This is a genomic window from Sulfitobacter sp. 1A13679 (genome assembly GCF_043557115.1).
Taxonomy (GTDB): Bacteria; Pseudomonadota; Alphaproteobacteria; order Rhodobacterales; family Rhodobacteraceae; genus Sulfitobacter; species Sulfitobacter faviae.
The window spans coordinates 114705-166022 of record NZ_JBIFFO010000006.1; the positions used below are offsets into that span (position 1 = coordinate 114705).

General features: G+C 64.4%; 51 protein-coding genes (1 of these 51 cut by a window edge). 26 read left to right on the top strand and 25 right to left on the bottom strand.

What is annotated here, in order from left to right; all coding sequences use genetic code 11:
• Positions 1-456: the final stretch of an ABC transporter substrate-binding protein gene (locus tag ACGYLA_RS06855; RefSeq protein ID WP_394431329.1), read on the top strand. Its footprint begins 492 nt before the window's first position; 456 of the gene's 948 nt are visible here — the last part of the coding sequence; its start codon lies off the left edge, out of view; the stop codon is at positions 454-456.
• Positions 457-518: 62 nt separating this feature from the next.
• Positions 519-1964: a xylulokinase gene (gene xylB / locus ACGYLA_RS06860; protein ID WP_394431331.1), complete on the top strand. Its 1446-nt coding sequence runs from the start codon at positions 519-521 to the stop codon at positions 1962-1964.
• 55 nt (positions 1965-2019) lie between these two features.
• Here the strand turns inward: xylB and ACGYLA_RS06865 are convergent, their stop codons facing one another.
• The 3 genes from ACGYLA_RS06865 to ACGYLA_RS06875 are packed head-to-tail and all read right to left on the bottom strand — an operon-like array spanning position 2020 to position 5695.
• The gene (locus ACGYLA_RS06865) at positions 2020-4209 is read right to left on the bottom strand and encodes a molybdopterin cofactor-binding domain-containing protein (protein ID WP_394431333.1); all 2190 of its coding nucleotides are present in this window, start codon (positions 4207-4209) and stop codon (positions 2020-2022) included.
• Positions 4206-5192 carry an FAD binding domain-containing protein gene (locus tag ACGYLA_RS06870; RefSeq protein WP_394431335.1) on the bottom strand — a complete coding sequence of 329 codons (987 nt, stop codon included), beginning with the start codon at positions 5190-5192 and terminating at the stop codon, positions 4206-4208. Before ACGYLA_RS06870 ends, ACGYLA_RS06865 begins: the two co-directional genes overlap by 4 nt.
• Positions 5189-5695, bottom strand: coding sequence for a 2Fe-2S iron-sulfur cluster-binding protein (locus ACGYLA_RS06875; RefSeq protein WP_394431337.1), 507 nt, complete (start codon positions 5693-5695; stop codon positions 5189-5191). The genes ACGYLA_RS06870 and ACGYLA_RS06875 overlap by 4 nt, the downstream gene beginning before the upstream one ends.
• Positions 5696-5940: 245 nt before the next feature.
• On the opposite strand from ACGYLA_RS06875, the gene ACGYLA_RS06880 reads away from it, so the two are divergent.
• Both ACGYLA_RS06880 and ACGYLA_RS06885 read left to right on the top strand, forming a co-directional pair.
• Complete coding sequence (locus ACGYLA_RS06880; RefSeq protein WP_394431340.1) at positions 5941-7167, top strand: glutathionylspermidine synthase family protein; 1227 nt, start codon at positions 5941-5943, stop codon at positions 7165-7167.
• Positions 7168-7206: 39 nt separating this feature from the next.
• Positions 7207-7785 carry a DUF1190 domain-containing protein gene (locus tag ACGYLA_RS06885; RefSeq protein WP_394431342.1) on the top strand — a complete coding sequence of 193 codons (579 nt, stop codon included), beginning with the start codon at positions 7207-7209 and terminating at the stop codon, positions 7783-7785.
• A 14-nt stretch (positions 7786-7799) separates the two neighbouring features.
• On the opposite strand, the gene ACGYLA_RS06890 is transcribed toward ACGYLA_RS06885, so the two are convergent.
• From ACGYLA_RS06890 to ACGYLA_RS06900, 3 genes are read right to left on the bottom strand one after another with little or no spacing between them, the layout of a single operon-like run.
• Positions 7800-7958, bottom strand: a complete 159-nt coding sequence (locus tag ACGYLA_RS06890; RefSeq protein WP_394431344.1) for a peptidase M23 — start codon at positions 7956-7958, stop codon at positions 7800-7802.
• 38 nt (positions 7959-7996) lie between these two features.
• Positions 7997-8824: a 3-keto-5-aminohexanoate cleavage protein gene (locus ACGYLA_RS06895; protein ID WP_394431346.1), complete on the bottom strand. Its 828-nt coding sequence runs from the start codon at positions 8822-8824 to the stop codon at positions 7997-7999.
• A 24-nt stretch (positions 8825-8848) separates the two neighbouring features.
• Positions 8849-9712, bottom strand: a complete 864-nt coding sequence (locus ACGYLA_RS06900) for a 3-hydroxyacyl-CoA dehydrogenase NAD-binding domain-containing protein (protein WP_394431348.1) — start codon at positions 9710-9712, stop codon at positions 8849-8851.
• 87 nt (positions 9713-9799) lie between these two features.
• Between ACGYLA_RS06900 and ACGYLA_RS06905 the strand changes: the two genes are divergently transcribed.
• Positions 9800-10525 carry an SDR family NAD(P)-dependent oxidoreductase gene (locus tag ACGYLA_RS06905; protein WP_394431350.1) on the top strand — a complete coding sequence of 242 codons (726 nt, stop codon included), beginning with the start codon at positions 9800-9802 and terminating at the stop codon, positions 10523-10525.
• Here ACGYLA_RS06905 and ACGYLA_RS06910 read toward each other — a convergent pair whose 3' ends face one another.
• The 4 genes from ACGYLA_RS06910 to ACGYLA_RS06925 all read right to left on the bottom strand — a co-directional run bounded on the left by ACGYLA_RS06910 (position 10526) and on the right by ACGYLA_RS06925 (position 15571).
• A complete protein-coding gene (locus ACGYLA_RS06910; RefSeq protein WP_394431352.1) occupies positions 10526-11434 on the bottom strand; it encodes a LysR family transcriptional regulator in 909 nt (302 codons plus the stop codon). It abuts the gene before it with no gap.
• Between the two features lie 71 nt (positions 11435-11505).
• Positions 11506-12687, bottom strand: coding sequence for a LarC family nickel insertion protein (locus tag ACGYLA_RS06915; protein ID WP_394431354.1), 1182 nt, complete (start codon positions 12685-12687; stop codon positions 11506-11508).
• Positions 12687-14000 carry a lactate racemase domain-containing protein gene (locus ACGYLA_RS06920; RefSeq protein ID WP_394431356.1) on the bottom strand — a complete coding sequence of 438 codons (1314 nt, stop codon included), beginning with the start codon at positions 13998-14000 and terminating at the stop codon, positions 12687-12689. The genes ACGYLA_RS06915 and ACGYLA_RS06920 overlap by 1 nt, the downstream gene beginning before the upstream one ends.
• Positions 14001-14023: 23 nt before the next feature.
• Positions 14024-15571, bottom strand: coding sequence for a UxaA family hydrolase (locus ACGYLA_RS06925; RefSeq protein WP_394431358.1), 1548 nt, complete (start codon positions 15569-15571; stop codon positions 14024-14026).
• Positions 15572-15663: 92 nt separating this feature from the next.
• Between ACGYLA_RS06925 and ACGYLA_RS06930 the strand changes: the two genes are divergently transcribed.
• Complete coding sequence (locus ACGYLA_RS06930; protein ID WP_084729401.1) at positions 15664-16440, top strand: GntR family transcriptional regulator; 777 nt, start codon at positions 15664-15666, stop codon at positions 16438-16440.
• 1 nt (position 16441) lies between these two features.
• Here ACGYLA_RS06930 and ACGYLA_RS06935 read toward each other — a convergent pair whose 3' ends face one another.
• From ACGYLA_RS06935 to araD, 3 genes are read right to left on the bottom strand one after another with little or no spacing between them, the layout of a single operon-like run.
• Positions 16442-17152: a ribonuclease activity regulator RraA gene (locus ACGYLA_RS06935; protein ID WP_394431360.1), complete on the bottom strand. Its 711-nt coding sequence runs from the start codon at positions 17150-17152 to the stop codon at positions 16442-16444.
• The gene (locus ACGYLA_RS06940) at positions 17149-18060 is read right to left on the bottom strand and encodes a dihydrodipicolinate synthase family protein (RefSeq protein ID WP_073037906.1); all 912 of its coding nucleotides are present in this window, start codon (positions 18058-18060) and stop codon (positions 17149-17151) included. Before ACGYLA_RS06940 ends, ACGYLA_RS06935 begins: the two co-directional genes overlap by 4 nt.
• Before the next feature lie 12 nt (positions 18061-18072).
• Complete coding sequence (araD, locus tag ACGYLA_RS06945) at positions 18073-19815, bottom strand: L-arabinonate dehydratase (RefSeq protein WP_394431362.1); 1743 nt, start codon at positions 19813-19815, stop codon at positions 18073-18075.
• A 117-nt stretch (positions 19816-19932) separates the two neighbouring features.
• On the opposite strand from araD, the gene ACGYLA_RS06950 reads away from it, so the two are divergent.
• From ACGYLA_RS06950 to ACGYLA_RS06960, 3 genes are read left to right on the top strand one after another with little or no spacing between them, the layout of a single operon-like run.
• The gene (locus ACGYLA_RS06950) at positions 19933-20733 is read left to right on the top strand and encodes an HpcH/HpaI aldolase/citrate lyase family protein (RefSeq protein ID WP_394431364.1); all 801 of its coding nucleotides are present in this window, start codon (positions 19933-19935) and stop codon (positions 20731-20733) included.
• Between the two features lie 2 nt (positions 20734-20735).
• Positions 20736-22277, top strand: a complete 1542-nt coding sequence (locus ACGYLA_RS06955; protein WP_394431366.1) for an aldehyde dehydrogenase (NADP(+)) — start codon at positions 20736-20738, stop codon at positions 22275-22277.
• Complete coding sequence (locus ACGYLA_RS06960; RefSeq protein WP_394431368.1) at positions 22274-23236, top strand: 2-hydroxyacid dehydrogenase; 963 nt, start codon at positions 22274-22276, stop codon at positions 23234-23236. Before ACGYLA_RS06955 ends, ACGYLA_RS06960 begins: the two co-directional genes overlap by 4 nt.
• 38 nt (positions 23237-23274) lie before the next feature.
• On the opposite strand, the gene ACGYLA_RS06965 is transcribed toward ACGYLA_RS06960, so the two are convergent.
• Genes ACGYLA_RS06965 through ACGYLA_RS06985 form a run of 5 tightly spaced genes read right to left on the bottom strand, consistent with a single transcriptional unit; the run spans position 23275 to position 26560 of the window.
• On the bottom strand, positions 23275-23589 hold the full coding sequence (locus ACGYLA_RS06965; protein WP_394431370.1) for an NIPSNAP family protein: 315 nt from the start codon (positions 23587-23589) through the stop codon (positions 23275-23277).
• A 25-nt stretch (positions 23590-23614) separates the two neighbouring features.
• Complete coding sequence (locus ACGYLA_RS06970; protein ID WP_209219268.1) at positions 23615-24331, bottom strand: FadR/GntR family transcriptional regulator; 717 nt, start codon at positions 24329-24331, stop codon at positions 23615-23617.
• 3 nt (positions 24332-24334) lie between these two features.
• Entirely contained in the window at positions 24335-25036 is a 702-nt protein-coding gene (gene larB / locus ACGYLA_RS06975; protein WP_394431372.1) for a nickel pincer cofactor biosynthesis protein LarB, read from the bottom strand.
• A complete protein-coding gene (locus tag ACGYLA_RS06980) occupies positions 25023-25808 on the bottom strand; it encodes an adenine nucleotide alpha hydrolase (protein ID WP_394431374.1) in 786 nt (261 codons plus the stop codon). The genes larB and ACGYLA_RS06980 overlap by 14 nt, the downstream gene beginning before the upstream one ends.
• Positions 25805-26560 carry a FadR/GntR family transcriptional regulator gene (locus ACGYLA_RS06985; RefSeq protein ID WP_394431376.1) on the bottom strand — a complete coding sequence of 252 codons (756 nt, stop codon included), beginning with the start codon at positions 26558-26560 and terminating at the stop codon, positions 25805-25807. Before ACGYLA_RS06985 ends, ACGYLA_RS06980 begins: the two co-directional genes overlap by 4 nt.
• Positions 26561-26813: 253 nt before the next feature.
• Here ACGYLA_RS06985 and ACGYLA_RS06990 point away from each other — a divergent pair, with 253 nt between their 5' ends.
• From ACGYLA_RS06990 to ACGYLA_RS07005, 4 genes are all read left to right on the top strand, one after another.
• Complete coding sequence (locus ACGYLA_RS06990; protein ID WP_394431378.1) at positions 26814-27773, top strand: TAXI family TRAP transporter solute-binding subunit; 960 nt, start codon at positions 26814-26816, stop codon at positions 27771-27773.
• A gap of 134 nt (positions 27774-27907) precedes the next feature.
• Positions 27908-29782 (top strand): TRAP transporter permease, encoded by a 1875-nt coding sequence (locus ACGYLA_RS06995; protein WP_394431380.1) that lies wholly within the window; start codon positions 27908-27910, stop codon positions 29780-29782.
• A gap of 31 nt (positions 29783-29813) precedes the next feature.
• Positions 29814-31520, top strand: a complete 1707-nt coding sequence (locus ACGYLA_RS07000; RefSeq protein ID WP_394431382.1) for a thiamine pyrophosphate-binding protein — start codon at positions 29814-29816, stop codon at positions 31518-31520.
• A 12-nt stretch (positions 31521-31532) separates the two neighbouring features.
• Positions 31533-32981 carry an FAD-binding oxidoreductase gene (locus ACGYLA_RS07005; protein WP_394431384.1) on the top strand — a complete coding sequence of 483 codons (1449 nt, stop codon included), beginning with the start codon at positions 31533-31535 and terminating at the stop codon, positions 32979-32981.
• A gap of 4 nt (positions 32982-32985) precedes the next feature.
• Here ACGYLA_RS07005 and ACGYLA_RS07010 read toward each other — a convergent pair whose 3' ends face one another.
• A complete protein-coding gene (locus ACGYLA_RS07010; RefSeq protein ID WP_394431386.1) occupies positions 32986-33732 on the bottom strand; it encodes an SDR family oxidoreductase in 747 nt (248 codons plus the stop codon).
• 177 nt (positions 33733-33909) lie between these two features.
• On the opposite strand from ACGYLA_RS07010, the gene ACGYLA_RS07015 reads away from it, so the two are divergent.
• From ACGYLA_RS07015 to ureG, 10 genes are all read left to right on the top strand, one after another.
• The gene (locus ACGYLA_RS07015; RefSeq protein WP_394431388.1) at positions 33910-34521 is read left to right on the top strand and encodes a TetR/AcrR family transcriptional regulator; all 612 of its coding nucleotides are present in this window, start codon (positions 33910-33912) and stop codon (positions 34519-34521) included.
• A gap of 11 nt (positions 34522-34532) precedes the next feature.
• Entirely contained in the window at positions 34533-35513 is a 981-nt protein-coding gene (locus ACGYLA_RS07020) for a zinc-binding dehydrogenase (protein ID WP_394431390.1), read from the top strand.
• A gap of 250 nt (positions 35514-35763) precedes the next feature.
• Positions 35764-36561: an urease accessory protein UreD gene (locus tag ACGYLA_RS07025; protein ID WP_394431392.1), complete on the top strand. Its 798-nt coding sequence runs from the start codon at positions 35764-35766 to the stop codon at positions 36559-36561.
• Position 36562: 1 nt separating this feature from the next.
• Entirely contained in the window at positions 36563-36865 is a 303-nt protein-coding gene (locus ACGYLA_RS07030) for an urease subunit gamma (RefSeq protein ID WP_067263701.1), read from the top strand.
• A gap of 8 nt (positions 36866-36873) precedes the next feature.
• Positions 36874-37071 (top strand): hypothetical protein, encoded by a 198-nt coding sequence (locus ACGYLA_RS07035; RefSeq protein ID WP_394431394.1) that lies wholly within the window; start codon positions 36874-36876, stop codon positions 37069-37071.
• The gene (locus ACGYLA_RS07040) at positions 37068-37373 is read left to right on the top strand and encodes an urease subunit beta (protein WP_067263695.1); all 306 of its coding nucleotides are present in this window, start codon (positions 37068-37070) and stop codon (positions 37371-37373) included. Before ACGYLA_RS07035 ends, ACGYLA_RS07040 begins: the two co-directional genes overlap by 4 nt.
• Positions 37373-39097, top strand: coding sequence for an urease subunit alpha (ureC, locus tag ACGYLA_RS07045; RefSeq protein ID WP_394431397.1), 1725 nt, complete (start codon positions 37373-37375; stop codon positions 39095-39097). The genes ACGYLA_RS07040 and ureC overlap by 1 nt, the downstream gene beginning before the upstream one ends.
• A gap of 10 nt (positions 39098-39107) precedes the next feature.
• On the top strand, positions 39108-39614 hold the full coding sequence (ureE, locus tag ACGYLA_RS07050) for an urease accessory protein UreE (protein ID WP_394431399.1): 507 nt from the start codon (positions 39108-39110) through the stop codon (positions 39612-39614).
• Entirely contained in the window at positions 39607-40254 is a 648-nt protein-coding gene (locus ACGYLA_RS07055; RefSeq protein ID WP_394431426.1) for an urease accessory protein UreF, read from the top strand. The genes ureE and ACGYLA_RS07055 overlap by 8 nt, the downstream gene beginning before the upstream one ends.
• Positions 40251-40895 carry an urease accessory protein UreG gene (gene ureG, locus ACGYLA_RS07060; RefSeq protein WP_394431401.1) on the top strand — a complete coding sequence of 215 codons (645 nt, stop codon included), beginning with the start codon at positions 40251-40253 and terminating at the stop codon, positions 40893-40895. Before ACGYLA_RS07055 ends, ureG begins: the two co-directional genes overlap by 4 nt.
• Here the strand turns inward: ureG and ACGYLA_RS07065 are convergent.
• Positions 40892-41920 (bottom strand): P1 family peptidase, encoded by a 1029-nt coding sequence (locus ACGYLA_RS07065; RefSeq protein ID WP_394431403.1) that lies wholly within the window; start codon positions 41918-41920, stop codon positions 40892-40894. The genes ureG and ACGYLA_RS07065 overlap by 4 nt on opposite strands.
• A gap of 33 nt (positions 41921-41953) precedes the next feature.
• The gene (locus ACGYLA_RS07070; RefSeq protein WP_394431405.1) at positions 41954-43129 is read right to left on the bottom strand and encodes a nucleotide sugar dehydrogenase; all 1176 of its coding nucleotides are present in this window, start codon (positions 43127-43129) and stop codon (positions 41954-41956) included.
• A gap of 244 nt (positions 43130-43373) precedes the next feature.
• Here ACGYLA_RS07070 and ACGYLA_RS07075 point away from each other — a divergent pair, with 244 nt between their 5' ends.
• Positions 43374-44702, top strand: a complete 1329-nt coding sequence (locus tag ACGYLA_RS07075; protein ID WP_394431407.1) for a DUF2793 domain-containing protein — start codon at positions 43374-43376, stop codon at positions 44700-44702.
• 21 nt (positions 44703-44723) lie between these two features.
• Here ACGYLA_RS07075 and ACGYLA_RS07080 read toward each other — a convergent pair whose 3' ends face one another.
• The 4 genes from ACGYLA_RS07080 to ACGYLA_RS07095 all read right to left on the bottom strand — a co-directional run bounded on the left by ACGYLA_RS07080 (position 44724) and on the right by ACGYLA_RS07095 (position 48482).
• On the bottom strand, positions 44724-45686 hold the full coding sequence (locus tag ACGYLA_RS07080) for a pyridoxal-phosphate dependent enzyme (protein WP_394431409.1): 963 nt from the start codon (positions 45684-45686) through the stop codon (positions 44724-44726).
• Between the two features lie 12 nt (positions 45687-45698).
• Complete coding sequence (locus ACGYLA_RS07085; RefSeq protein ID WP_394431411.1) at positions 45699-46835, bottom strand: aminotransferase; 1137 nt, start codon at positions 46833-46835, stop codon at positions 45699-45701.
• A 16-nt stretch (positions 46836-46851) separates the two neighbouring features.
• The gene (locus ACGYLA_RS07090; protein WP_394431413.1) at positions 46852-47925 is read right to left on the bottom strand and encodes a serine hydrolase domain-containing protein; all 1074 of its coding nucleotides are present in this window, start codon (positions 47923-47925) and stop codon (positions 46852-46854) included.
• 77 nt (positions 47926-48002) lie between these two features.
• Complete coding sequence (locus ACGYLA_RS07095) at positions 48003-48482, bottom strand: Lrp/AsnC family transcriptional regulator (protein ID WP_322329794.1); 480 nt, start codon at positions 48480-48482, stop codon at positions 48003-48005.
• 95 nt (positions 48483-48577) lie between these two features.
• Here ACGYLA_RS07095 and ACGYLA_RS07100 point away from each other — a divergent pair, with 95 nt between their 5' ends.
• A complete protein-coding gene (locus tag ACGYLA_RS07100; protein ID WP_394431416.1) occupies positions 48578-49780 on the top strand; it encodes a methionine gamma-lyase in 1203 nt (400 codons plus the stop codon).
• A 78-nt stretch (positions 49781-49858) separates the two neighbouring features.
• Positions 49859-51318, top strand: a 1460-nt coding sequence (locus tag ACGYLA_RS07105) for a 1-deoxy-D-xylulose-5-phosphate synthase N-terminal domain-containing protein (RefSeq protein WP_394431418.1), incomplete at its 3' end; no start/stop codon positions are given.

Here is a 51318-nt window from a genome sequence, read left to right on the forward strand (position 1 = left end):
ACCATCGACAACGAGCGTGTCGAGGGTTTCAACGCGGCGATCGAAGGCTCCGGCATCAATGTGCTCGACATGGAGCATGGCAACTGGAACCGCGACGACAGCTTTACCGTGATGCAGGATTTCCTGTCGAAATACCCCAATATCGACGCGGTTTGGGCCTCGGACGACGATATGGCGATTGGCGTGCTGGCCGCGATCGAAGCGGCGGGGCGTGACGATGTGAAATTCGTGCTCGGCGGGGCCGGTATGAAAGAGATGATCAAGCGCACCGCCGATGGCGATGAGATGATCCCGGCCAATGTGACCTACCCGCCGTCGATGATCGCCACCGCGATTGAGCTGACCGCCGTGGGCCTCACCTCCAACGCGCCGGTCTCGGGCACTTTCGTGATCGGCTCGGTGTTGGTGACGCAAGAGAACGCGATGGATTTCTACTATCCCGACAGCCCGTTCTAATGGCCAAGGCCACCGGCAGCCTGCCGGTGGCTCCCTCTTATTTGTGAAGTAACGAGTACCGCATGACCTATCTCGGCTTGGACCTTGGCACCTCGGGCGTCAAAGCGCTTTTGATCGACGAAGGCCAACGGCCCTTGGCCGAGGGTCATGCCCCCTTGGAGGTTCAGCGCCCGCACCCGATGTGGAGCGAGCAAGACCCCCATTCATGGATCACCGCCTGCGAGATTGCCATCGCCGAGGTCCGCGCCGCGGCCCCGGAGGCATTCGCGGCGCTGCGCGGCATTGCCGTCTCGGGCCAGATGCACGGCGCCACGCTGCTGGATGCCAATGACCGGCCCCTGCGCCCGGCGATTCTGTGGAACGATGGCCGCGCCCATGCCGAATGCGCGGAACTGGAAGAGCGCGCCGATTTTCGCGGGCTGGGTGGCAATATCGTCATGGCGGGCTTCACCGCGCCCAAGCTGCGGTGGGTGCAGAAACATGAGCCGGAGATTTTCGCGCAGGTCCGCAAGGTCCTGCTGCCCAAGGACTATGTCGGTCTTTGGCTGACGGGGGAGCATGTCTCGGAAATGTCCGACGCGGCGGGGACGCTCTGGCTCGACGTGGAAAAACGCGATTGGTCGGATGAACTGCTCGCCGCCACGGAGCTTAGCCGCGATCACATGCCGCGACTGGTCGAAGGCAGCGCGCGGGCGGGCGGGCTTCGGGCTGAGCTTGCCGCGGAGTGGGGTGTCGGTAACGTCACCGTCGCGGGCGGCGCGGGGGACAATGCCGCCACCGCCGTGGGGCTGGGGCTGGTGCAGCCGGGGCAGGGGTTTCTGTCGCTCGGCACCTCTGGCGTGCTTTTCACCGTGACCGACCGTTTCGCCAGCAACACCGCAAGCGCGGTGCATAGTTTTTGCCACGCGGTGCCGAAGACTTGGCACCAGATGGGGGTGATCCTATCGGCAACCGACGCTTTGGCATGGCTGGGACAGATCACGGGGCAAAGCCCGGCGGCTTTGGCGGGGATGGTCGATGCGGTTAGCCAGCCCTCTGCGATCACCTTCCTACCTTACCTCTCGGGCGAGCGGACGCCGCATAACGCCCCCGATGCCGCCGGAGCCTTCCACGGGCTACGCCGCGCGCATGGGTTGCCCGACATGGTTCAAGCGGTGATGGAGGGGGTGGGCTTTGCCTTTGCCGACTGCTGTCGCGCCCTTGACCACTGTGGTTCCTTCCCCGAACGGGTCTGCGTGGCGGGCGGCGGCAGCCAGTCGGAGACATGGTTGCAGATGATCGCTAACATCACCGGGCTGACCCTCGATGTGCCAGAAAGCGGTGCGCAGGGCGCGGCGCTCGGCGCGGCGCGGCTGGCGATGCTGGGCTATGGAGAGGCGGCGGAGGCCGAGGTGATCCGCCCCCCGAAGATACGCAAAAGCATCGCGCCCAACCTCGCGCTCACGTCAGCCTATGCGGAGCGCTATGCCAACTTCCGTGCGGCTTGGGAACAGCGGCTGGCGCAGTAGGCATCAAGCGCAAGACCGGCAAGAAAAGGGGCGGCCATCAGGCCGCCCCCTCTCATCACATCCCGGCAATCACCTTGTCCAAAGTGGCGGGATAGTCACGCACCCGCACGCCGGTGGCGTTGTAGATCGCATTGGTGATCGCTGCCGCCGCGCCGCAGATGCCCAATTCGCCGATCCCTTTGGCCTGTAGCGGGTTGGCCCAATCGTCTCGCTCTTCCAGCAGATCGACGGTCAACTGCGGCACATCCGCGTTCACCGGGATGTGGTATTCCGCGAGGTTGTGGTTGGCCACATGGCCGTCGCGCGGGTCAAAGGCCAACTCCTCGGTCAGTGCGATGCCGATGCCAAAGGTCATGCCTCCCAGACATTGTGACCGTGCCGTTTTGGCGTTCAGGATCCGCCCGGCAGCAAAGGTGCCATGCATCCGCCGCACCCGCGTCTCGCCCGACGCGGCATGCACCGCGACCTCGGCGAAATAGGCCCCGAAGGTGGCCTGCCGCACTGCCTCAGAAGTATCGCCGGGCTGGACGTGACCCACTTTGGCAATCTCATCCCCGTTCAGGATATCGTTCAGGCTGCGGGTCTGGTTGTCAAAGGTCGCCATGCCGTCCTTGAGCATGAGATCGCCTTCCTCCACCTCCAGCCTTGCGGCGAGCTGTCTGCGGATCGCCTCGCAGGCCAGATAGACCGAGGTGCCGCTCGACGACGCGCCCCACGACCCGCCGGAACCAGATGCCGGGGGCAGGGTGGTATCGCCCAAGACCACGTCGACCGCATCGCGTGGCAGACCCATCATATCGCCCGCGATTTGGCCCAAGATCGCATAGGTGCCGGTGCCGATATCGGTCATATCCGTTTCGACCTGCAGGCGGCCATCGGGCATCAGCGTCACGCGGGCTTGGCTCTCCATCAACACGTTGACGCGCGCGGCGGAGGCCATGCCATAGCCGATCAGCCATTCCCCCTCGCGCCGTTCCTTGACGCCGGGGCGGTCGGCCCAGCCGAATGTCTCGGCCCCGCTGTCGAGGGCCTCCCGGAAACGGCGAGAGGAGAACTCCTTGCCGCTTTCGGGGTCCTTCTCGGGGATGTTGCGGCGGCGAAGCTCGACAGGGTCCATGCCGATCTTCTCGGCTAGTTCATCCATCGCGCCTTCGAAAACGGTGACGCCCACCGCCTCGCCCGGCGCGCGGACGGAGCCTGCGCAAAGCCGGTGCACCCGCGCCAAATCCATCGACATCTTGCGGTTCGCCCCGGCATAGAGGAAATGCGACGCCTGCAAGACCGGCTCGGCAAAGCTCTCTCCGGGCAGGTTGGACACCCGCGCGTCATGGCCCAGCCCGGTCAGCCGACCTTCGGCATCGGCGGCAAGGCGCACCCGCTGCGTGGTTTCGGACCGGCGCATCGTCGCCTCATAGACCTGCTGGCGATGCAGCGCGACAGAGACCGGGCGGCCCACCTCTTTCGCGGCTATCGCTGCCGCGACGGCCTCGGGCGCAATGCCGAGTTTCGACCCGAAGCCGCCCCCGACATAGGGCGACAGGATGCGCAGCCGGTCGGGGTGGATGCCCAAGGCATCGGACAGTTCATTGCGGTTGTATTTCAACATCTGATAGCTGCCGCGCAGGGTTAGATCCTCCCCGTCCCATGAGGCGATGGAGGCATGCGGCTCCATCGGGGTGCTGGAATGCGACGGGGTGGTATAGGTTACATCGACCGAGAAAGCGGCCTGGGCCATAGCGCCGTCCAGATCGCCCTGATCCAAGATCTTCGCCTCCTGCGGCTCGACCGCCGCAGTGGCGGGATCGACCGGCATGACCTCGCCATTCTCCAACGCCACCTTCAGCGATTGCGCCGCATGGCGGGCCTGTTCGAATTCCTCGGCGACGACCACGGCGATCAACTGGCCGAGGTAGGCGGCCTGTTCCGGCCCCTGTATGGGTGCTTGGTTCGCGGTGCCTTGCGCGGGGTTGCGCAGCAGGCGCGGGTCTTGGATCACGGCCAATACCCCCGGCATTTGCGCCACCGCTTCGCGGTTGGCCAAGACCACCCGGCCGCTATTGCCCGGCGCGCGGACCATGACGCCATGCACCATGCCCTCGACCTGCCATTCATTGGCATAGGTCGCCGTTCCGCTCACCTTCAGCGGCCCTTCGGGGCGGTCCAGCGGCGCGCCGACAAGCCCCTGCGCCATATCGTCCAGCCTGCGGGCGGTGGCAGGCGCGTCCATCTTGAATTGCTCGGTCATTGCTGGGCCTCCGCGGTAAGTTCGTTCAGCACCGACACCAGCGTGCGGCGGGCGAGGGGGATTTTGAAATCATTCGCGCCATAGCCTTTGGCCTCGGCCAGCAGCAGATCGGCGGCTTTGTTGAAAAGGTCTTCGGAAGGCGCGTTGCCGGTCAGCAGATCCTCCACCTCGGCATTGCGCCAAGGTTTCGGCGCCAGCCCGCCAAAGGCCAGATCGGCACGGGTGATCCGCCCGCCTTTCATCTCGACGATCCCGGCGACCGAGACGAGGGCAAAGGCATAAGAAGCCCGGTCCCGCACCTTGCGGTAGGTCTGTTTGCCCGTCACCGGCGCGGGCAGCACCACGGCGGTGATCAATTCGCCCGGCTCTAGAACGGTCTCTTGATCAGGCCGCTCTCCGGGCAGCAGGTAAAGTTCATCCAGTGTCAGCCGGCGCGTGCTGCCGTCCTCCTTCAGTGTCTCCACCTCGGCCCCGAGCGCCCGCATGGCCACGGCCATGTCGCTGGGATGGGTGGCGATGCAATGCTCCGAAGTGCCCAAGACGGCGAGGATGCGGTTAAACCCCTCCTTCGCCGAACAGCCCGTGCCCGGCGCGCGTTTGTTGCAGGGCATGGCGCGGTCGTAGAAATACAGGCAGCGCGTGCGTTGCAGCAGGTTGCCGCCAGTCGTCGCCTTGTTGCGCAACTGCCCGCTGGCCCCGGCCAGCAACGCACGGCTCAGCACCGGCCAGCCCTTGCGCAGGCGGGCGTCATTGGCCAGATCGCTGTTGGTCACCAAGGCCCCGATGCGCAGCCCGCCGTCTTCGGTCTCTTCGATCTCGCCAAGGTCGAGCCGGTTGATGTCGATCAGCGCCTCGGGGGTCATGACCTCCAGCTTCATCAAATCCAAAAGGTTGGTACCCCCGGCGATGAAGGTACCGCCGCTGGCTGCTTGCCGCGCGGCGGCCTCTGTGTTTTCGGCGCGGGTATAGTCGAATGGTCTCATGCGCTTTCTCCCGCCGCTTTTCGGATCGCCTCGACGATGTTGGGATAGGCCGAACACCGGCAGAGATTGCCGCTCATCCGTTCCGAGATCTCTTCCGTGGTCAGCGCAGGCTTGTCCTCCAGATCATCGGTCACATGGCTGGGCCAGCCCTCGGCGATCTCCTCCAACATCGCGGTGGCCGAGCAGATTTGCCCCGGCGTGCAATAGCCGCATTGGAACCCGTCTTCGCTGACAAAGGCTTCTTGCAGCGGGCTGAGGTTGCCGGGCGCTCCGATGCCTTCGATGGTGGTCACCTCATCGCCGTCATGCATACAGGCCAATGTCAGACAAGCGTTGATCCGGCGGCCATTCACCATGACCGTGCAGGCGCCGCATTGCCCGTGATCGCAGCCCTTCTTGCTGCCGGTCAGTCCAAGATGGTGGCGCAGCGCATCCAGCAGCGTTGTGCGGGGATCGAGATCCAGCCGCTGCTTCGTGCCATTGATGGTCAGATTCGTTTCCACGGCAATTTCCTTTGGCTAAATGGGGGCGGAGGAGCGGCCCCCTCCGGCTATCGGCTGCCTCGGGACGTAGGGCGGCGTGGATGAGCGGCAAGCGGGTGTGGCTGGTGGAGCTGGGGCGGCGCAATTAAGTAACATAACCATGATTACGGGATTTTTGACTTTGCAGCCGCGTCCAACCGCCGCCCCCTCTGGCCGCTTGGCCCAAAGCCGATTAGAAGCGAGGTCGAAACCGGGGGAGCGAACCGTTGCAAAAGATCACATTGCCCGAAAGGAACGACTGGCGCGCCCATGCGCAAGAGGTGGGCTTTACCTTTGCCGATATGCATGGCGAACCCTATTGGGACGAAACCTCGGCCTATGCATTCACCCTCACCCAGATCGAGAATGACATCGAAGACCCTTCGACCGAGCTTCACGCCATGTGCCGCGAGGCCGTGGCCAAGATCATCGCCAGCGAAGAGTTGATGACCCGGCTTGCCATTCCAGATGCCTACCGCGATCTTGTGGCCGACAGCTGGCGCCGGGGCGATCCTGAGATCTATGGCCGTTTCGATCTGGCCTATGACGGCACAAACCCGGCCAAGCTGTTGGAATATAACGCAGATACACCGACCTCGCTTTACGAAAGCGCGGCCTTTCAGTGGCAGTGGCTTGAGGACCAGTTGAAAGCAGGCCTGTTGCCCGAGGGCACGGATCAGTTCAACGGCATTCATGAGGCGCTGGTCGCCCGTTTTAGCGATGTCTTCGAGCAGGACAGCGATCTGCATTTCACCGCCGTGGCCGACAACCCCGAAGACTACGGCACCGTCGAAGCCATGGGCTGGGCCGCACGCGAGGCGGGGCTGGGCGCGCATTACTGCGATCTCGACAAGATCGGGCTAAGCGACGATGGCCACTTCCTTGATGATCAAGACCGCCGCATTGCCGTCCTGTTCAAACTGTACCCATGGGAAGACCTGCTGCGCGATGACTACGCCGCCCATATCCAAGGCTCAGGCTGTCTGTTCTTGGAGCCTGCGTGGAAAGCGCTTTTGTCAAACAAGGGCCTTCTGCCCGTGCTGTGGCAGATGTTTGAAGGCCACCCCAATCTGCTGCCCGCGTTTTTCGAGGCTGATGTGGCCGATGCGCTCGCCGGACGCGGCCCCGCCGCCCCCGCCTGCGCCGACGCCTTTGACCGTGCCGCGGCGGAACTGGCCGAGGCGCATGTGCGCAAGCCGATCCTTTCGCGCGAGGGGGCCTCGGTCACGATCCACCAGTCCGGTAAGGTGATCGAACAGTCGCAAAACTCTGATTACGCCGAGCATCCGCGCATCGTGCAGGCCTATGCCCCGCTGCCCACATTCGACGGTTTCCGCCCGGTGATCGGCTCATGGATCGTGGGAGAGACCTGCGCGGGCATCGGCATCCGCGAAGACCGATCGCGCATCACGCAGGATTTGTCACGCTTCAAACCGCACTACATTCTGGCATAGCCCACCGCTCCGCCGCCCCTTGGCAGAAAGACGACCATTATGACCAAACGCTCGAAACGGGTTTCCATCGCCATCGTCGGCGCCGCCGCCTTCACCCTTGCTGGCTGTGAGGAAGAAAAGGTCGACGCCGCCGCCTTTCCCGACCTGCAAAGCTGTCTTGCCGACGCCGCCCGTGGCGGCATGTACAGCGAACAGGAATGCGAAACCGCCTTTGACGCGGCGCAAACGCTCCATGTGGAATCCGCCCCGCGCTACGACAGTCTTGAGGTCTGCGAAGAGCAGCATGGCGCAGGCGCTTGTGGCTCGGAAGAGGCGGCGACTCAAGGCGGATCGGGTGGCATTTTCATGCCCTTGCTGGCGGGCTATCTGATCGGCAATATGATGAGCAACCGCGCCGGCATGGCGGCGGCACAGCCGCTTTACAAAACCTCCGATGGGCGCTTCACCAATGCCGCGCGCTCCAGCACCTATTCGACAAATCGCGGCGCGGCCAAACTCAGCACTTCGCAATTTACCCGGCCCAGCACCACCATCGGCAAGACCTCGATGACCCGCGCCACCGCCGCATCGCGCGGCGGCTTTGGCCGCTCTGGCGGATCGCGCGGCTTTGGTGGCTGATCGGCGCTGACGCCTTACTTGCGGCGCAGCACCGCTGCGGCAAAGATCACGATTGCCAGCGACAGCACCGCCACCGCCCAGAAGGGATCGTTGCCATGGGGATGCACATGCGCGCCCTCATGCGCTGCCAACGGTGCGGCAAAGGTGGCGAGGGCGAATGTCAGTTTCTTCATCTCGATCTCCTTGATCTATCAGGGTGGACCGGGCGGCCTCAGGCCAGCCCCAGAATCTCACGCGCCTGCTGCGCGGTGGCGACAGGGCGACAGGCCTCTGCGCAGATCTCCGCCGCGCGGGTCACGAGGGCGGCATTGGAGGGGGCGAGGGTCTGTTTGTCCAGCCGGATGTTGTCCTCCAGCCCCGTCCGCAGATGGCCCCCCGCGGCGGCGCACCATGCGTTCAACTCGGCCTGATGCCGCCCGATCCCGGCGGCGCACCACGGGATATCGCCGAAGAGCCGTTTGACGGTTTTGATATAGAAATCAAAAACCTCCCGATCCGCTGGCATGGCGTTTTTCACGCCCATGACGAATTGGATATAGGGCCGGGCCGGGATCTTGCCCGCCTTCGCCATCGCCTTGGCCTGTAGGATGTGGCTGAGGTCAAAGACTTCGATCTCGGGCAGCACGCTATAGGTCATCATCTCTTCCGCCAGCCAGTCGACAAGCTCGGGCGGGTTCTCATAGACGCGGTTGGGAAAGTTGTTCGACCCCACCGAAAGCGAGGCCATATCGGGCCTCAGCGGCAGCATCCCGCCGCGGTTCTTGCCCGCGCCCGAACGCCCACCGGTCGAGAATTGCACGATCATGCCGGGGCAATGTTCCCGCAGCCCCTCTTGCAACCGCGCAAAACGGTCGGGGTCCGCCGTGGGGGTGCCATCGGCGGTGCGCACATGGGCATGGCAGATCGTCGCCCCGGCCTCGAACGCGGCATGGGTGCTTTCGATCTGTTCGCTAATGTCGATCGGCACCGCCGGGTTGTCGGCCTTGGTTGGCAGCGATCCGGTGATGGCCACGCAGATGATGGCAGGAGTATCGGTCATGAGTGTCCTCGGCTTTCTGGAAAATCAATCGGCGCTGTCGCGGGCAAGGGCGATGACACGGCGGAGGGCTTCCTCCGCCGGGTCTGAGCTCTCCCGCTCCGGCCAGTCGTAGAACCCCTTACCGCTGCGCTTGCCAAGATGCCCCCGCTCGACCAATGCGGTGAGACTGGGCGAAGGGTCATGCCGGTCGCAAAGGTCTGGGTAGAGGTATTCGGCGATGCTCAGATGGGTGCCCAGCCCGTTCAGATCGCGCTGGCGGAACGGGCCGGAAAGCGCCATGCGCACGCCGACGGACCATTGCACGATCTCGTCGATCTCCGCCGGGCTGGCGACCCCTTGGTCCACCAAATGCAGGCATTCGCGCATGATGGCATGCTGAATGCGATTGGCCACGAAACCGGGCGGCGCGTGATCCAGCCGCACGGGCCGCCGCTCCAACTCGCGCAGCAGGGTGATGACATCGGCGCAAAGCCCTTCGGGCGCGTCTTCAGCTGCGACGACTTCGACGGCGGGGATCACATCGCCGGGGTTGAAGAAATGCGTGATCACGGCGCGTTCGGGCCGAGCCATATCCGTCGTCATCTCTTCCAACCTCAGGCCAGAGGTGTTGGACAAGATCGGCGCGCCCTCCGGCACGGCCACCTCCAAGGCTGCGAGCACACGGCGTTTCAGCGCGAGGTCTTCCGGCACGCATTCCAATGCAACATCGGCCTGCCCTGCCTCCTCCAAGGCAGCGCAGGCGGACGACCCCGGCACCGTGGCCAAAAATGCCTTCCGCGCGGCCTCGGTCGGGTCGACCGCTTGGACCCTCCAGCCGTGCTGGCCAAAGAGCCTGCCGATGGATTGGCCCATCGTGCCTGTCCCCACGATTATGATGCCTTTGGCCATATGATCCCCCTCCCGGATATCAGTTATTTACTTATCACCAGTGCGTAGTGATAAGTAAACAGCGAATAGGAAAAAGGATGCCGCCCCGTGACCCAAGACCCCTCTCCGCGCCATGCGCTCGTCACCGGCGGGGCGCGCAACATCGGCCTCGGCATCGCGCGCAGGCTGCGTGAGGACGGCTGGCGTGTCTTTATCCTCGATATCGAAGAGCCCGAAGACCCCGCGCATCGGGCGGATGCGCAGCGGGTGGATCTGACGGACATCGCGGCGACCACGGCTGCCCTCCAACACATCCTCGCGCAGGGGCCGGTCACCTGTCTGGTCAATAACGTCGGCATCGTGAAACCCGCATCTTTCGACGCTGTCGCCCTCGACGATTTCGATCCCATCATGCATCTGAACCTGCGCCCCAGCATTCTGGCCGCGAAACTGGTCGTGCCGGGGATGCGCGCGGCGGGGGCTGGGCGGATCGTGATGAACACCAGCCGCGTGACCAAGGGCAAGATCGACCGCACGCTCTATTCCGCGAGCAAGGGCGCGATCCAGTCGATGGCACGGACTTGGGCGCTGGAACTGGCGCGCGACGGGATCACTGTGAACTGTGTCGCCCCCGGCCCCATCGCCACCACGGCTTTTTGGGAGAACAACCCCGAAGACGCGCCGGAAACCCGCGCCATTGTCGATGCGGTGCCGATGGGCCGGATGGGAACACCTGCGGATGTGGCGCAGGCGGTGTCCTTCTTTGCCGATCCGCGCAGCGGCTTTGTCACCGGGCAGACGGTCTTTGTCTGTGGCGGCACGGCGGTCGGGTAATCAGCCCTCGGGCTCTAGGGCCGCAAGCAACCTGCGCAGGACCGGATTGCGCGCATCGCGCAGATAGGCCAGCCCGATCCGGCTTTGCACCTTGGCGTCGCGGATCGGCAGGAAGGACACGCCCGCATCCTTCATCCGCGCGGCAGAGGCGGGGACGAAAGCCACCCCGAGACCCGCAGAGACGAAATTCACGATGGCGGTGAACTGCGGCGCGCGATGGGCCACGCGGGGGGCGAAACCGGCATCGGCGCAGAGTTGATAGGCACAGGCGGCAAAGCCCATGTCGGGGCCAAGGTGGCTGAAGATGAAACTCTCCTCGCGCAGCGCCGCCATGGCAACGGAAGGCACCTCGGCAAGGCGGTGATCGGGCGGCACGGCCAGCAAGATATCCTCGGTATGAACCGCGCGGGTGGCCAAATCCTCTGGCACGCCGGAAAGCGGCAGCCGCACGAAACCCGCGTCGAGCCTGCCCGCCACGATCTCGGCGATTTGCAGGTCCATGTCCAACTCGCGCAGGATCAGCTCCACCTCCGCCGCGCCCGCGCGCAATTCGCGCAGGAGCCGCCCGAGGATCCCCGCGTAGGAGGCCGAGCCGACATAGGCCAATTCGATGCGCCCGCGCTGACCGTTGCGCGCCGATTCGGCCAATGCCTCGACCCGCCGGGCCTGTTGCAGCAGCGCGCGGGCCTCGGGCAGGAGCGACTTGCCGAAGTCGGTCAGCATCACCCTGCGGCGGTTGCGGTCAAAGAGAAGCTCACCGCCAAAGGCGGTTTCGAGATGTTTGAGCTGCTGTGTCAGCGCCGGCTGCGCCACGCCGAGCGCCGCCGCCGCTTGACCGAAATGCAGCGTTTCCGCGATGGCGACGAAGACCTCATACTGGCGCAACGTGGCGGTGAGTGGCGTTTCCATGCGGCCCCCTGAACTGACGTCAGAGGGTTTTCACACGCGGGCCGGTGATAAGCAAGTTAGATCACTGGCCCCTACCCCTCCGCCGCGCGGGCGCGGCTGCGGCGGGCGTGCAGGGTCTCGGCCTCGGCCAGATCGTCGCTTTCGACCTTAACCGTCTCATGCCCACCGGGGCGCCGTGCGCGCTTGCGCCGAAGCGGGCCGCTGTCATCGCTTTCCCGTGGCAGGATCAGCCGGTCGACCAAAGTGCGGCGGAGGCCGAGGGTCGAGGTCAGATCGAAGACCCGCGCGGCGACCGCGTCAGCCTCTTGCGGTTGCACCAACAACTCAAGCCGCGCGACGGGGCGGGATTTCTTGCCCTGCCCGCTGAACATCATGAGATCGACCACGCCCTCCATCTCGCGCAACCGATCCACCGCCGCGCCCAATTCTTCGCCCGTCATGTCGTCGATATCGCAGGCGAATTGCACGAGACTGTCCTGCGCGATGCCCGCCGTGGCGGTGTCGAAGACGCTCACGCGCAGGATGTTCGGCAGGCCTTTCATCACCCGCATCCCCGCGCCTGAGCCAGTACAGCGCAGCCGCCCCGGTGGACGGCTGGCGATGGGGCTGCCGCCGGTGAGATGGGCAAGGATCGCGGCCCCCGTGGGCGTCACCCGCTCGCCCGGCACGCCGTCGTCATGCCAATCGTAACCCTGCAAGATCAGCGCCGTGGCGGGCGCGGGCACCGGCAGTTTGCCATGCGCCGTCTCGACCAGCCCGCCGCCGAGGGGCAGCGGCGCGAGCGAGACAGTCGCCCCCGCCAGCGCGGCGCAGATGCTGCCTGCGGCGGTCACATCCATCAGCGCGTCCCAATCCGCGATCTCGTGGAAATGCACCCGATCGATGGGGATGTCATGCACCTGCGCTTCAGCCTCCGCAATCCGGTGAAGGATGGCGCAGGCGGCCTCCGCCGTGCCCTCCGACAGCGCTGCGTTCTCTAGCAAGTTGCGCATGGCGCGATAGGTCGTCTCGGCGCCGTGCCGCCTGCCGGCGTCGGGCGCTGTCAGCACCAGCTCAAACCGTCGCGACGTGATGCCCGAGGCGACATGTTCGCTCAGTTCTGCATATCCCACCTCAGCGGGGAGCACGGCGGCGACATCGGCCAAGGCGCGCTCGGCCAGATCGGAGAAGGCATGCAACATTGCGGCGATGAACATATCCCCCGCCGCCCCGCCAACGGGGTCGAGGTGTAAGTGAAGCCCCTGCCCCTGCATCAATGTCCCTCCGGCCAAGGGTTGCGCAGCAGGCCGCCGTCGAACTGCATCTCATGCAGGTCACCGATCACCTCCAGCCCCGGACGGTCGCGCAGGTCCGGCAGCATCGCCTCGGAGGCATAGAGATACTCGAGCTTCAGCGTGTTGGGAATGCGCAGCAGCCGGACCTTGGTGATATCCTCGGCCCCACAGGTCTTGACCGCTGTCTGGATCGCGGTGCGGTCGCAGGGCATGACCATCGGGATTTTCGACTGTTTCAACACCTGCGAGGTGATGGCATTGGCATAGACCGCCTCGCGGTCGAAGTCCTGCTCCAACCGCTGCGTGATCACATCCGCCCGCGCCGCGCCATTGCCGTTGCCATTGCTGCGCGGCGACAGGCCAAGCGCCACCAACCGCGAGATATGCAGATGGACCTGCATCTTCTCGCTCGAAAACCGATGGGTGATATTGGGGTCCATCCCGGTGCCTGAGAACTCTTTGCCGATCTCATCCACCACCAGCACGTCCAGATCGCCCGTGGCCGAAGGCGCGTCCAGCGGCCCCAGCGGCAGGCGGGGCATGTTGCGCATCGCCTCTTGCAGATAGGGCGCTTCGGCCTCCAGCATCCCGTCGCTGTCAAGCGCCACGACCTGCGCCAGCCCGTCATAGGCATTCTCAATCGTGCCGATGCCAAACAGCACCTTGCAGCGCGCCAGCTTCATCCGCGCCATTTTGGCCACGAAGATGCCGACGTTATCGATGCCACGGGAATGGCAGGTTTCGGCCCCCGATTGCTTGCCCAACCCGATCGAGAGCATTTTGGCCAGCCCGCTTTCGTTTGGCGCGCGGAAAGAGGTATGCGGCTTGATCCGGTTGAACAGGATGATCCCATCGGCGGCATTGGCGTGGCGGTCCATCCGCACCGACATGCCGTTGTCGAGCACGCCGATCTCATCGGTTTCCATCGAAGAGCGGATTTCGCAACCGAGGCTCTCTTCGGTCACGCCCAGTTTCGCCAGCAGCGCGGTCTGCCCCTCTGCGGTGGCGCCGCCGTGGCTGCCCATGGCGGGCACGACAAAGGGGTGCGCCCCGCGTGCGCGGACCTCGGCCACGATGGCGGCCAGCAGTTCCGGCAGGTTCGCCAGCCCGCGGCTGCCCGCGGTGATGGCGATGGACATGCCCGGTTTGATCTTGCCCGCGCAATCGGCCTGCATCGCCTCTGCCACGGCGGCGCGCGGGTCGTCGATTTGGGCCGCGGCAAAGGTCTGACGGCAAAGCGCCATGCGCGGCAGCGGCGTATCCTCGACCAGTTTCACATAGTTCGGTTTCATCTGCGCTCTCCCGTCTGACATCTTTACCCCGTGACCCCGATCGGCCAAGGCGCGAATTCCTCTTCGCCCACGCCGAGCGCTTCGGATTTGCTCTGCTCCCCCGACGCTATGGCGACGATGCGTTCAAAGATCGCTTGGCCCAATTCCTCTAGGCTCAATTCGCCGTCAATCACGCTGCCGCAGTTGATGTCCATGTCGTCCTGCATCTTGGTGAACATCGGCGTGTTGGAGGCCAGTTTGATCGTTGGCGAGGGATAGGAGCCAAAGCAAGACCCGCGCCCGGTGGTGAAACAAATCAGGTTCGCCCCCCCCGCGATCTGCCCGGTGGCAGAGACGGGATCGAAGCCCGGCGTATCCATGAAGACCAGCCCCTTTTGCGTCACGGGTTCGGCATAGCGGTAGACCTCCATCAGCCCCGTGCTGCCGCTTTTCTTGGCCCCGCCGAGCGATTTTTCCAGCACATTTGCCAGCCCGCCGGCCTGATTGCCGGGGCTGACCACGCCGTTGATCTGCGTGTCGCGGCCCTTGGTATAGTCCAGCCACCAATCCATGCGTTCGACCAGCTTGCGCCCCACCGCTTCACTGCAGGCGCGCCGGGTCAGCAGGTGTTCGACGCCAAAGATCTCGGGCGTTTCCGAAAGGATCGCCGTGCCGCCGTTGCGCACGAGGATATCCGCCGCCGCCCCCAGACCGGGGTTGGCCGAAAGCCCCGAAAGCCCGTCCGACCCGCCGCATTGCATCCCGATGGTGATATGTTCCGCCGAACAGGGCACACGCCGGACGGCATTGGCCTGATCCAGCATTTCGCGCACCGCTTCTTTGCCTTCGGCAATCGCGCGGGCCGTGCCGCCGACATGTTGCATGGTGACGCAGCGCAGCATCTTGCCCTCGGCCAACCCCTCCTCTTCAAAGAACTGGGCGAGGTTGTTGCGCTCACAACCCAGCGACAGGACCACGGCACCGGCCAGATTGGGGTGGCGGATATAGCCCGAGAGCGTGCGGCGCAGCAGGTCCATCGGCTCGCCCGTAAGCTCCATTCCGCAGCCGGATTCGTGGATGAAGGGGATCACCCCGTCGACATTCTCCCATGCCTCCATCCGCTCTTCGTCGAAGTAATTGGCGATCTTGCGCGCCACGGTGGCCGAGCAATTCACGGTGACGAAAAGCCCGATGTAGTTGCGCGTGCCCACCCGGCCATTGGCGCGGCGGATGCCCATGAACTGCGCGCGCTCTTGCGGTGGCAGCAGCTTGGTCGGGGTATAATCGCGGGCAAAGGCATAGTCTTTGTCAACCGCGTCGAACTTGATGTTATGGCTGTGCAGCCAATCGCCTGCGGCGATCTCTTCTGCGGCATAGCCGATCACCGTGTCGAATTTCAGGATCGGTGCGCCGCGTTGGATCGGGCGGATCGCGATCTTGTGACCTTGGGGCGTATCATGGTTGGCACGCAGCCCGTCTTGCGGCAATACCGCGCCACGGGGAACCGCCGCGGTTGCCACGACCACGTTATCCGTCGGTGACAGCAGCATCACCTTTGCGCGTCTGTCCTCTTGCATGGTCTGGCTGTCCATCGGATGCTCCCCTCCCTCGGGTGTCGAAAAAACCGCTTCGGTAAGATGTCATTAACTGATATATTAGATTTAACAGCTATGGAAGAGCCCGCATGACCGCATCGAAGAAACCCGCCGCGCAGAGCGCACAGACCCTTGCCAAAAGCATCCTTGGCGGTGGGGCCGACTTGGGTCTGTTTGAGGGCGGGCCGACGGGGCGCGGGGTTTACGCCACGCTGCGCGATCAGATCGTAAGGCTCGACCTGCCGCCCGGCACACCGCTGTTGCGTGCCGAACTGGCCGAGACCCATGGCGTCAGCCTGACGCCGCTGCGCGATGCGCTGCAACAGCTGGCCAAAGAAGGGCTGGTCAAGATCTACCCGCAATCGCGCACGCTTGTCACACCGATCGACATGTCGGCAATCCGCGAGGCGCAGTTCATGCGCATCGCGCTTGAGACCGAAGTCGTGCGCCGTTTGGCCGATGAGATCGCGCCCGAAGCCCTCACCCGACTGCGCAGCATCGTCGCCTTGCAAAGCAGCATCTCGGACCAACCCGGCGATGTGCCGACTTTTCAGGAGTTGGACGAGGTGTTTCACCAGACCCTCTTCGTGGCGGCGGGTCATGTGCAGAGCCAGCGCATCATGCGCAGCCATGCGGGCCATTTGGAACGCCTGCGCCGCCTGCATCTGGACGACATTGACGAGGCGGGACGCATTCTGAACAACAAGGACGTGATCGGCGGCCACAGCCGCATCCTCGACGGGATCGAAGCGGGCGATGCGCCCGCGGCGATGGAGGCGCTGCGCCAGCACCTACAACGCACTGTCGACCGGATGACCGAGAAACGGGCGGCTTTCCCGGAGTATTTCACCCCGGAAAAGCCCTAACTCAGCGGTTGTTGGCCTTGCGCCACGCGGCGAACTTATCAAGGTTCTCTTGCTTGGTGCCGGGGTAGAGCCCGATGATCCCGGCGCCATCCTTGACCTGCTCCACCACGAAATCCTCATAGGCGGTCATCTCGACGGCCTCTTCGGCCACCTCTTCGGCGATATCCGCGGGGATGATGATCACGCAGTCGTCGTCGCCCACCACGATATCACCGGGAAAGACCGGGGCATCGCCGCAGCCCACGGGGCAGTTGATTTCAATCGCCTCATGCAGCGTCAGGTTCGTGGGGCTGGAGGGGCGCGCGTGATAGGCGGGGATCTCAAGCGCGCCGATGGTCGCCGCATCGCGCAGGCCCCCGTCGGTCACCACACCCGCCGCGCCGCGCATCATCAGCCGTGTGATCAGGATGTCACCGGCACTGGCGGCCCGAGCATCCTTGCGGCTGTCCATCACCAGCACATGGCCCTCGGGGCAGGTCTCGATCGCGACGCGCTGCGGATGCTCGGGATTGCGGAATTCGACCAGTTGGTTGCGGTCTTCGCGGGCGGGCATATAGCGCAGGGTAAAGGCGGGGCCGACCATGTTGCGCCCCTTGGCGGTAACCGGGCCGACGCCCTGTACCACCTGATTGCGCAGCCCGCGCTTGTACAGCGCCGTCGCCAAAGTCGCGACCGAGACCGCTTGGAGTTTCTCGCGTAGTTCGGGGCTCATGCCGCCTCTCCCTTCAGTTGATTGTCTTTCACGAATTGATCCAGCACCGCCTGCTGCTGTTCCGTCAGCGGCCATGCGGAAGGCGGGCGCGTGGGGCCGCAATCCTGTCCGATGGCCATGAGAGCCGCTTTGACGCCGGTGACATTGGTGCCGTTATGCTCTTCCGCGCGGATGTCCTCAAAGGCGCGCATCCCGGCGATGAGGCGGTTCGCTTCGCCGTAGTCGCCTGCGTCGAGTGCCGCGTGGATGGCGACCGAGCGCTCGGGCCAGACGTTGATTAGGCCCGAGGTGAAGCCCCGCGCCCCCACGGCATAGAGCGGCGGCGCCCAGACCTCGGCCAGACCGCCGACCCAGACGATGTCTTTCGGCGCCGCTTCGATCGCGCGGGCAAGGTTCAAGGGGTTCGGCGTGGCCCATTTGACGCCCTTCACCCCGTCGACCTCGCACAGCCGCGCGATGCCCTCGGGCCCCATCGCGTCATTGCGCAGGTACAGCATCACCGGCAGCCCGCCCGAGGCATCCCGCACCGCGCGCACATAATCGACCGTACCGCGGGGGGAGACGAAGGGATCGGGCGGTTGGTGGATCATCAGCGCATCCGCCCCCGCCTCGGCGCTTGCCTTGGCCAGCGCACAGGCATCGCGAATGCCGCGCCCGACCCCCGCAAGCAGCGGCGCGCGGCCATCGACCATCTGCGCCACCTCGCGCACCATGGTGCAGGCCTCATCATTGGTCAGCGCGTAATATTCGCCGGTATTGCCGTTCACCACCGGGATATGCACCCCGGCGGCAAGCGCGCGGTCAATGATCGGCGCCAGCTTGCGCGGCGCGATCTCTCCGCCCGCGTCATAGGGCGTCACGAGAATGCCCGAGATGCCGGTAAGCGCTTTCGATAGATCATGTGTCATTGCCAGCCCCTCTCAGAAGATATCCGGCTCGCCCGCCGCTTGGCCGAAGGCCGCGGTGAGGTAGTCGAAGTCGCAGCCCTGATCGGCCTGCCCCACATGGCGCTGGAACATATAGCCCCAACCCCGCTCGAACCGCGGCTCGGGCGCTTTCCACGCAGCGCGGCGGGCGGCGAGTTCGTCCTCATCCACCAGCATGTCGAGGGTGCGCGCCTCAAGATCCATGCGCACCATGTCCCCCGTCTTCAGCAGCGCCAGCGGCCCGCCCACGAAAGACTCCGGCGCGACATGCAGGATGCAAGCGCCGTAAGAGGTGCCCGACATCCGCGCATCCGAGATCCGCAGCATGTCGCGGTGCCCCTGTTTCAGAAGCGCCTTGGGCATCGGCAGCATCCCCCATTCCGGCATCCCCGGCCCGCCCTGCGGTCCTGCGTTGCGCAGCACCAGCACATGGTCGGGCGTGACGTCGAGGTTCTCGTCGTCGATGGCGGCCTTCATCTCGGGGTAGCTGTCAAAGACCAGCGCCGGGCCTTCGTGATGGTGGAACTTCGGATCGCAGGCCGCCGGTTTGATCACCGCGCCATTGGGGCAAAGGTTGCCTTTGAGCACGGCAAGCGAGCCTTCTTTATAGACCGGGTTCGACAGGGGCCGGATCACGTCGTCATTATAGACAGGCGCATTCGCGATCCCCGCCCCCAGCGGTTTGCCGGTGCAGGTGATGGCCGACCGGTCAAGCTTGTCGCCCAACTGGTCCATCAGCGCCCGCAGCCCGCCCGCGAAATAGAAATCCTCCATCAGATATTCGCTGCTACCCAAGGGGCGGATATTGGCGATCAGCGGCGTGATGCGGCCCAGAGCGTCGAGATCGCTCAACTCCAGCGCCACCCCGGCCCGGCGCGCCATGGCCAAGAGATGCACCACCGCATTGGTCGAACAGCCCGTCGCCATCGCCACCGTCGCCGCGTTTTGCACGGCGGCGGGGGTGATGATCTTGTCCGGCGTCAGGTCTTCCCAAACCATATCGACAATGCGCCGCCCGCAAGAGGCGCTCATCCGTTTGTGCCCCGCATCCGCAGCGGGGATCGAGGTCGCCCCCGGCAGGGTCAGCCCCATCGCCTCGGCAATCGCCGTCATGGTGGAGGCGGTGCCCATCGTCATGCAATGCCCGTAGGACCGCGCAATGCCGCCTTCGACGCCGACCCATTCCTCAGCCGAGATCGTGCCCGCGCGGCGTTCGTCCCAGAACTTCCAGGCGTCCGAGCCAGAGCCAAGCGCCCGGCCCGCGTAATTGCCCCGCAGCATCGGCCCCGCGGGCAAGAAGATGAACGGCACGCCTGCGCTGATCGCCCCCATGGTCAGACCGGGCGTGGATTTGTCACAGCCGCCCATGAGCACCACACCGTCAAGCGGGTGCGAGCGGATCGTCTCTTCGGTCTCCATCGCGATCATATTGCGGTAGAGCATCGAAGTCGGCTTGGTGAAGCTCTCGTCGATCGAGATCGTCGGAATCTCCAGCCCCAGCCCGCCGGCCTGCGCGATTCCCTTCTTCACGTCCTCCGCGCGGTCGCGGAAATGAAGGTGGCAGGGGTTCATCTCGGACCAAGTGTTCAGGATGCCGATCACCGGGCGGCCCTCCCAATCCTCGGGGCCCAGACCCATCTGCATCATGCGCGACCGATGGCCAAAGCTGCGCAGATCGTCGGGGGCGAACCAGCGCGCGCTGCGCAGCTGATCGGCGGTTTTCTTGGTCTCGGTCATGGATTCCTCGCCTGCTAAAACATCATCACAAAAAGGTTGGAAAACACATCTTGCTCGAACTGATATATTACCGTATCACCCCAATTGTCGATACCATTTGAGGGAGGAGCCGCGAAAATGTCGGGAAAACCACTGAAACAAACGCTCCGCCCCGGCAGCCGCCTGTCGGGCTTTTGGCTCTCGCTCTGCTCTCCTACGGTGACCGAGATCGCGGCGGGCAGCGGCATCGACTGGCTGTTGTTGGATATGGAACATGCGCCGAACGACCTGAGCCAAATTACCGACCATCTGCGCGCGGCAGGCGGTGCCAATCCCGATGCGCAGATGATCGTGCGGATGCCCTCTTCCGATCAGACGATGACCAAACGGCTGCTGGATATCGGCGTGCGCAACCTGATGTTCCCGATGATCCAAACCGCCGAGGCCGCCCGCCAAGCCGTATCATGGACTCGCTACCCGCCCGAAGGGCTGCGCGGCATCTCGGCCACGATCCGCGCCAATGATTACGCGCGGCAAACCGATTACCTCAGCACCTATGCAGAGGCGCAATGCGTGATCGTGCAGGTCGAAACCCCCGAAGCGGTGGCCGAAATCCCCGCCATTGCCGGCGTGCCGGGGGTCGATGCGATCTTTATCGGGCCGGGGGATCTCTCCTCCGCGATGGGCCATACCGGCAACCCGATGCACCCCGATGTTCAAGAGAAGATCCGCGAGGCGGTCGAGGCCATCCATGCCGCCGGGCTGCCTGCGGGCATCCTCGGCTATGGTGCCGATCTTGCGCAACGGTACTTTGATGAGGGTATCGAATTCGTCGCCATCGCGGGCGACGCTTGGCTGCTCACGCGGCAGATGGATGCGCTGGTGCAGACCATGGCGCAGCCCTCCCCCACATTGACACAGCAAACCCATAAGGATTGATCATGACCGCGGACAGCAAGAGATTTCACCCCCACGGCAAGCATCTGATCGCCGGCGAATGGGTCGGCGGCGGAGAGACCTTCGCCAATTCCCCCGCCACCGGCGAAAGCGACCAATTCCAAAGCGGCACCCCGGCCCATGTCGACCGTGCCTGCCAAGCGGCGGAGGAGGCCTTTTGGTCCTACGCCTATGCCAACCGCGAGACCCGCGCCGCCTTCCTCGACACCATCGCGGATGAGATGGAGGCCCGCGCCGAGATCATTACCGAAATCGGCACCCGCGAATCCGGCCTGCCCGAAGCCCGCCTTCAGGGCGAGCGTGGGCGGACAACCGGGCAGCTTCGCCTCTTTGCAGATCACATCCGCAAAGGCGCGCATCTGGACCGGCGCGTCGACGGCGCCCTGCCCGAACGCCAGCCGATGCCGCGTCCGGATATCCGCATGATCCAGCGCCCCATCGGGCCGGTCGCGGTCTTCGGCGCGTCGAACTTCCCGCTGGCCTTCTCCACCGCGGGCGGCGACACCGCCGCGGCGCTCGCGGCGGGCTGCCCGGTCGTGGTCAAGGGCCACTCTGCCCACCCCGGCACCGGTGAGATCGTCGCCGAAGCGATCCATGCCGCGATCCAGAAATGCGGCGTCCACCCCGGTGTCTTTTCCCTAATCCATGCCAACAGCCGCGAAGTGGGCCAAACACTGGTACAGCACCCGCTGATCAAGGCCGTCGGATTCACAGGCTCCCTCGGTGGGGGCCGCGCGCTGTTCGATCTCTGCGCTCAACGCCCCGAACCAATCCCTTTCTTTGGCGAATTGGGGTCGGTGAACCCTATGTTCGTTCTGGCCGAGGCCACCCGAAACCGCGGCGCAGAAATCGGCGCAGGCTGGGCCGGCTCGCTGACCATGGGCGCGGGGCAGTTCTGCACCAACCCCGGCATCGCGGTCGTGGCCAAAGGGGCCGAAGGCGACGCATTCGTCGCCGCCGCGAAAGAGGCGCTTGAGCTGGTCGGCCCGCAGGTCATGCTGACCGATGGCATCGCCCAAGCCTACCGCGACGGCAAGGAACGCTTCACCGGGCGTAATGCCGTCCGCGCGCTGGTCAGCAACGACAGCGAAGGCCGCGCCGCCCAGCCGAACCTGTTTGAAACCGACGCCGATACCTACCTGCAAGACCACGCCCTTGGGGAAGAGGTTTTCGGCCCCTTGGGTCTGGTGCTGCGGGTGTCCTCGGGCGATGAGATGCAAGAGCTTGCCAAAGGGTTCGAGGGGCAATTGACCGCGACGGTCCAGATGGACGAAGGCGACACCGACGCCGCCAAGGCGCTGATGCCCATCCTTGAGCGCAAGGCGGGCCGGGTGCTGGTGAACGGTTTCCCCACCGGGGTCGAGGTTTGTGACGCCATGGTGCATGGCGGCCCCTACCCGGCCTCCACCAACTTCGGCGCGACTTCCGTCGGCACCATGGCGATCCGCCGCTTCCTGCGACCCGTGTCCTACCAAAACCTGCCCGAGGCGCTATTGCCCGAAGACCTGCGCGGGGCTTCGGCATGAGCGGCGGGTTGATCGGCCCCGTCGCCGTGCTCGACGCGATGCCGCAGGACATGCAAGACAAGGTGCGCGGCTATGCCGAAGGGCTCGACCTGCGCTTTGCGGCCTCCTTCTCGGAAGCGGACTTTGCCGAAGCGGTAAAGGGGGCGGCCTATATCGTCCCACGCGGGCGGGGGCTTCCGGCCGAGGTCTTGCGGGGGGCAGATAGCGTGCGCCTCGTGCATCAATGGGGCACCGGGTATGACAAAATCCCCTTGGATGTCGCGCGCGAGATGGGTGTGCCGGTCGCGCGCAGCCCCGGGGTCAACGCGCCCACCATCGCCGATCTGACCATCGGCATGATGATCGCCGCGCTGCGCCGCATCCCGCTGCATTACAACAACACCCGCGCGGGCAAATGGATCGTGCCCGAGATCGTCCCCGGGGCGCGGGATCTCAGCAGTCAGAAGGTCGGGCTGATCGGCTTTGGCGCCATCGGGCAGCTTGTCGCGAAACGGCTGACGGGCTTTGACTGCGAGGTGCTCTACTACCGCCGCTCGGGGGAAGCTGAAGGCACCAGCGCACGCTATGCCGAACGCGATGAGATCCTTGAGACCTGCGATATCGTCAGCCTGCATATGCCGCTGACCGATGCGTCACACCACACCATCGGGGCGGATGAACTGGCGCGGATGAAATCGGATGCGCTTTTGGTGAACACCGGGCGCGGCGGGCTGATCGACGAGGCGGCCCTGATCGACACGTTGACCCACAAGCGCATCGCCGGGGCGGCATTGGATGTCTTTACCCAAGAACCGGTGGAGCCGGACAACCCGCTGCTGCGTCTCGATAATGTTCTGCCGCTGCCGCATATCGGCGGCCATAGTGAGGACAACCTCAAGCGCATGGTCGGCCATTGGGCGGGCAACATCCGCGCCTTCCACGAAGGGCGCGGCATCGACGAGGCCTGCCTCGTGACCTGAAGGCTGCCCCGGCCTGACCTCTCAGGCCGGGGCGCGGCTTAACCCTCTAGCGGCACGGGCATCAGGATCTTATTGGTCTGGCTCACCAAATACCCCGCCTCGGCGCTTTTCTTGAGATAGGCCTGCCACTCAGGATCCGCCGCCATCTGCGCCCGACGGGCGGCACGGTCGGCGACGTCCTTATAGGCCCAGATATGCACGAAGGAATTCACGTCCCCCGTCTCGACCTGCGCATAGATCACCGGCTCGCCCAGGATGCGGCGCTGCGCCGGAAAGCCGAATTCGGCATAAAGCGCGAGGTGTTTCTTGATCGTGCCGGGGCGGCAGCAATAGGTGCGGTGGTCGTAGATCATGGGGTGGTCTTTCTGCTTGCTTGGGTCATGCGATACCGGCGTGGTCGGTGATCCGGGCCCGCGCCTGCAAAAGGTGATAGGCCATCGACACGCCCGCGACTTCGCTGTCGCCCGCGCGGATCGCTTCGAGAATTTCCCGATGTTCGCTGATCACCACGTCGATCCGCGCCTGAGATCCTTGGCGGGTCAGCTTTTGCGCCACGTCGATCCCCTGTTCGATCGAACCGCGGGCGCAGTCGAGCATCTGCACGAAGACCTCATTGCCCGAAGCCGCCGCGATGGCGCGGTGGAATTGGTAGTCGGCATCAAAGGACGGATCGCGCGCCTGCATCGATGCCTCCAGCGTCTGCAAGGCTGCCTCGATCCTGGCGATGTCTTTGGGGCTGGCACGCTGCGCGGCCATGCGGGCGGTGGCCTTTTCGATCGTGATCCGCGCCTCCATCGCGCGCATCAGCCCGGCGACGGATCCCGCCGTGGCATATTCGATCAACTTTTCCGAAGGCCGCCGCCGCACGAAAGTGCCCACGCCGCGCCGCGCTTCGACCAGACCGTCCTCTTGCAGCTTGCGCAACGCCTCACGCACCACGGGGCGCGACACGCCAAAGGCGGTGGCGATCTGGTTCTCCGACGGCAGCTTTTCCCCCTGCACCAGCTTGTTCGACACGATCTGCTCAAGGACCTGCCCGTAGAGCTGGTCGGCCAAAGTCTGGCGCTTCTTGATCTTCAATTTCGGTGCTGTCACCGGCTACCCTCCCGCCGCGGCGCGGCGCATCATATTGGCCAACCGCAACGCCGATGTTGCAGCCCCATAGCCGTTGTCGATGTTCACCACCGTCACCCCCGGCGCGCAGCTGGCGAGTATCGAATCGAGCGCGACCCTCCCGCCGCGGGCGACACCATAGCCCACCGAGGTCGGCACACCAATGACCACCCCCGGCACCAGCCCGGCCACGACCGAGGGCAGCGCCGCGTCCATCCCGGCAAAGACGATCACCACATCCATATCGCGCAGCAACTCTTCCCGCGCGAGCAGACGCCACAGCCCGGCGACGCCCACGTCCGAAACCTCGGTCGCCGCCATCCCGCCATAGGCCAGCGTGCGCCGCGCCTCGGCCATGGGGGCATAATCAGAGGTGCCCGCACTGACGAGAGCGATGCGCGGGGTGCTGGCCAAGGGCCCGATCTCTCCCAAAATGGCGGTGCGCGAGGCCGTGCAGTAATCGACCCGTTGCGCCGCGTCGGCGGGCAGGGCGGCAAACTGCTCTGCCGTCAGCCGGGTCAGCAACAGCCGCCGCTCCTCTGCCGCTGCATCGCCGATGATGGCGGCGATCTGCGCCACGGATTTATGCTCACAAAGCACGGCCTCTTCGATGCCGATACGCCCCCCGCGGCCCCGGTCAAAGGTCACGTCTGGATGCCCGTCGGGGCCGGTCTTAGTGATGGACAAATGCACTTCCTCTTGAATAGGCCCGCAGATCGACCGCGCGCCCGTCATCCGTGGCCTGCCGAACCTGCGTCAATATCGCTGCACGTTTCTGGGCGGAGAGGTCTTCATAGACAAGCGCATCAAGCTCGACCACCCAGCCCTCGCGCAGGCGTCGACAGCGCAGGGTGATATTGCCCATGACCTCACGCAGCAGGGTCTCTACCCGGTCGATCACCGCCAGATCCGCAGGCTCCACCCGCAGACCGGTCTCGATCCGGCTGGCCAAACAGGGGGCGGCTGGCAGTTCCGCCAGTTCCCCCAGCCCGAGCGCGCGGGCCAAGGTCCGCACATCCGACTTGGACATCTGCGCCTCGACGAAAGGGTGCAACACGCCGTGCTCCGCCGCCGCTTGCAGGCCGGGACGGTAGTCCGACAGATCATCGGTATTGGTGCCCGCCGCCACCAGCGGCCCCATGCGCGCCAAAGTGCCATAGAGGTTCGACTTGCAGAAATAACAGCGATTGACCGGGTTGGCGCGATAGGCGGGATCGGCGAACTCCCCCGCGTCGACCAGCTTCAGCGGCAGGCCCCAAGTGGTGGCGAAATCCTTCACCCGCGCGGTCGCCGCCGCCGGAACGGCGGGTGAGACCGCATGGCAAAGCGTCACGCCCGCCGCGCCGCGCACCTTGGCCGCGGCAGCCGAGAGCGTCAGGCTGTCGATCCCCCCGCTGAGCGCGATGGTCAGGGAGCTGGGCCGCGCAAGGGCGGCATGGAGGGCGGCAGGAACGGTCACTCTGCCAGCTCGTCCTCGGTCTTGAGCTGTGCCAAAAGCCGCCCGCTCGACATCTGGAGGTGGTCGCGCATCCGCTGGCGGGCGCGTTCCGCGTCACCCTCGGCGATAGAGGCGGCGATGTCGTAGTGCTCCTGTATCGCATCTCGACTTTCGCCCCCGCGCTTCAACGCCTGCAACCGTCCGGCCAGCATCGTCTCGCGCAGGCTGGCAACAAGATAGTTAAACAGACTGAGATAATAGCTGTTGCCCGTCGCCTCGCAGACCGCGCGGTGAAAGCCGAGGTCGGCACTGACCCCCGCCGCGACCGCAGGACCGCCGATCTGGTTGCTTTCATCATAGGTCGCAGCGGCACGCTCGATCTCGGCGCGGGCCTCGGGGGTGGCGCGGGCGGCGGCGATGGCAGCGGCTTCGATTTCAAGCCCCATGCGCAGCTCTAGGATCTGCTCAAGCTTGCGCTGGCTTTCCATATCGCGCTCAGGGATGGCAAAGCCCTGACGGGGCCTGTCGCTGGCGACGAAAGCCCCCCGGCCCTGACGGCTCGACAACATGCCTTCGGCCTTGAGACGCGACACTGCTTCGCGGATCACCGTGCGGCTCACGTCGAAATCGCTCGCTAGTGTGGTTTCGGAGGGCAGCACATCGCCCACGTTCCACACGCCATTCACCACGTTGTGGCGCAGTACCTCGGTCACTTGATCGCTCAGCGTGGCACCATCGACGAGGGGCGCGGTCGCCTGAAGATTTGCAGCCATAATAACAACTTCCTTTCGCCGATTGGACCACCTGTATGACAAGCTGTCAATAATCAGAAGGTAGGGCCTACCGTTACGTTACAAGCAGAATACAACATTACAAGTAAGAGGAAATCCCCATAAATTTGTATTTTTAATTGACAGGCTAGAGATTCCCCCGCAGTCTGCGGATCACGGCAAGAGGATGTCAGGGGGGAGCCCGGAACCCATCCAGTAGCTGCCGGCACACAGTCAAAACTCGGGAGGAGTTTCTATGTCACCGTTCTTCAAATCGATCCGCCGCACCACAGCGGCCACCATCCTTTTCGCCGTCGCAGGCGCCGCCGCCCATGCGCAGAGCTTTGTCATGGCGACCGGCCAGCAGGGCGGGTCGTGGTATCCCGTGGGCGGCGCGATCAAGGCGATTGTGGAGCGTGAGAACCCCGATATGGACATCACCGTCACGCCGGGCGCGGGCGTGTCGAATGTGGTCGGCGTGGATGCGGGCCGCTTCGGCATCGCCTTCGCCAACTCGATCTCGACCGTGGACAGCCTGTCGGGCAAAGAGCCGTTCCGCAAGGCCACAACCAATGTCTGTAACCTTGGCATTCTTTATCCGCAGTATTTCCAGATCGTCGCGCTTGAAGATTCCGGCATCAAGACCATTGCCGACATGAAGGGCAAACGCCTGACCACACAGCAGCTTGGCAACACCGGCGAATTCCTGACGCGCGAGCTTTTGTCGACTGCGGACATGACCTTTGACGACCTCGACAGCGTCGCCAACACGTCCTATTCCGACTCTGCTTCGCAGATGAAAGACGGTCAGGCCGATTTCTTCACACTGGGGTCGTCCCTGCCAACCGGCTCGGTCATGGATCTGGCCTCCTCGCGCAAAATCCGCCTGATCGACGTGGATGAAGAGACCTTTGCCCACTTCAAAGACAAAAACGCCGCCTTCCAGCGCCGCGAAGTCAAGGCGGGCGCCTACCCCGGTTTCGATGAAACCGTGCACGCGATCAGCTATGACACCCATATGGTCGCGCCCTGCGACTATGACGGTGAGATCGTCAAATCCGTGCTCGCCGCGATTGCCGACAACAACGACAGCTTCGCCGCAATCAGCAAATCTATGGCGAACCTGACGGTAGAGGAAATGGCCACCGACATCGGCGTGCCCTTCCACCCCGCCGCGAAAGAGTTCTACGCAGAGCGTGGCGTCTCGGGGATGTAATCCACCCCTGACGCGAAACGGGTCGGCCGGAGCCCTGCGCTCCGCCCGGCCCACATCCCCATAGGCCCCGCCGCCCGCGCATCACCCGCGCCGCCGCGCGAGGGCTGCCTTCCACTCTAGACGCGAGAACCCCCATGCAACTGTCGATCCTTCTGGATAAGATGCCCCTGATTACCCGCATAGCAAGGCTGATCCTGGTCGGCATGGCTGTGTGGCATCTCTACGTCGCCTTCGTCGGCCCGCCCAACCCCTATATCATGCGCGGCGTGCACGTCGCTTTGGCGCTTTTGCTGATCTTCCTGACCGTCAACCGCAAGGGGCTGCGCAATGATGTGCCGCGCTGGTATGACGTGGTGCTCGGGCTGATCGCCTCGGGCGCGGCGCTCTATCCCTCATTCAACCTTAATTACATCACGCAGCGCTTTCTCTACGTCGATCCGCTGATGCCGATGGATATCGTGGTGGGGATCACGCTGGTCGTCCTGCTGCTGGAGGCCACGCGCCGGATGCTGGGGCCGATGCTGCCGATCACGGCGCTGCTGTTTCTCGGCTACGGCCTCGCCTTCACCTCGACCCTGCCCTCGGTGATCCTTGAACAGTTGTTCATGACGCCCGAAGGCATCTTCGGCATCCCGATCGCGGTTTCCGCGACCTATATGGTGCTTTTCATCCTCTTCGGTTCCTTGGTCGAGCGGATGGGCGTGGGCCAGCTCTTCATGGATTTCGCGGTGGCGCTTACCGGGCGTCAGGTCGGCGGTCCGGCCAAGGTGGCCTGTGTGACCTCGGGCCTCTTCGGGTCGGTGTCCGGCTCTGCCGTGGCCAATGTGATGACGACCGGCACCTTCTCTATCCCGCTGATGAAACGCATGGGCTTCAAACCCGCTTTCTCCGGCGCAGTCGAGGCCGTGGCCTCGACCGGGGGGCAGATCATGCCGCCCGTCATGGGGGCTGCGGCCTTCGTCATGGCGGAATACCTCGGCGTGGGCTACCTGACGGTCGCGAAATACGCGCTGGCGCCCGCGATCCTGTTCTATGTCGCCCTCTTCGCCGCGGTCCACTTCGAGGCCAAGCGCAAGGGCATCGGGTCGGTCCCGAAAGAGGATCAAGTGCCGCTGAAAACCGTCCTTGTCGAGCGGGGCCACCTGTTCCTGCCGCTGGCGATCATCGTGGGCGTGCTGATGCTGGGCTATTCGGCCCCCTATGCGGCGCTTTGCGGTATCGTGTCAGTCGTGCCCGTGGCGGCGCTGCGCAAGACGACACGGCATTACGTCACCGTCGACAACATCCTTGAAGCGCTCGAAGGCGGCGCGCGTAACGTGCTGGCGATTGCCGCGGCCTGTGCCTGTGCGGGCATCGTCGTCGGCGTGATCGACATCACCGGCCTTGGCCTGACCTTCTCGAACTTCGTGATCGAAGCGGCCCAAGACACGCTGGTCATCGCGCTCTTCCTGTCGATGATCGCGGGCATCATCCTTGGCATGGGGATGCCGACCACTCCGGCCTATATCGTGCAGGTCGCCCTGCTGGTGCCGGCACTGGTGAAACTGGGCGTGCAGGTCGAAGCGGCGCATCTCTTCGTGTTCTACTTCGCCATCCTGTCGGCCATCACACCCCCCGTGGCCATGGCGGTCTATGCGGCCAACACCCTGTCGCACGCCAAGATCGTCGAGGCGAGCTGGGCCGCGGTGAAACTCGGGGCGACCGGCTTTATCGTGCCCTTCATGTTCGTCTATGAACCGGCGATCCTGATGCAGGGCTCGGCCACCCAGATCACCTTGGTCCTGTTGCAGGCTACCATTGGCGTCATCCTGCTGGCCGCCGCCCTGCAACGCTACTACTTTGGCCAACTGTCGAATGTGCTGTCGGTGGTGCTTTTCGCGGCGTCGCTCTTGCTGATCTATCCCGATCTGCGGCTCACCGCCTCGGGGCTGATCATCGCGGGCGTTATCCTGGCCTTCCAAAAGGCCAGGAACCCCAACCCGAAAAGCCAAGCGGCCACACATACTTAAATCTTAGAACGAACGAAACGGAGCCTTCTCCATGCTGCAAAAAACTTCCCTCAAGGCGCGGACCGGCGGACAGGTCCTTGTGGATCAGCTTTTGATCCACGGCGCCGACACCGCCTATTGCGTGCCCGGCGAAAGCTACCTTGAGGTGCTGGACGCGCTGCATGACGTGCAGGACCGTTTCAACCTGATCAACGCGCGGCACGAAGCCGGAGCCGCAAATATGGCCGAGACCTATGGCAAGCTCACCGGCAAGCCCGGCATCTGTATGGTCACCCGCGGCCCCGGCGCCTGCCACGCGGCCATCGGGGTGCATATCGCGCAGCAAGACAGCACGCCGATGATCCTGCTCGTGGGCCAGATCGCGCGCGACACCACCGACCGCGAAGCCTTTCAGGAAGTCGACTACCGCGCCATGTTCGGCCCCATCGCCAAATGGGCCACCCAGATCGACGACCCGGCGCGGGTGCCGGAATATATGGCCCGCGCCTTCCGCGTGGCGACCTCGGGCCGCCCCGGCCCGGTGGTGATCTCCCTGCCCGAAGACATGCTGACCGAGGTGGTTTCCGTGGCCGATGCGCGGCCCTATACGGCCACCCATGCGGGGCTGTCGCCCGATAGCCTCGATATGCTCAAGACCGAGATCGCGCAGGCCGAACGGCCCCTGCTGCTGCTCGGCGGTTCCGGCTGGTCGGATGAGAGTGCGGCGGCCATCACCCGCTTTGCCGAGGCCAACAAGATCCCCGTCACCACCTCTTTCCGGCGGCAGGACATCGTGAACAACCTCTCGCTCGTCTACGCAGGCGATTTCGGCACCTCCACCGCGCCCAGCCTCTACGCGCATCAACGCGAGGCGGATTTGCTCATCGTGATCGGCGCGCGTTTGGGCGAGATGACGACCAAGACTTATACAACCATGCAATCGCCCAACCCCGAGACCCGTCTGGTGCATCTCTATCCGGAGGCGGATGAGATTGGCCGCGTCTATTCGCCGGATTTAGGCATCGCGGCGGCGCCCGTCGCTGTGGCCGCTGCCTTGGACGGCGTCGATCTGGGCCGGGCAGAGGCATGGGGCGATTGGTGCGACAAGCTGCATGCCGATTACCTCACCGATACCGAAGCACCCAATGGCGGGGAATGGGACCTCGACATGGGGGTGGCCCTTGCGCAACTGCGCGATGAGCTGCCCGACGACGTGGTGGTCACGCTCGACGCGGGCAACCACACTGGCTGGGCGCAGCGTTTCCTACGCTTTGGCCGTCCGGGGCGGATTGTCGGCTCGACCTGTGGTGCGATGGGCTATTCCGTGCCCGCCGCCGTCGCGGCCTCGATCGCGGAGCCGGAGCGTCTGACGCTCTCCTTCGTCGGCGACGGTGGCTTTATGATGAGCGGCAATGAACTCGCCACCGCCGCGCAATATGGCGGGCGGCCCATCGTGCTGCTGTTCAACAACGGCATCTACGGCACCATCCGCATGCATCAGGAACGCGACCACCCCGAACGGATCTCGGGCACCACCTTGCAGAACCAAGACTTCGTGAAGATGGCCGAAGGTCTGGGCGCCCATGCCGAACGGGTGACCAAGACCGAGGATTTCGCCGCCGCCTTCACCCGCGCCCGCGAGAGTGGCCGTCCGGCGCTGATCGAACTGGTGACCGACCCCGAGCAGATCTCGACCCGCACCACGATCAGCAAGCTGCGCGCGGCGGCCCAGAAAAAAGTCGACGCCGACCAGCGCTGAAGGATGACCGAGATGACGACCCTGACCGCGCCGCGCCGCGCAGATGATACGGACGCGCAAGACCACGCCGCCTTGCTTGATGCGCTGCGCGATGCCATCGGCCCTGCCCATGTGGTGACCGACGCCAAGGATTTCGACGCGCGGCTGATCGAAGACCGTGGGCTGCGGCGCGGCACAGCGCTGGCGCTGATCCGCCCCGGCTCAACCGAAGAGGTCGCGGCCTGCATGCGTCTGTGCCATGCCGCTGAGGTGCCGGTCACACCGCAGGGCGGCAACACCGGCCTTGCGGGGGGCGGTGTGCCCGATGGCGGCATTATCCTCACGACCGACCGGCTGAACCGTATCCGCACGGTCGATCCGACCAATGCCACGATGACGGTCGAGGCGGGTTGCATCCTTGCCAATATCCAAGCGGCAGCGGATGAGGTCGACGCGCTCTTCCCGCTCTCGCTTGCCTCCGAAGGTTCCTGCCAGATCGGCGGTAATCTTTCGACCAACGCAGGCGGGACGGCGGTGCTGCGCTATGGCAATACCCGTGACCTCGTGCTGGGGATCGAAGCGGTGCTGCCAGATGGCCGGATGCTGAATGACCTGAACGGCCTGCGGAAAAACAACACCGGCTTTGACCTCAAACACCTGTTCATCGGGGCCGAAGGCACGCTTGGCATCATCACGGCGGCGGTGATCAAACTCTTTCCCAAACCCACCGCCCGGGCCACCGCGCTGGTGGCCTGCCCCGGCCCCGATCCGGCGCTCGCCCTCTATGCGCGGATGCGCGGCCAGACCGCCGACACGCTTTCGACATTCGAGTATATCGACCGGCTGGGCCTGCAAATGGTGATCGACCACGCGCCCGGCTGTAGCGATCCGATGGCCGAGGCGCATCCCGCCTATTGCCTGATCGAACTTACCGGCAATGGCGCGCAGACAGACCTCGACGCCCGGCTGGAAACCGCATTGGAAGCGGCTTTCGAGGCGGAGGAGATCATCGACGCCGTGATCGGCGCATCGGAGGCGCAGAAAGACGGGCTTTGGGCGCTGCGAGAGAACCTGTCAGAGGCGCAGAAACCCGAAGGCGCGTCGATTAAACATGACGTTTCGGTCCCGGTGTCGCGCGTGGCGGATTTCATCCGTGAGGCGACCCAAGCCTGTATGGATCACATGCCCGGCCTGCGCCCCTGCCCCTTTGGCCATTTCGGCGACGGCAACCTGCATTTCAATCTCTCGCGCCCGGTGGATATGGCGGATGCGGCGTTCCTTGCCGAATACGGGGCCTTCAACCGGATCGTGCATGATATCGTGCACCAGATGGGCGGTTCTTTCTCGGCGGAACATGGCATCGGCACCTTCAAGCGCGCCGAGCTGCGCCGGTACAAGGATCCGGTCGCGCTGGAGTTGATGGCGCAGATCAAGGCCACCCTCGACCCGGGCCATTTGATGAACCCGGGCAAGGTGCTTTGACCACTTAACCGCGCCCCGCGAAGGGCATTTTAGTAGCCATCACGGTGACGAACATGGCGTTGGAGTCGAGCGACAGCTTCGCCATGTAAGACAGCGTTTCGGCCACGTCGTTCACATCCATGCGCGGCTCGGACATGCGGCTGCCATTTGGTTGCAGAATGCCATCCGCCATCCGCTCGGTCATCTCGCTCGCCGCATTGCCGATGTCGATCTGTCCGCAGGCGATGTCATGCGCCCGCCCGTCGAGCGACAGCGCGCGGGTCAACCCGGTGATCGCGTGTTTCGTCGCCGTATAGGGCACCGACAGGGGGCGCGGCACATGGGCGCTGATCGAGCCGTTGTTGATGATCCGCCCGCCCTTGGGGCTCTGCCGTTTCATCAGGGCAAAAGCCGCGCGGGCGCAGAGGAATGACCCGGTCAGATTGGTCGCGACGATGTCGTTCCACTCCGCCACGCTTAAGCCGTCCACCTCAACCGCCGGACCATTGCGCCCGGCATTGTTGAACAGTAGATCCAGCCGCCCAAAGGTCGTCTCCACCCGCTCGAAAAGCGCGCCGACCTCCGCCTCGACCCCCACATCGGCAGCCACGGCGATATGCCCCTGCCCATCGAGCTCCGCGCAGGCCGCGTCGATCTTATCCTGCCGCCGCCCCGTCAGGACGAGAGTGAAACCGTCCTTCGCCAAACGCTGCGCACAGGCAAGGCCCACCCCGCTTCCGGCCCCCGTGATCAGAGCAATCTTTTGATCCATCTTTCCATTCCATCCCTTTTGACACCCTGCGGGCCGTTGTGTGGAATCTAATATATATGATCGCGCAAGAATAGGTTTTTTCGCTATTTTCTGGTTTGGCGCCTCGTTCAACTTGGCTATATCACATTCGCGCGAGCGCACTAGACGACCGGTCTATTATTCCTTAGGTGCCCCGGTATGACAGAGGCAAAGAAATCAGATCAGACGCGGCAACGCATTTTGGACATAGGGCGCAGCCTCGTGCTGCGGCACGGGTTCTCTGGCGTTGGCCTGTCGCGCATTCTGAGCGAAAGCGGCGTGCCCAAGGGCTCTTTCTACTATTACTTCGCGTCGAAAGAGGCTTTTGGCACCGCGATGTTGGCCGATTACGTCGAGGCCTATCTCGACCGTGTCGATGCGCTGATCGCGGCCCCGGGAACGGCGGGCGACAAGCTCGACAGTTTCTGGGATGCATGGCTCAACCAATCCAGCGCCCCGGGGATCGCCAGCGCCTGTTTGGTGGTGAAACTCGGATCCGAAGTCGCCGACCTGTCGGAAACGATGCGCGAAACGCTCGATCAGGGTGTCGATGCTCTGGTCGCCCGAATTGCCCAATTGCTGCGCCAAGGCGCAGAGGATGGGACCGTCCGGGTGCTCGAAGACCCTGAGACCACAGCCCGCATGCTCTATGCCAAATGGCTCGGCGCTGCGGTGCTGGCCAAACTGGCACGCAGCGATGCGCCCCTGCGCATGGCGCGCGCTGAAACCTCTGCCCAACTCTCCCCCACCGGGGGCCAATTCCCAACCTGAAAGGAAACAGCATGTTCGCTGCCATCCACGACACATTCGGCGAGCCCGCCGAGGTTCTGACCACCCGCGAAACCGACAAGCCCGCGCCCGCCGCAGGCGAAGCGCTGCTGCGCATGGTGCTCTCGCCCATCCACAACCACGACCTTTGGACCGTGCGCGGCAACTATGGCTACAAGCCCGAACTGCCCGGCGCCATCGGCGGCTCCGAAGCGCTTGGCATCGTCGAGGCCGTGGGCGAAGGCGTTGATGAGGCTCTGATCGGCAAACGCGTCACAGCTGCCGGGTTCCACGGCGCTTGGGCTGAGTATTTCACCGCCCCCGCCGCGGGCCTGCTGCCCCTGCCCGAGGCAATCTCGGACGAAGCCGGCGCGCAGTTGATTGCCATGCCCTTCAGCGCCCTGTCCCTCTTGGAGACCCTCAAGGTCGGCGAAGGCGATTGGCTGATCCAAACCGCCGCCAATGGCGCGGTCGGCAAGATCATGGTCGGTCTGGCCAAGGCGCGCGGCGTCAACCTGCTGAACCTCGTCCGCCGCGAAGGCGCCGCCGAAGAGATGCGCGACACCGGCGCGGAACATGTCCTCTCCACCGAAGATGCGGATTGGCAGAGCAAAGCGCGTGAGTTGATCGGCAAAGAGGGCGCGGTCTCGGCCATCGATTCCGTCGGTGGCGAGTTGGGCGGCCAACTGGTCGAACTGCTGGGGAAGGACGGAGAGTTGATCGTCTTCGGCACGGCGACGGGCCAGCCGCTCTCCATGTCTTCGGGCGAATTGATCATGAAGCACATCACCGTCAAAGGCTTCTGGGGCTCGCGCGTCAGCGGCGAGATGGCGGCTGAGACGCGGGGCCGCCTGATTGGCGAATTGGTGCAACTGGCCGCGAAGGGCCAACTGCCCCTCGACACCGGCGGCATCTACCCGCTGGCCGAGGTGACCGAGGCGATGAAAGCTGCGCTGACCACGGGCCGTGGCGGCAAGGTCATGCTGCGCCCGTGATCGGAATTTGACGACAGCGGCGGCCCTCCCTCCCCGGGGCCGCCGCCCCATGCTCGGAATGCCCAAGTTTCGGACAGCACCGCGATTTTCCGCCCATTTTTCAGGCAAACCCGCCGTGCAGGCGGCTCCGAACCGCCTCGGCGATGACTTTACCCCGTCTCTATGGTGATTGAAAAATCATCAGACTTTACCGGGCGGAGCGTTCCTCATTCTCATCGACAGCAGCATAAACAGCCCCCAAGCGACCCCGGTGCAGCCACGCGCTATTGGTGCTGCGATGGTCTCGGCCAAGGCTGCGCGGGGCGGGTCGACAATCGGCGAATTGCGCCAGTCGGGCGCGATGAAGCTGCTCTTCCCCCGCCCCGACCCCGCGCTGTTGCAAGCGATCGTCATCAATTCCGCAGGCGGCATCACCGGCGGCGATAGTTTTGCTCTGACGGCCCGTGCCGAAGCGCAAGCGGCGCTCAGCCTCACCACGCAGGCCGCCGAACGCGCCTATCGCGCGCAACCGGGGCAAGTGGCAGCCCTGCGCAACACCCTTACCGTCGACTCCGGCGCGACGCTGCATTGGCTGCCGCAAGAGACCATTCTCTACGACGGATGCGCTCTGCGGCGGCATCTGACGGTCGAACTGGCGCAAGACGCCTCTCTCCTGCTGGTGGAGCCGCTGGTCTTTGGCCGCGCCGCTATGGGCGAAACCCTGCGTCATGCCCATTTCCGCGACCGGATCGAGGTCAACCGCGCGGGCCAGCCGCTTTTTCACGACGCGATGACGCTCAGCGGCGATGTCACCGCGCATCTGGGGGCGCCGCACATCGCGGCCGGGGCCGGTGCCCTTGCCACGCTGATCTATGTGGCCCCCGATGCCGAAGCGCGGCTGCCCCGGCTTCGCGCCCAATTGCCCGACAGCGCCGGGGCCAGTCTCATCGGTCCTGACCTGCTGGTCGCCCGGATCCTCGCCGCAGATAGTTTCGACCTTCGCCAATCGCTCGTCCCGATTTTGGGCACGTTGAGCGGTGACACCCTTCCCCGATCATGGATGACCTGACGTGCAACTGACCCCGCGAGAGAAAGACAAACTGCTGATTTCAATGGCTGCCGAGGTCGCCCGCAAGCGCCTTGCGCGGGGGGTCAAGCTGAACCACCCCGAGGCCATCGCGCTCATCACCGACACCGTTGTCGAAGGCGCGCGGGATGGCCGCAGCGTGGCCGATATGATGCAGGCCGGTGCCCATGTCATCACCCGCGACGACTGTATGGAGGGGGTGGCCGAAATGATCCCCGAGGTGCAGGTCGAAGCCACTTTTCCCGACGGGACCAAATTGGTCACCGTGCACAACCCCATCAGATAGGATATCCCATGCCGCGTTTTGCCCCCCTTCTTGCCCTGCCGCTTATGTCGCTCGCCATGGCGGCCTTCGCCCATAGCGCGCCGCTCCCCCACAGCCACGGCGGAGAGGGTGACGGTTCGTTCGCCGTCTACCTGATCGCCGCCGCGGCCTTTCCGCTGTCGGGGGTGATCCTCGTCCTGCGGCGTCTGAAGACAGGCCAAGCATGATCCCGGGAGAGATCATTCCGGCGGAGGGCCTGTTGACCCTCAATGCCGACAGCACGGCGATCACGCTGATGGTCGCCAATACCGGCGACCGCCCGGTGCAGGTCGGCAGCCACTACCATTTCGCCGAGAGCAACCCCGCGCTTGAGTTCGACCGCGCCGCCGCGCGGGGCCTGCGCCTCGACATCGCGGCGGGGACTGCGGTGCGTTTCGAGCCCGGTCAACGGCGCGAGGTCGCGCTCATCCCGATCGGCGGGGCGCGGCGGGTCTTTGGCTTTAACAGCGCGGTGATGGGAGACCTCTGATGCCTGCACAGATCAAACGCGGTGACTATGCCGCCATGTTCGGCCCCACGGTGGGCGACCGGGTGCGGCTGGCCGATACGGACCTTATTATCGAAGTCGAGCGTGACCTGACCACCGGCGAGGGCCGGGCCTACGGCGAAGAGGTCAAATTCGGCGGCGGCAAGGTGATCCGCGACGGCATGGGCCAGTCGCAGGTGACCCGCGCGGGCGGGGCCGTGGACACGGTCATCACCAATGCGCTGATCGTTGACCATACCGGCATCTACAAGGCCGATGTCGGGCTGAAAGACGGGCGCATCGCCAAGATCGGCAAGGCAGGCAACCCCGACACCCAGCCGGGGGTCGATATCATCATCGGACCGGGGACCGAGGTGATCGCGGGCGAGGGGCGCATCCTCACTGCCGGGGGGTTTGATAGCCATATCCATTTCATCTGCCCGCAACAGATCGAAGACGCGCTGCATTCGGGGCTGACCACCATGCTCGGCGGCGGCACTGGCCCTGCGCATGGCACATTGGCCACCACCTGCACGCCGGGCGGCTGGCATATCGGGCGCATGATGCAGGCCGCCGATGCCTTTCCGATGAACCTCGCCTTTGCAGGGAAAGGCAATGCCTCGCAACCCGCCGCGTTGGAAGAGCAGATCAACGCAGGCGCCTGCGCGCTGAAACTGCATGAGGATTGGGGCACCACCCCGGCGGCCATCGACTGCTGCCTTGGCGTGGCCGATGCGATGGACGTCCAGGTGATGATCCACACCGACACGCTGAACGAAAGCGGCTTTGTCGAACATACCGTGAAAGCCATGAAGGGCCGCACGATCCACGCCTTCCACACCGAAGGCGCGGGCGGGGGCCATGCGCCGGATATCATCAAGATCTGCGGCGAAGAGCATGTGCTGCCCTCCTCCACCAACCCCACACGGCCCTTCACGGTCAACACGTTGGAAGAGCATCTGGATATGCTCATGGTGTGTCACCACCTCGACAAATCGATCCCCGAGGATGTGGCCTTTGCCGAAAGCCGCATCCGGCGAGAGACCATCGCCGCCGAAGACATCCTGCATGACATGGGGGCTTTTTCGATCATCGCCTCCGACAGTCAGGCCATGGGCCGGGTCGGAGAGGTCTTGATCCGCACATGGCAGACCGCTGACAAGATGAAAAAGCAGCGCGGGCGGCTGCCCGAAGAGACGGGCGACAACGACAATTTCCGTGTGCGCCGCTACATCGCGAAATACACCATTAACCCCGCCATCGCTCATGGCATCTCGACCCATATCGGCAGCATCGAAGAGGGCAAGCGTGCCGATCTGGTGCTCTGGAACCCCGCCTTTTTCGGGGTGAAGCCCGAGATGGTCTTGCTCGGCGGCAGCATTGTCTGCGCGCAGATGGGCGACCCCAACGCATCCATCCCCACCCCGCAACCGGTCTATTCGCGGCCCATGTTCGGCGCCTATGGCCGGGCGGTGGAAAACTCCGCCGTGGTCTTTGTCAGCGAAGCGGCAGAGGCCGCGGGAGTGGGCGGCAGCCTCGGCCTTGCCAAACAGACGCTTGCGGTGCGCAACACCCGCGAGATTGGCAAGCGCGATTTGAAGTTGAACGACGCGCTGCCCGAGGTTGAGGTCAACCCCGAGACCTATGAGGTGCGCGCGGATGGTGAATTGTTGACCTGTGAACCCGCCTCCGTGCTGCCGATGGCGCAGCGCTATTTCCTGTTTTGAAGAGACCGAGATGACCCCAGTCCTTTGCCAAGAGATGCGCCGCGCCGGAGCGTGGTCCGATGCTAGTGACCGGGTCGAGCTGACCTATGACGGGCGCTTTCTGCGCCGCAAGGTGCTGACCACGGCGGACGGGCTAGCGTTTCTGGTCGATCTGGCGCAGACCACCTCGCTCGACCACGGCGACGCCTTCGTGCTAGCCGACGGGCGTCTCATCGAAGTAATGGCTGCCGACGAAGCTCTGCTGGAGGTGACCGGCCCAGACCTGCCGCGCATCGCGTGGCACATCGGCAACCGCCATACCCCCTGCCAGATCGACGCCGACCGGCTGGTCATTCAGCGCGACCATGTGATCGCCAAGATGCTCGGCCAGATCGGTGCCTCCACGCGAGAGATCACCGGCCCCTTCCGCCCCGAGGGCGGTGCCTATGGCCATGGGCGCACCCATGGGCATGATCACGGCCATGTTCACCACGCTGTTCACAATCACGACCACCCGCATGACCATGCGCATGGCTGACACCCTACAGGCCGACGCGCTTCTGACCTTGGTGCAGTTGCTGTCGCCCTCCTACCCGGTGGGGGCCTTCGCCTATAGCCATGGGTTGGAATGGGCGGTGCAGAACGGGGATGTAACGGGGCAAGACAGCTTGGCCGATTGGCTGGGCGGCGTGTTGCGGCATGGGGCGGGTCAAGCGGATGCGCTGTTTCTTGCGGCGGCTTATCGCGCGGATGACCCATCGGAGATCGACGCGCAGGCCCGCGCCTTTGCCGCCTCTGCCGAGCGGTTGAAAGAGACCGTGCTACAGGGCGAAGCCTTTGCCCGCGCCAGCGCCGCGATCTGGCAACAGGACATGCCGCCGCTTTGCTATCCCGTGGCCGTCGGACGCGCCGCACGGCTGCAAGGGCTGCCGCTGCGCCAAACGCTTGAGATGTTCTTGCACGCCTTTACCGCGAACCTCGCCACCGCTGGCATGCGCCTGATCCCTTTGGGGCAGACCGAGGGGCAGATCGTCATCCGCAACCTTGCGCCGATTTGCCTTGAGGTTGCCGCGGCGGCAGAGGACGGCACGCTCGACGATCTCTCCTCCACCGCCTTTCTCAGCGACATCGCCGCGATGAAACACGAAACCCAATATTCAAGGATTTTCCGCACATGAAACGCAACAACGGCCCTTTGCGCGTCGGCATCGGCGGCCCGGTGGGCGCGGGCAAGACCACTCTGACCGCCGCGCTCAGCCGCGCGCTGCGGGATCGGCTGTCCATCGGCGTAATCACCAATGACATCTACACCCAAGAGGATGCCGAGGCGCTGATGCGCATGCAGGTGCTGCCGCAAGACCGTATCATCGGGGTCGAGACCGGCGGCTGCCCGCATACGGCAATTCGCGAGGATGCCTCGATCAACCTTGCCGCCGTGGCGGAGATGGTTTCGCGGCACCCGGATGTGGAAGTGGTCTTGATCGAAAGCGGAGGCGACAACCTGTCGGCCACCTTCAGCCCTGAACTCGCGGATGTGACGCTCTATGTGATCGACGTGGCGGCGGGGGAGGAGATCCCCCGCAAGGGCGGCCCGGCGATCACCAAGTCCGACATTCTGGTCATCAACAAGACCGACCTTGCCCCCCATGTCGGTGCCTCGCTCGAGGTCATGGAGCGCGACAGCGCGCGGATGCGGCCGGACCTGCCGACGGTCTTCTGTGCGTTAAGGTCCGGCGAGGGGATCGACGCGCTGCTGGCGCATCTGGCGCAGGTCGGGGGGCTCGACCTCGCCCCCATGGACCCGGTGAGCGCGGCTTAATCGCGGTAGACCTCGGCCATCCGGTCGCGGAAGGCGTGCAGAAGGCTGCCATCATAGCCCCGGTGCGGCACCCCATGCCAAAGCGCGTTGAGGATCGCGTCCTCAACCGCTTCGACCGCGGCGATAAAGAAGGCATCCATCCGGTCTTCGTTCAACCGCTCGACGCTCTGCGTATCGGCCCCGCCGCGCGTGATGCGGTTGGCGGTCGAAAAGGCCAGCGCGATGTCGCCGCTTTGATGGCCGATGTGGCTGCCCAACCGGCCAAGGGCCGCGGCGCTGCGCCGGGCCATGCGGGTCAACTGCCGCGAGCCCATCGGCGCGTCAGTCGCCAGAATGATGATGATCGAGCCCTTGTCGGGCTCATTCCCCGGCCCCGGCGGCGGCAGCTGTTGGCCAAAGACGCGCAGCGCGCTTTGCTGGCCGAAGTTCGACAAGACCAGCGCGCCAAGGTCGAACCCGGCGCCGCCTGGCAGAGCGACCCGCCGCGAAGCAGAGCCGAGACCACCAGCATAGCCGAAGGTCTTCATCCCGCTACCGGCCCCGACCGTGCCCTGCGCAAACGCTGGCCCGCAAGCCGCAATCGCCGCCTGCGCGTGACCCTCGGTCACCGCCAGCGCCTGAATGTCGTTCACCGTGCCGTCGTTGCATTCCAAAACCAGCGGGTTGACCGTGCAAAGGCCCCGCCCGATCTCCGGATTTTCTGCAATCGCCCGCCGGATCAGCGCCGTGCTACAGGGGCCGACGCCAAAGGTGTTGGTGAGCAGGATCGGCGTCTCGATCTGACCCAGTTCGGCCAGTTGCATCAGGCCCGCGCTTTTGCCGAAACCGTTCAACACGGCGACGCCCGCAGGCACCGGATTGCGAAAGAGATCACCTTCATGCGGCAGAACTGCCGTCACCCCGGTGCAAAGCCCCTCCCCGCGTAGGTCTTGGCTGCCCACGCGCACCCCCGCGACATCGCAGATGGTGTTTCGTGGCCCCGTGGGCAGGGTCCACCAGTTCTTGCTGTCGATCGTATTGCGCATTTTGCCTTCGAGAGTTTGGATTACGTTGGCGCGTCAATCCGCGCCAAAAAGATCGCGGGTGAAGACCTTGTCGGGGACATCCGCCAGATCGGGGTGACTGCGGTTGGCCACGATCACATCCGCGCGCGTCTTGAACGCTTCCAAATCGCGGGTGACTTCGGAGCCGAAGAAGCGTTCCTCTTGCAACACCGGCTCATAAACGATCACCTCGATGCCCTTGGCCTTGAGCCGCTTCATGATCCCTTGGACCGAGCTTTGCCGGAAGTTGTCCGACCCGGCCTTCATCACCAACCGGTAGATGCCCACCCGCTGAGGACTAAGCGCCAGTATCTGCTCTGAGACGAAATCCTTGCGGGTGCGGTTCGCCTCGACCACGGCGTTTATCAGGTTTTGCGGCACGTCAGAGTAATTGGCCAGCAACTGTTTGGAATCCTTGGGCAAACAGTAACCGCCATACCCAAACGACGGGTTGTTGTAATGCCCACCGATGCGCGGGTCGAGGCAGACACCGTCGATGATCTGCCGCGTGTCCAACCCGTTGGTCAGCGCGTAGCTGTCCAATTCGTTGAAATAGGCCACCCGCATGGCAAGGAAGGTATTGGCAAAGAGCTTGATCGCCTCCGCCTCGGACGGGCCTGTAAAGAGCATGGGAATGTCGTCGTCGATTGCCCCCTCGGCCAGCAATTCCGCGAAGCGCCGGGCACGCGGGCTGTCTTCGCCGACGACGATGCGCGAGGGGTGGAGGTTGTCGTAGAGCGCGCGGCCCTCACGCAGGAATTCCGGGCTAAAGATCACTTGGTCGCTGTTCAACTCGGCGGAGAGGCCCGCGGTATAGCCCACCGGGACGGTGGATTTGATGACGATGGTGGCCGTTCTCGTGACCGCCAAAACATCCCGCACCACCGCCTCAACACTGGAGGTGTCGAAGACATTGGTGCGTGGGTCATAGTTGGTCGGCGTGGCGATGAGCACATACTCAGCGTCGCGATATGCCGCCTCGGCATCGGTCGTGGCCCGGAGGGTGAGGGGCTTTTCCGCGAGATATTGCTCGATCTCCGGATCGACGATTGGCGCGCGGCGGGCATTCACCTGCGCCACCCGGTCTGCGTTCAAATCGACCGCTGTTACCTCGTTGTGCTGCGCCAGCAGCACCGCATTCGAAAGCCCGACGTAGCCGATACCTACAACGGCGATCTTGGTCTTGGACATAAGCGTGGGCCTTTCTTGCGCGGCGTGGCGTGATATTAAACTGCGGCTTTCGTTTTGAAAAGGCACCGCCTAACAGGGAGTTAGGGCGGTTTGGCGAAAGTGAAAGCCGCGTTGTGAACCTTCCGCCCGCGCCGTGCGATGGGGCAGAACCGCCGCTTGTTGCGCGTGGCCCGAACGGTGGGTTGTCAGGCTGGCAAGACTTCCTTCTCACAGTCTCAGGCGACCCATAACGCGGAGAGCCCCGATGCCCGACACCTCTGAGCGCCTATCCCTGCCCTATTTGATGCCCGCACAGGCGCAAAAACATGTGACCCATAACGAAGCGCTGCAACGGCTCGATCTTCTGGTGCAGCTTGCGGTCGAAGGCTTTGAGGCCAACACGCCGCCCGCCCTAGCGCAGGCGGGGGAGATTTACGCCCTCGGTGATGCGCCGACAGAGGTTTGGGCAAGTCATCCCGGTGAACTGGCCGCCTGGGTCGGAGAGAGCTGGCAGTTCACCGCCCCGCAGGACGGCTGGGTCGCCTTGGATAAATCGACCGGGATTCTGCACCGTTGGGGCGCAGGGGCGTGGACCGAGGTCTCGCCCCCCGATCTGGCGAACCTCTCCGGGCTGGGGGTCAATACGGATCATGACAGTGGCAATCGCTTGTCGGTCTCCTCTCCGGCGAGCCTGTTTACCCACGAAGGGGCGGGGCATCAGTTGAAGCTCAACAAGGCCAGCGCCGCCGATACCGCGAGCCTGCTGTTCCAAACCGATTGGTCTGGCCGTGCCGAGATGGGCACGGCGGGGCAGGATGATTTCGCCATCAAGGTCAGCGCCGATGGCAGCAGTTGGACCACCGCACTGGCCTTTGACGCAGCGAGCGGCATCGCCTCAGGCGCGGCGCTGACGCAGGGCGTGGATGATGCGACGGTGGGTCGTTTGCTGCGGGTCGGGGATTTCGGCATCGGCGCTGACGCGGGGCCGCTGGTGACGGATCTCGACGCGCATGATCTTTCGGGCAGTTTTTCAAGCTATGGCGGCGCCCATGCGCAGGCGCCTTCCGGGGCCAACCCTTTCCCGGCGCTGAATGGGGTCTTCGGCCTGCTCTGCGGCAATAGCACCTTGGGCGGGCAGAGCGCCTATCTGTGGCAGATCGCACTGGGCATCGACACGCCGGGTCTGGCCTTTCGTGTGCGGGCGACGGGGGCATGGGGCGCGTGGCAGCCCCTGTGGTCCGGGGCGAATACGACCGTGGATGCCGATGGCTTCATCAAAGAAGCAAGCCCGATCGTGCGCCTTTTCCGCGATGGCAGCGAAGAGCCTGCGGTGCCGTTGAACGCGGGGTTCGAGCGGATGGGGCTTGGCCATTATAGATTGACAGAGGTGCCGCCGCTCGCCAGCCGCGGCTGGCAAATCGAAGCGCCGCAGGATGCGAATGGCAACCGGCTGGTTCATGTCGCGTGCATCTATGATGCGGGGACGCTCGATATCCGTACCCGCGAGGTGATCTGGCAGGACGGCTGGCTTGGCGGTGCGCCGCGGGACATTCCCGAGGGCCGTTGGGTCGACCTGCGGTTCGACATGCCCTAAGGGGAAATGGCCGGGCAGCCGTCAGATGATCCCGCGCAACTGCTCGACTTCATAATTGCCGCCGCATAGCAAAACGACAGAGGTCTGGCCCGCGTAGTTCTGCGGCTCTGCCAGATAGGCCGCCAGCGCCAAAGCGGCGGCCCCTTCGACCAGCATGTTCTCTTCCCAAGCCAACACTTTTAACGCTTCGGCGATCTGATCCTCGTCGCAATGGACGATCTCGTCAATCACCGCGCTTGCGAGCGGCAGGGTCATCGAGTCCGCATCGACCCCACCCGCCACGCCATCGGCCAGCGTGTCGAGATGTTCCGTTTCGACGATCTTGCCCGCTTTGATCGACGCGGCCAGCGCGCAGCTATTCGCAGCGCTCACACCGATAACGCGGGTCTGCGGCGAGAATTCCTTGATCACCGATCCCATGCCCGAGATCAGCCCACCGCCGCCCATCGAGATAAAAACATTGTCGACCCCTTCGATCTGGTCGAGCAGCTCCAGCGCGGCGGTGCCCTGCCCCGCGATCACCTCGGCATCGTTGTAGGGTGAGATATAGGTATAGCCCTCTCCCTCAGCCAAACTCTGCGCGTGCAGCTCTGAAAGCGAGGCATCGGCCCCATGGATCACGACCCTCGTGCCGTAGCTTTCGATGATCTTGCGTTTCTTGGCGACGACGGTTTCGGGCAGCACCACGATCAACTCATGCCCCGTGGTCTGGGCCGCAAGCGAACAGGCGATGCCGTGGTTGCCGGAGGATGCGGTGATGACAGGCCGGTCGAGCGGCACCGTCGTCAGCTTTGCACTGGCGCCGCGCAGTTTGAATGACCCGGTATGCTGGAAGTTCTCGGCTTTGTAGAAGAGCCGCGAGCCCTCTGCCATTGGCAAGCGGGAGGCGATCACCGGCGTGCGGTAAACCGCGCCCGCGATTTTGCGGTGGACCACGCAGGAACGGGCGGCGCTTTGGGCGATCAGGTCTGAGGCTGACGGCATGACGGGCTCCATCTAGCTTGACTGTGCCGCGCCGTGACGCGCGAGGAAAGCGGAGACACGCGCCAATCCGTCGCGCAAGTCCGCCGTCGAATTGGCGAAACCGATGCGCAGCCAGCCCTCCATATCCATGGCGCTGCCGGGGGTGAAAAGAACGCCCTCTTCCTCCAGCAATTGCGTGCAGAAATCACGGCTCGGCAGCGGCAGGTCGTATTCCAGCAGCGCCGTGGTGCCCGCTTGCGGCTTCACCCATGAGATCAGCGGCTCAGCCTCGACCCAATCCGACAGGATTGCAAGGTTCTCACGCGTGATCCGATGCGCGCGGTCGAGAATTTGGGCGCGGTTTTCGAGGGCGAGGGCCGCGAAATACTCGTCAATCCGCCCAACGGAGATCGTGTTGTAATCGCGGTGGATCATGATGTCTTCGAGCAGGGTCTGCGGCCCCGCGACCCAGCCCACGCGCAGCCCGGCCAGCGAATAGGCCTTGGACATCCCCGCAGTACTGATGCCACGCTCGTAAAGATCACAGATCGAGGCGGTATAGCCGCTCCCGGCCTGATCGGTGCCGCGATAGACCTCGTCGCAAAGCACCCATGCGCCGCTGCCCTGCGCGATCTCGGCGATCTCTGAGAGCATCGCGCGGTCGATCAGCGCGCCGGTGGGGTTGTTGGGATTGTTGGTGGCAATCATCCGCGTGTCGGGCCGCATCATCGCGCGCAGCTCGTCAAGGTCGGGCAGGAAGCCGTTCTCCGGGCGCAGATGCAGCAGTTCGACCTCGGCACCGATGCTTTCGGGGATCGAGTAATGCTGCTGGTAGGTCGGCACGATGGCGATGACATGATCGCCGCGGCTGACCAGCGTCTGATGAACCAGCGCATTGGCCCCGATGGTGCCATGGGTGGTCAGCACGTTCTCGCGGGACTGGTTCTCGTAAAGCCCTGCCACCGCGTCGCGCAGCCGGTCCGAGCCCTCGATCGCACCATAGCCCATGCGCATGCCGCGCAACTCGCCCAGCACGGAATTGTCGACGCCCGCCATGTCGATCAGCTCGCCTAGGGTGATCGAGTCGACACAGGTCTCGGCAAGGTTGTAGCGGCAGTGGTTCTCGAATTCGTTCATCCACATTTCGACGCCAAAGGTCTTGATATGCATGGTGTTTCCTTTCGTGTCAGCTCTCAGTCAGCGCGGCGAAGAGCCGGCGGAGGAATTGCGGCGTGGCGGTCGGCGCGAGCCAGCGCATCACGGCGACGATCTCGTGCTCGGGCGCGATCCAGATCGTATGGCCGCCCGCGCCCTGCGCGCTGAAGGCGCTCTCGGGCAGTTTCGGATCGGCTTCCGCCCCGCGGTTCAGCCACCACAGGAAGCCGTATTTGTCGAGCGTCGGTGTCGGCATCAGGGACCGCTGCATCCAGTCCTCGGGCAGAATTTGTGCGCCGTTCCAATTTCCGTTCTGACAGATGAACTGGCCAAATTTCGCGTGATCCTCGGCAGAGATGAAGAGGCCCCCACCCCAATGCCCGCCGCCGGTGACCGACTGCATCCGTTTGCCATCCACCTCGACCCATGAGGTCGAATAGCCCTCCCACCGCCAGTCAGCGGAGGCCCCGATCGGGTCCATGATCCGCGCGCGCAGCACCTCCGGCAAGGGCCGGCGGAAGCGCATCATCAGCGCATAGGCCAGCGCGTTCACCCGCACGTCGTTGTACTCATAGTGGCTGCCCGGTTCGCCGACCGCGCGCAGCTGCCCCTTGCGGCTGTTGTCCGCCCCCGGGCCAATCTGGCGATAGTGGTCGACCTGATCGTCCTTCCCGAAAATCTCGCCGCGCCATTCGCTGTTCATCTGCAACAGATGCCGCCAGGTGATGCGCCCGTCGTGATCGCCCGAAAAATACGGCCCCGGCACGCTGTCGCCCACCGGCGCGTCGAGGTCATCGATCAGCCCGTCCTTCACCGCCAGCCCCGCCAGCACCGACAGGTAGCTCTTGGCGATGGAGAAGGTCATGTCGGCGCGTGTCGTATCGCCCCACTCAGCCACGCGCTGGCCGCGATGCAAGATCACCCCGGCAGGGCCGCCGCGCGGCTTCACCGGCCCCACGATCTCGGTCCAAGGGCCGCTCTCGTTCCACTCGCGGTTGCCGACATAGGCGCCATCGGCATGGTACATCGAGCGGGGCCAGTCGGTCTCATGCGCTTGCGCGTGGTCGACGACGGCTTGCAGGGCGGGGGTGGCGGCGAATGTCATGGGGGCTCCTCGGGGCTTCGGGCGAACATTTCCCAAGGGGGGCAGAATTGTAAACCGGTTAAATGTCTCCCTACGCCTCAATCGCCGATGTCGGGATAGACTTGGGAGCGTTTGACCACGCCGTAGACAAAACTGGTGTCGATTGACCCGATGCCGCCGATGGGATGCAGCCGTGCGCGCACGAAACGCTCATAGTCCTCGAGATCGCCCACCACGACGCGCAGCAGGTAGTCCGACAGCCCGCTCATCACGAAACATTCCAGCACCTCGGGGATCGCGCGGATCTGGCTTTCAAAACGCTGCACCGTCCCCTCATCATGGCCATCGAGCGTCACCCGGACCATGACTGTGACCGGGAGCCCATAAGCCTTGGCGTCGACCTCGACCGAATAGCCCCGGATCGCGCCGTTTTTCTCCAATGCGCGCAGGCGACGCAGACAGGGCGAAGGCGAGAGGCCAACCTCCTCGGCCAGATCAAGGTTGGTCATCCGGCCATTGCGCTGCAGGGCGCGGATGATGCGGCGGTCGGTGGCGTCCAATCGGGGCGTTTGGGGCATGATATGCCAAGTCTCCTGCAATTCGCGCATATATTAGCAACCAAATGCCTTTCACGCCATCGGATCATGCCCTCAAATTCAGACAGGGGCCAGCCATGACCGAGAACCAGAAATCCTTTGCCACCCGCGCCATCCACCACGGCTATGACGCGCAGGACGAACAGGGCGCGCTGAACCCGCCGATCTACATGAGCTCGACCTTCACCTTCGAGACTGCCGAAGCCGGCGGCGACATGTTCGCGGGCGAGCGCGAAGGGCATTTCTACACCCGCATCAGCAACCCCACGCTGGACCATCTTGAAAAACGTATCGCCAACCTCGAAGGGGCCGAGGCTGGCCTCGCCACCGCTTCGGGCATGGGGGCGATCACCTCGACGCTCTGGTCCTTCCTGCAGGCGGGCGACGAGATCATCATCGACAAAACGCTTTATGGCTGCACCTTCGCCTTCATGACCCACGGACTGCCGCGCTTTGGCGTCAAGGTGACGCTGGTCGACATGACCGAGCCTGCAAACCTCGCCGAGGTGATCAGCGACCAGACCAAGGTGGTCTATTTCGAAACCCCCGCGAACCCCAACAACCGGCTGGTGGACATCGCCGCCATCTCCGAGATCGCGCATCGCGTGGGCGCCAAGGTGGTGGTCGACAACACCTATGCCACGCCGGTCATCACCCGGCCCATCGAACATGGCGCCGACATCGTGCTGCATTCGGCGACGAAGTTCCTTTCGGGTCACGGCGACGTGGTCGCGGGCCTCGTGGTGGGCAATGCCGAGGACATGATGCAAGTGCGCCTCGTGGGTCTGAAAGACATGACCGGCGCGGTGATGTCGCCGCTCACCGCCATGCTGCTTTTGCGCGGGATCAAGACGCTGGAACTGCGCATGGAGCGTCACTGCGCCACCGCTGCCAAGGTCGCCGAAGCGCTGGAGCAGCACCCGGCGGTGCTGCATGTCGCCTACCCGGGGCTGGCAAGCTTCCCGCAGGCCGAGCTTGCGCGCCGGCAGATGGGCAACTTCGGCGGCATGATCCCCTTCGAGGTCAAGGGCGGCAAGGCGGGCGGCATCGCCTTCATGAACCGGCTGAAGCTCATTCAGCGCGCGGTGAGCCTTGGCGACGCGGAAAGCCTGATCCAGCACCCCGCCAGCATGACCCATTCCACCTATTCCCCCGAGGAACGCGCCGAACACGGCATCGCCGAGGGGTTGGTGCGGCTTTCGGTCGGGCTGGAATCGGCGGAAGACATCATTGATGACCTTTACGCCGCGCTCGGGGCGCATAACATGCAAGCGGCCTGATCCGGCACGAACCGGACCAGTCGCGGGCGGTGTCGAGGAGGGCACCGCCCGAGGCATCCTCAAGATGAAAGACCTGCCATGACCGCTCTCGCCCCTGAACAGCTCAAGACCGTCGAACAGCGTCTGCTGTGGCTGTCGCACTGGATGATCCACAACGCCAACCACATCCGGCCCAAGGTGGACGGGATCAAAGTGGGCGGGCATCAGGCGTCTTCGGCCTCGATAGTGTCGATCATGACGGCGCTTTATTTCAGCGCGCTGCGGCCTGAGGACCGGGTGGCAGTCAAACCCCATGCCTCGCCGATCTTCCACGCGATGCAATACCTCATGGGCAACCAGACCCGCGAGAAGATGGAGAATTTCCGCGGGTTTCAGGGTGTGCAGAGCTACCCGAGCCGGACCAAGGATGTGGACGATGTCGATTTCTCCACCGGGTCCGTGGGCCTTGGCGTGGCGGTCACTTCCTTCGCCTCTCTCGTGCAGGACTACATCACCGCAAAGTCTTGGGGGCAGGACGTGGATCTGGGCCGCATGGTGGCGCTGGTCGGCGACGCCGAACTCGACGAAGGCAACATCTACGAGGCGCTGCAGGAGGGCTGGAAGAACGATCTGCGCAATACGTGGTGGATCATCGACTACAACCGCCAATCGCTCGACGGGGTGGTGCGCGAGGGGCTGTTCAAGCGCATCGAGCAAATTTTCGACGCCTTCGGCTGGGACGTGGTGAAGGTGAAATACAGCGCCCTGCAACGGGCCGCGTTCGAGGAGCCCGGCGGCGACAAGCTGCGCGACTGGATCGACAATTGCCCCAACCAGCTCTACTCGGCGCTGACCTATCAGGGCGGCGCGGTCTGGCGCGAGCGGCTGATGGAGGCGCTTGCCGATCAGGGCGATGTCACGGCGCTGATCGACGCGCGCAGCGACGATGAACTGGCCGCGCTGATGGAGAACCTCGGCGGCAATTGCGTTGAGACCATGGCCGAAACCTTCGCCGCCATCGACCACGACCGCCCGGTCTGTTTCCTCGCCTACACCATCAAGGGCTGGGGCACGCCGATTGCGGGGCACAAGGACAACCACGGCGGTCTGATGACCAAAAGCCAGATGGCCGACTGGCAGAAACACATGGGCGTGGCCGAGGGGGAGGAATGGGAGCCTTTCGCCACCGTAGAAGACCCGCAAGCGCTGCAAGCGGCGCTAGATCGCGTGCCCTTCTTCGCCAAGGGCCGTCGCCGCTACAATGATGCCACACTGCCGGTGCCGCAGATCGAACTGTCGAGCGACCGGGAGATCTCCACGCAGATGGCCTTTGGCAAAATTCTCGACGATCTGTCCAAGGGCGACAGCGATCTCGCCTCCCGGATCGTGACCATGTCGCCGGACGTGACCGGCACCACGAACCTTGGGCCATGGGTGAACCGGCGCAAGCTCTTTGCCCGCAGCGAACAGGCCGACACTTTCATCAACGAGAAGATCCCCTCCACCGCGAAATGGGAATTCACGCCCGAGGGCCAGCATATCGAGTTGGGCATCGCCGA

What these genes read in the sequence shown, in the direction of transcription:
- xylB (WP_394431331.1), top strand. Translation starts at nt 519, where the DNA reads ATGACCTATCTCGGCTTGGACCTTGGCACCTCGGGCGTCAAAGCGCTT.
- ACGYLA_RS06865 (WP_394431333.1), bottom strand. Translation starts at nt 4,209, where the DNA reads ATGACCGAGCAATTCAAGATGGACGCGCCTGCCACCGCCCGCAGGCTG.
- ACGYLA_RS06870 (WP_394431335.1), bottom strand. Translation starts at nt 5,192, where the DNA reads ATGAGACCATTCGACTATACCCGCGCCGAAAACACAGAGGCCGCCGCG.
- ACGYLA_RS06885 (WP_394431342.1), top strand. Translation starts at nt 7,207, where the DNA reads ATGACCAAACGCTCGAAACGGGTTTCCATCGCCATCGTCGGCGCCGCC.
- ACGYLA_RS06890 (WP_394431344.1), bottom strand. Translation starts at nt 7,958, where the DNA reads ATGAAGAAACTGACATTCGCCCTCGCCACCTTTGCCGCACCGTTGGCA.
- ACGYLA_RS06895 (WP_394431346.1), bottom strand. Translation starts at nt 8,824, where the DNA reads ATGACCGATACTCCTGCCATCATCTGCGTGGCCATCACCGGATCGCTG.
- ACGYLA_RS06900 (WP_394431348.1), bottom strand. Translation starts at nt 9,712, where the DNA reads ATGGCCAAAGGCATCATAATCGTGGGGACAGGCACGATGGGCCAATCC.
- ACGYLA_RS06910 (WP_394431352.1), bottom strand. Translation starts at nt 11,434, where the DNA reads ATGGAAACGCCACTCACCGCCACGTTGCGCCAGTATGAGGTCTTCGTC.
- ACGYLA_RS06915 (WP_394431354.1), bottom strand. Translation starts at nt 12,687, where the DNA reads ATGCAGGGGCAGGGGCTTCACTTACACCTCGACCCCGTTGGCGGGGCG.
- ACGYLA_RS06920 (WP_394431356.1), bottom strand. Translation starts at nt 14,000, where the DNA reads ATGAAACCGAACTATGTGAAACTGGTCGAGGATACGCCGCTGCCGCGC.
- ACGYLA_RS06925 (WP_394431358.1), bottom strand. Translation starts at nt 15,571, where the DNA reads ATGGACAGCCAGACCATGCAAGAGGACAGACGCGCAAAGGTGATGCTG.
- ACGYLA_RS06930 (WP_084729401.1), top strand. Translation starts at nt 15,664, where the DNA reads ATGACCGCATCGAAGAAACCCGCCGCGCAGAGCGCACAGACCCTTGCC.
- ACGYLA_RS06935 (WP_394431360.1), bottom strand. Translation starts at nt 17,152, where the DNA reads ATGAGCCCCGAACTACGCGAGAAACTCCAAGCGGTCTCGGTCGCGACT.
- ACGYLA_RS06940 (WP_073037906.1), bottom strand. Translation starts at nt 18,060, where the DNA reads ATGACACATGATCTATCGAAAGCGCTTACCGGCATCTCGGGCATTCTC.
- araD (WP_394431362.1), bottom strand. Translation starts at nt 19,815, where the DNA reads ATGACCGAGACCAAGAAAACCGCCGATCAGCTGCGCAGCGCGCGCTGG.
- ACGYLA_RS06950 (WP_394431364.1), top strand. Translation starts at nt 19,933, where the DNA reads ATGTCGGGAAAACCACTGAAACAAACGCTCCGCCCCGGCAGCCGCCTG.
- ACGYLA_RS06955 (WP_394431366.1), top strand. Translation starts at nt 20,736, where the DNA reads ATGACCGCGGACAGCAAGAGATTTCACCCCCACGGCAAGCATCTGATC.
- ACGYLA_RS06960 (WP_394431368.1), top strand. Translation starts at nt 22,274, where the DNA reads ATGAGCGGCGGGTTGATCGGCCCCGTCGCCGTGCTCGACGCGATGCCG.
- ACGYLA_RS06965 (WP_394431370.1), bottom strand. Translation starts at nt 23,589, where the DNA reads ATGATCTACGACCACCGCACCTATTGCTGCCGCCCCGGCACGATCAAG.
- ACGYLA_RS06985 (WP_394431376.1), bottom strand. Translation starts at nt 26,560, where the DNA reads ATGGCTGCAAATCTTCAGGCGACCGCGCCCCTCGTCGATGGTGCCACG.
- ACGYLA_RS06990 (WP_394431378.1), top strand. Translation starts at nt 26,814, where the DNA reads ATGTCACCGTTCTTCAAATCGATCCGCCGCACCACAGCGGCCACCATC.
- ACGYLA_RS06995 (WP_394431380.1), top strand. Translation starts at nt 27,908, where the DNA reads ATGCAACTGTCGATCCTTCTGGATAAGATGCCCCTGATTACCCGCATA.
- ACGYLA_RS07000 (WP_394431382.1), top strand. Translation starts at nt 29,814, where the DNA reads ATGCTGCAAAAAACTTCCCTCAAGGCGCGGACCGGCGGACAGGTCCTT.
- ACGYLA_RS07005 (WP_394431384.1), top strand. Translation starts at nt 31,533, where the DNA reads ATGACGACCCTGACCGCGCCGCGCCGCGCAGATGATACGGACGCGCAA.
- ACGYLA_RS07010 (WP_394431386.1), bottom strand. Translation starts at nt 33,732, where the DNA reads ATGGATCAAAAGATTGCTCTGATCACGGGGGCCGGAAGCGGGGTGGGC.
- ACGYLA_RS07015 (WP_394431388.1), top strand. Translation starts at nt 33,910, where the DNA reads ATGACAGAGGCAAAGAAATCAGATCAGACGCGGCAACGCATTTTGGAC.
- ACGYLA_RS07020 (WP_394431390.1), top strand. Translation starts at nt 34,533, where the DNA reads ATGTTCGCTGCCATCCACGACACATTCGGCGAGCCCGCCGAGGTTCTG.
- ACGYLA_RS07035 (WP_394431394.1), top strand. Translation starts at nt 36,874, where the DNA reads ATGCCGCGTTTTGCCCCCCTTCTTGCCCTGCCGCTTATGTCGCTCGCC.
- ACGYLA_RS07040 (WP_067263695.1), top strand. Translation starts at nt 37,068, where the DNA reads ATGATCCCGGGAGAGATCATTCCGGCGGAGGGCCTGTTGACCCTCAAT.
- ureC (WP_394431397.1), top strand. Translation starts at nt 37,373, where the DNA reads ATGCCTGCACAGATCAAACGCGGTGACTATGCCGCCATGTTCGGCCCC.
- ureE (WP_394431399.1), top strand. Translation starts at nt 39,108, where the DNA reads ATGACCCCAGTCCTTTGCCAAGAGATGCGCCGCGCCGGAGCGTGGTCC.
- ACGYLA_RS07055 (WP_394431426.1), top strand. Translation starts at nt 39,607, where the DNA reads ATGGCTGACACCCTACAGGCCGACGCGCTTCTGACCTTGGTGCAGTTG.
- ureG (WP_394431401.1), top strand. Translation starts at nt 40,251, where the DNA reads ATGAAACGCAACAACGGCCCTTTGCGCGTCGGCATCGGCGGCCCGGTG.
- ACGYLA_RS07065 (WP_394431403.1), bottom strand. Translation starts at nt 41,920, where the DNA reads ATGCGCAATACGATCGACAGCAAGAACTGGTGGACCCTGCCCACGGGG.
- ACGYLA_RS07070 (WP_394431405.1), bottom strand. Translation starts at nt 43,129, where the DNA reads ATGTCCAAGACCAAGATCGCCGTTGTAGGTATCGGCTACGTCGGGCTT.
- ACGYLA_RS07075 (WP_394431407.1), top strand. Translation starts at nt 43,374, where the DNA reads ATGCCCGACACCTCTGAGCGCCTATCCCTGCCCTATTTGATGCCCGCA.
- ACGYLA_RS07080 (WP_394431409.1), bottom strand. Translation starts at nt 45,686, where the DNA reads ATGCCGTCAGCCTCAGACCTGATCGCCCAAAGCGCCGCCCGTTCCTGC.
- ACGYLA_RS07085 (WP_394431411.1), bottom strand. Translation starts at nt 46,835, where the DNA reads ATGCATATCAAGACCTTTGGCGTCGAAATGTGGATGAACGAATTCGAG.
- ACGYLA_RS07090 (WP_394431413.1), bottom strand. Translation starts at nt 47,925, where the DNA reads ATGACATTCGCCGCCACCCCCGCCCTGCAAGCCGTCGTCGACCACGCG.
- ACGYLA_RS07095 (WP_322329794.1), bottom strand. Translation starts at nt 48,482, where the DNA reads ATGCCCCAAACGCCCCGATTGGACGCCACCGACCGCCGCATCATCCGC.
- ACGYLA_RS07100 (WP_394431416.1), top strand. Translation starts at nt 48,578, where the DNA reads ATGACCGAGAACCAGAAATCCTTTGCCACCCGCGCCATCCACCACGGC.